The sequence below is a fragment of the Gordonia sp. KTR9 genome (genome assembly GCF_000143885.2).
GTDB lineage: Bacteria > Actinomycetota > Actinomycetes > Mycobacteriales > Mycobacteriaceae > Gordonia.
In genome coordinates this window covers 3,960,710-4,017,188 of record NC_018581.1, presented here as the reverse complement: position 1 = coordinate 4,017,188, position 56,479 = coordinate 3,960,710, and the positions used below count along the sequence as shown (strand labels likewise).

Here is a 56,479-nt window from a genome sequence, read left to right as displayed (position 1 = left end):
GTCGAAGTCGCCGCCCGGCCCGCCTCCGAACCCCTGGCCGCCCCCGAATCCGAACGGATTGGACCCGCCGAACGGGTTGCCGCCGGGATTGCCGCCCGGCTTGTTCTTGTCACCGCTGTTCTTGGCGCGGTCGTCGTCGCCGTCATCGGACGACGAGAAGCCGAAGGGCAGATCACTCATGGGTTCCACCGTACCGCCCGGTGAGGCGCGCAAACGGCGACGACTGTTCGCCCTGCGCGTAGTCGGCTCATGCTGCCTCGGCACAGTCGGCTCATCGTCTCGGCGCGGCAGGCTCGTCGTCGCCGCGGGGCACTATCGTGTGCGGAATGAGTTCGAGCCCCCGCTTCCGGAGAATCGCCGCGGCCGCGGTCTCCACCGTGGTCCTGCTGGCGTTGCTGGTGGTGGGCACACAGGTGCAGGTGCCCTACGCCGCACTCGGACCCGGACCGACGCTGAACACTCTCGGCACGACGAAGGTGGAGGACGACGGCGCGGTCGTCGAGCGCAAGGTCGTGCAGATCGACGGGGCGGCAACCGATCCGACGACCGGACACCTGAATCTCACCACCGTCTCCGTCCGGGATGGGCTCTCCCTCTTCGACGCGCTGGGCATGTGGTTGTCGGGCACCTACTCCCTCACTCCCCGTGATCAGGTCTATCCGCCCGACCGCACCACCGAACAGGTGCAGCAGGAGAACGCCCAGCAGATGACGGGTTCGGAGGAGAACGCGACGGTCGCCGCGCTCCGCTACCTGGACCGGCCGACGGCGCTGCGCGTCGCGAGCGTCGGACCGGACGGGCCCGCGGTCGGGGTGCTGCGCGCCGGTGACGAGGTCGTGGCGGCCGGGGGTGTGCCGGTGGAGACCGGCGAACAGCTCCGGAAGGTCGTCGGTGACAACCCGCCCGGAACCGTGCTCCCGCTCGAGATCATCCGTGCCGGCGCCCGGCAGACCGTGTCGGTCACGCTCGGCAAGCATCCCGCGAACCCCGACGACGGGTATCTCGGTGTCGTCCCGGAGGTCGTCAACGCCGATCCCCGGCTCGAGGTCACCTACACGGTGGGGGACATCGGCGGGCCGTCGGCCGGGATGATGCTGGCACTCGCGGTCATCGACCAGCTGAGTCCCGGCGAATTGACCTCCGGCAAGTTCATCGCCGGCACCGGCACCATCACCGACGAGGGCGCGGTCGGACCGATCGGCGGCATCACGCACAAGACCCGCGCCGCACGCGACGCCGGCGCGACGGTGTTCCTCGTCCCGGCCCGCAACTGTGCCGAAGCGGTCTCCGAGCGACCGGACGGACTCGAGCTGGTCAAGGTCGACACCCTGGACGGCGCGGTCGACGCGCTGGGTGCGATCGGCGCGGGACGTCCCGCGCCGACCTGCTGACGCGGCACCGGCACCCGCGGGTCAGCTCCGCCCGGGTGTCTCCGGCTCATCGGGGGCGAAGGTGTCGTGCAGTGCTGCCCGCAGTTCGAGGGCCAGCTGCGGATGGGTGAGCAGCTCGGGTTCCTCGTCGGGGATCGGACGTAGCCGCATCAGGGCCAGGTCGGTGCCGTTGCGCAGTACCCCGACGACCAGGCGGGCGACCTCCTCGTCCGGGTGCTGCTCGCCGGTCTCGGTGACGACGTAGCGCGGCGTGAGGTCATCGTCGTCCTCGGGCTCCACGATGATGATCTCGATGGCCACCGCGGCGCCGGCGACCGCCGGGGGCCAGATCGCCGACGCCAGGAATTCGTCGAGGTCGGCGACATCCTCCTCCACGGGCGTGAAGACCGGGCCGTCCGCGGAGATGACGTCGGGAAGACGTTCGGCGAGCAGGGCGGTGGGTGCCAGCGCGAACACCGACGGCGGCTGTCCCCAGCCGCGCGTGTCGACGTGTTCCATGATCTCGCTCAGGGCACTGCCGAGGTCGTCGGTGGAAAAGGCACGAGGGGTGTTCGAGTCGCCGGGCACGTGCTCATCTTGCCTCGCAGTGCCGCACGACGACGACCCCGCCGTGCCGCGAGGGAACCACCGACGTGTCGCGATCGTTGAGCGGGCGCCCCGAGTGAGTTGGTCACCCGGGTGGTGCCAGTACAGTGGGCACCACGCCCAGCAGGCAATCGTGTGCGGGTGGTGTCCGGGTTGAGAGCTTTGGAGAGTGGGTCTGGTGGGCGTCCGAGGGCCGGCGGGAATGCCGACACTGTCACGCAGGAGCAAGATCATCATCGGGCTCGGCGTGGCCGTCCTGGTGCTGCTGCTCGTCGGGCCACGCCTGGTCGGTCTCGCGACCGACTGGCTCTGGTTCTCCAACGTCGGGTATTCCGGCGTCTTCACCAAGGTGATCTGGACCCGTGTGATCCTCTTCGCGGTCACCACGATCGTCGTCGGGGCCATCATCTTCGGCGCGGTGTCCCTGGCGTACCGCAGCCGTCCGGTGTTCGTCCCGACCGCGGGACCGAACGATCCGCTCGCGCGCTACCGCACGGCCATCATGGGCAAGGTCCGCTGGTTCGCGATCGTCCCGGCGGTGATCATCGGCGCGCTGGCCGGCCTGGTCGCGCAAGGATCCTGGGCGACGGTGCAGATGTTCCTGCACGGGCAGTCGTTCGGGCGGACCGATCCCCAGTTCAACCTCGACATCGGGTTCTACGCCTTCGACCTGCCGTTCTACCGGTTCGTGTTGAACCTGTTGTTCGTCGTGGTCGTGGTCGCCTTCCTGGCGAACCTGGTCACCCACTACCTCTTCGGCGGAATCCGTCTGGGCCAGGGCGGCGGTACGGTCACCACCGCGGCACGAATCCAGCTGGCGGTGCTGGCCGGCACCTTCCTGCTGTTGAAGGCGGCCGCGTACTGGCTCGATAGATACTCCTTGTTGTCGAGTCAACGAAAAGCCGAGATCTTCCCCGGCGCGAGCTACACCGACATCAATGCGGTGCTGCCGTCGAAACTCATCCTGATGGCGATCGCGGTCATCTGTGCGGTCGCGTTCTTCGCCGGGATCGTGCTCCGCGACCTCCGGGTGCCGGCACTCGCCACCGTCCTGATGCTGTTCTCCGCGTTGCTCATCGGGGTCGGCTGGCCGCTCACGATGGAGCAGTTCTCGGTCAAGCCGAACGCGGCGCAGAAAGAAGCCGAATACATAGACCGCGCGATCACGTCGACGCGCGAGGCGTACGGGATCGGGCCGGACAAGGTCGTCACCCAGAACGACTGGACTTCCCGACCGGCCACACCGGCACTCGTGAACAGCGACGTGCCGACACTGTCGAACGTCCGCGTCCTGGACCCGAACGTCGTGTCGCCGACATTCATCCAGCAGCAACAGCGGCAGAACTTCTACGGATTCCCGACCCAACTTGCGGTCGACCGCTATCGCATCGACGGCGAACTGCGCGACTTCGTGGTCGCGGTGCGCGAGCTGGACCCCAGTCGCTACCTCGAGAACCAGCAGAACTGGCTGAACAAGCACCTCGTCTACACCCACGGGGACGGGTTCGTTGCAGCGCCCGCCAACCGGGTGAACGAGTCGCGCGACGTCAACGACATCGACGGCGGCGGCGACCCGTTCTACTACGTCAGCGACACCTCGAACTACCAGTCCGAGGAGTACAAGCGCGACGCCCCGATCAAGGTGGCCCAGCCCCGCATCTACTTCGGTGAGCTGCTCGCGAAGATCGACCCTGACTACGCGATCGTCGGTTCCGACGACGGACAGGCGCGTGAGCACGACATCGGTGACGACAAGTACACCTATCAGGGGCCGGCCGGGGTGTCGCTGGGCAACTGGTTCAACCGGGTGCTCTATATGGCCAAATACGCGGAGCGCAACTTCCTGCTGTCGGGGGAGATCAACTCGGCGTCGAAGATCATCTACAACCGCGACCCCCGCGACCGCGTCGAACAGGTCGCGCCGTGGTTGACGGTGGATTCGAAGACGTACCCCGCGGTCATGGAGGACGGCTCGATCAAGTGGATCGTCGACGGTTACACCACTCTCGACAACTACCCGTATTCGCAGCCGACCTCGCTGCAGAGTGCGACCGCGGATGCCCAGGACCTCAATCCCGGCCAGACCGGCCGGACCCAGGTCAACAAGACCGTGTCGTACGTGCGCAACTCGGTGAAGGCGACCGTGGACGCCTACACCGGTGAGGTGGAGCTGTACCAGTTCGACTCCGAGGACCCGGTGCTGAAGACGTGGATGGAGGTTTTCCCGGGAACGGTGAAGTCGCGCGCCGACTTCGACGCGCAGACGTCGCTGCGGGAACACGTCCGGTATCCCGAGGACATCTTCAAGATCCAGCGGTCGCTGTTGACCCGCTACCACGTCGATTCGCCGCAGACGTTCTTCCAGGCGAGCGAATTCTGGTCGGTGCCCGCGGATCCGACCGATCCCGATGCCGATCAGCGCGGACTCGATCAGCCGCCGTACTACTTCGTGGCCTCCGACCCGGAGAGCGGACAGCCGACGTTCCAGCTGACCTCGGTTCTCACCCGCCTCAATCGGCCGATCCTCGGTGCCTACGTGACCGTCTCGTCGAACCCCGAGAACTACGGGCAGATGACGGTCAAGCAGCTGCCCGGAAACGCCCAGCGGTCGGGTCCGAAACAGGCCTTCAACCCGATGAAGACCGATGGACGTGTCGCCGAATCGCTCAAGTCGCTCGAGAACACGGCGACGGTGACATTCGGCAATCTCCTGACGCTGCCCGTGGGGGACAACGGAATCCTCTACGTCGTCCCGATGTACGCGCAGGCACAGGGCGAGGAAGCATTCCCCCGCCTGTTCCGGGTGATCACCCGCTACGAGCCTGCCGAGCGTGAGGCGCGGATCGGCTATGCGCCGACGACCGGCGAGGCACTGCGGCAGGTCGGCATCACACCCGCCGTGGGGGTGGTCCCCGACGATCAGCAGCCGACCGAGCCGGATCAGGCCGGGACGCCCGACACAGGCACGCCCACACCGAATGAGCCACCGCAGCAAGGTGATTCGCCAGAGCGCGATGCTGCCGCGAAGGCCATCGGAGATGCCATCACGGCCTTGCGCCAAGCTCAGCAGGGTGGGGACTTCGCCGCATACGGCCAGGCGCTCGACCAGTTGAGCCAGGCTGTTGCCAGGTACGAGTCACTGGCGGCACCCAACTAGTCGAGGGTCGCCCTGTCACCGAGCGCTACGTGCGCGAGGTATCGCTAACCGCGATACTTCCGCAGGTAGCGCTCGGTTTCGTTGGGGGTGTTGTCGGGGAGTACCGGACTGTGATGGTGCCGATGACCCAGCGAGAAGAAGATCGACACCGCGGCGGCGAACGCGGCGACCATCAGCAGACCGCAGACGATCGCGGTACCCACGTTGCCGACGGCCATGTGGACCAGCCAGAGTGCGGCCATGGCGAACCCGCCCAGCGCCAGGACGAAACCGACGAAGCTCATCGGATGATTGCCGTGGCTCTCGTGGTGGAAACGGTGCGTGTTCATGGTTCCTCCTCGGCGGTGGCCTCTCGTGTGCCGAGTGTACGCCCGATGTGACCGGCATCACATTCGCGGACGCACGCCGGCAGCCTTCGGCGACCTGACGCCGACCTGCGGCTACGTGCCCGAAGTGACCGCCGTCACTGGTGTTTGCCCAGGTCGCCACCGGTTGGGGTATCGATTTGCATCGCTGACGAACCGCTGTGTAACGTTGTGTTCACCAACGCGGGGTGGAGCAGCTCGGTAGCTCGCTGGGCTCATAACCCAGAGGTCGCAGGTTCAAATCCTGTCCCCGCTACCAACACCAAGAACCCCCGCCCGGGACTCCCGGGCGGGGGTTCTTGCTATCTGGCGGAACCTCGTGGGCGAGGTCCTCTCGGCGACGACGATCCTGCGAGGGGAGGCCGGCGCACTCACACCGGTCGACTCGCCCGCCGGACTCGAGGTGTTTCGAGTCGAGGTCGGGTGATCCGATCTGCTGATCCCGGTCGACGGCGAGAAGGCCGCCGCCGATCACGTGCCCTGCCGCCCCGGGTGCCGATCGACCGGTTTGGCGGGGACAGCCGCACGAAGTCTGCACGGGTATGCCGGTGACACGAGCTCCAGACCGCCTGTGACCAGGCGATTTGACGCCGAGTGGAGTGGTGCGTAACTTATGTCGAGTCAGCGCGCCACGGCGCCGCCCCGGAGGGCCTGGAAGGGTCTGGTTCGGGGAGTGGAGATCGGGTTTGTGGCTGACCGCCCCTGATTGTTCTGGTTGGGACTTTGTGTCTTGGCTGGGTTGGTTGGGGTTGCCAGATCTCCTTCAGTCCGGAATTTCTTCGGAGTTGCGGGCCGGAGATGGTGTCTGGTAGGTTGGAAGAGTTGCCTCGGAGACGGGGTGGCTTGGTAGGTTGACATGCAAGTCTGCTGGTGAGAGCCCTGGTTGGGGTGGGTAGCTGGTGGGTGTGTGTTCTTTGAGAACTCGATAGTGTGATGATGAATTGTCTGATGCCATTTTTGGCATCGTGCATCCTTTGCGGATGTAGATGTTTGTTTTGTGTGGCGCTCGGCCCCGTCTGGGTGTCACATTTTTGCTAGGTTTATTTTGGTCAGGTTGTGCTTTCCTGATTATTGTTGAAACGCCGGCTCTTTTGGGGGTTGGTTTTGTTTCGCTGTTTTTTCATGGAGAGTTTGATCCTGGCTCAGGACGAACGCTGGCGGCGTGCTTAACACATGCAAGTCGAACGGAAAGGCCCAGCTTGCTGGGTACTCGAGTGGCGAACGGGTGAGTAACACGTGGGTGATCTGCCCTGCACTCTGGGATAAGCCTGGGAAACTGGGTCTAATACCGGATATGACCAACTGTCGCATGGTGGTTGGTGGAAAGCTTTTGCGGTGTGGGATGGGCCCGCGGCCTATCAGCTTGTTGGTGGGGTAATGGCCTACCAAGGCGACGACGGGTAGCCGACCTGAGAGGGTGATCGGCCACACTGGGACTGAGACACGGCCCAGACTCCTACGGGAGGCAGCAGTGGGGAATATTGCACAATGGGCGCAAGCCTGATGCAGCGACGCCGCGTGAGGGATGACGGCCTTCGGGTTGTAAACCTCTTTCACCAGGGACGAAGCGTGAGTGACGGTACCTGGAGAAGAAGCACCGGCCAACTACGTGCCAGCAGCCGCGGTAATACGTAGGGTGCGAGCGTTGTCCGGAATTACTGGGCGTAAAGAGCTCGTAGGCGGTTTGTCGCGTCGTCTGTGAAATTCTGCAACTCAATTGTAGGCGTGCAGGCGATACGGGCAGACTTGAGTACTACAGGGGAGACTGGAATTCCTGGTGTAGCGGTGAAATGCGCAGATATCAGGAGGAACACCGGTGGCGAAGGCGGGTCTCTGGGTAGTAACTGACGCTGAGGAGCGAAAGCGTGGGTAGCGAACAGGATTAGATACCCTGGTAGTCCACGCCGTAAACGGTGGGTACTAGGTGTGGGTTCCTTTTCACGGGATCCGTGCCGTAGCTAACGCATTAAGTACCCCGCCTGGGGAGTACGGCCGCAAGGCTAAAACTCAAAGGAATTGACGGGGGCCCGCACAAGCGGCGGAGCATGTGGATTAATTCGATGCAACGCGAAGAACCTTACCTGGGTTTGACATACACCAGACGCGGCTAGAGATAGTCGTTCCCTTGTGGTTGGTGTACAGGTGGTGCATGGCTGTCGTCAGCTCGTGTCGTGAGATGTTGGGTTAAGTCCCGCAACGAGCGCAACCCTTGTCCTGTATTGCCAGCGGGTTATGCCGGGGACTTGCAGGAGACTGCCGGGGTCAACTCGGAGGAAGGTGGGGATGACGTCAAGTCATCATGCCCCTTATGTCCAGGGCTTCACACATGCTACAATGGCTGGTACAGAGGGCTGCGATACCGTGAGGTGGAGCGAATCCCTTAAAGCCAGTCTCAGTTCGGATTGGGGTCTGCAACTCGACCCCATGAAGTCGGAGTCGCTAGTAATCGCAGATCAGCAACGCTGCGGTGAATACGTTCCCGGGCCTTGTACACACCGCCCGTCACGTCATGAAAGTCGGTAACACCCGAAGCCGGTGGCCTAACCCCTTGTGGGAGGGAGCTGTCGAAGGTGGGATCGGCGATTGGGACGAAGTCGTAACAAGGTAGCCGTACCGGAAGGTGCGGCTGGATCACCTCCTTTCTAAGGAGCACACAACAACACATGTTTCAGCAGGCGTTTGTTCTGCGGCGTGTGTGTGTTCAAGGGTGAAACATCAGACACATCCATGCTCGGCGCTTTCTGGTGTCGGTGCGGGGTGACTGCCAGTGCTCGTGAGGGCCGGCGGGTTCATCGTCACGCTATCGGGGTTCTGAGGGAACACACCAGTGTTGTCTCTGACCTAGCTGTGGGGTTGAGGGTGTTCGTGAGGTGTCCTGTGATGGGATGCGGAGATACCGGAAGCTTCATGGTGTGTGTTGTTTGAGAAGTGCATAGTGGATGCGAGCATCTTTATTTCAAACCAACTTTTGTTGGTCTGTGATTTAGCAGAAAATGATTTGTTTGTTGTGGTGATGTCTACATTCGGTCCTCGCGGCGTGACTCTCTTTGTGGGGTTGTGTGGTGGGGGTTGTTTGTAGGTGTTGTTGTAAGTGTGTAAGGGCGTTCGGTGGATGCCTTGGTACCAGGAGCCGATGAAGGACGTGGTAGGCCGCGATAGTCCTCGGGGAGTTGTCAAACGAGCTGTGATCCGAGGGTGTCCGAATGGGGAAACCCAGCACGAGTGATGTCGTGTTACCACCAGCTGAATGTATAGGCTGTGTGGGGGGAACGTGGGGAAGTGAAACATCTCAGTACCCATAGGAAGAGAAAACAATTGTGATTCCGTGAGTAGTGGCGAGCGAAAGCGGATGAGGCTAAACCATGCGCATGTGATACCGGGTAGGGGTTGTGTGTGTGGGGTTGTGGGGTTCGTCTTCTTCCATCTGCCTGTGGAAGCGTGAGTCAGAAAATCGTGTGTTAGGTGAAGTGGCCTGGAATGGTCTGCCGTAGTCGGTGAGAGTCCGGTAGCTGAAAACACATGGTCTTGCGTGACGGTGTCCCCAAGTAGCAGCGGGCTCGTGGAATCTGCTGTGAATCTGCCGGGACCACCCGGTAAGCCTGAATACTTCCTGGTGACCGATAGCGGACTAGTACCGTGAGGGAAAGGTGAAAAGTACCCCGGGAGGGGAGTGAAATAGTACCTGAAACCGGACGCTTACAATCCGTCAAAGCCTGCGCACCCTTGTGGTGGTGGGTGATGGCGTGCCTTTTGAAGAATGAGCCTGCGAGTTAGTGCTCGGTGGCGAGGTTAACCCGTGTGGGGTAGCCGTAGCGAAAGCGAGTCTGAATAGGGCGTTTGAGTCGCCGGGTCTAGACCCGAAGCGGAGTGATCTACCCATGGCCAGGGTGAAGCGTCGGTAAGACGTCGTGGAGGCCCGAACCCACTTCAGTTGAAAATGGAGGGGATGAGTTGTGGGTAGGGGTGAAAGGCCAATCAAACTCCGTGATAGCTGGTTCTCCCCGAAATGCATTTAGGTGCAGCGTCACATGTTTCTTACTGGAGGTAGAGCTACTGGATGGCCGATGGGCCCCACAGGGTTACTGACGTCAGCCAAACTCCGAATGCCGGTAAGTGAGAGTGTGGCAGTGAGACTGCGGGCGATAAGGTTCGTAGTCGAGAGGGAAACAGCCCAGATCGCCGGCTAAGGCCCCTAAGCGTGTACTAAGTGGAAAAGGATGTGGGGTCGCGAAGACAACCAGGAGGTTGGCTTAGAAGCAGCCACCCTTGAAAGAGTGCGTAATAGCTCACTGGTCAAGTGATCCTGCGCCGACAATGTAGCGGGGCTCAAGTACACCGCCGAAGCCGCGGCACTCACATTTAGCCCGCCTTCTGCCTACGGGTGGTTGGCCAGGTGTGTGGGTGGGTAGGGGAGCGTCCTGCATCCGTGGAAGCTACAGAGTGATCTAGTGGTGGAGGGTGTGGGAGTGAGAATGCAGGCATGAGTAGCGAAAGCAGAGTGAGAAACTCTGCCGCCGAATGACCAAGGGTTCCTGGGCCAGGCTAATCCGCCCAGGGTGAGTCGGGACCTAAGGCGAGGCCGACAGGCGTAGTCGATGGACAACGGGTTGATATTCCCGTACCCGTGTATCCGCGCCCATGCTGAATCAGTTGTACTAACCATCCTGATCCTCACGAGAGTGCCTTCGGGTGCCGAGTTGGGGTGATGCATGGGACCTTGGCTGGTAGTAGGCAAGCGATGGGGTGACGCAGGAAGGTAGTGGGGCCAGTCAGTGGTTGTACTGGTGTAAGCCTGTAGGGCGAGCGATAGGCAAATCCGTCGTTCATGAAGCCTGAGAGGTGATGCGTAGCCGTTGCGGTGAATTCCATGATCCTATGCTGCCGAGAAAAGCCTCTAGTGAGTTGGTACACGGCCCGTACCCCAAACCAACACAGGTGGTCAGGTAGAGAATACTAAGGCGATCGAGAGAACTGTGGTTAAGGAACTCGGCAAAATGCCCCCGTAACTTCGGGAGAAGGGGGACCCATCCTGGTGACGGCATTTACTGTCTGAGCTGGTGTGGGTCGCAGAGACCAGAGAGAAGCGACTGTTTACTAAAAACACAGGTCCGTGCGAAGTCGTAAGACGATGTATACGGACTGACGCCTGCCCGGTGCTGGAAGGTTAAGAGGACCGGTTAGTCACTTTGGTGGCGAAGCTGAGAATTTAAGCCCCAGTAAACGGCGGTGGTAACTATAACCATCCTAAGGTAGCGAAATTCCTTGTCGGGTAAGTTCCGACCTGCACGAATGGCGTAACGACTTCTCTGCTGTCTCAACCACAGACTCGGCGAAATTGCAGTACGAGTAAAGATGCTCGTTACGCGCGGCAGGACGAAAAGACCCCGGGACCTTCACTATAGCTTGGTATTGGTGTTCGGTTCGGTTTGTGTAGGATAGGTGGGAGACTGTGAAGTGGGCACGCCAGTGTTCATGGAGTCGTTGTTGAAATACCACTCTGATCGTATTGGACTTCTAACCTCGGACCCTGATCGGGTTCAGGGACAGTGCCTGGTGGGTAGTTTAACTGGGGCGGTTGCCTCCTAAAAGGTAACGGAGGCGCCCAAAGGTTCCCTCAGCCTGGTTGGCAATCAGGTGTTGAGTGTAAGTGCACAAGGGAGCTTGACTGTGAGACGTACATGTCGAGCAGGGACGAAAGTCGGGACTAGTGATCCGGCACCGGCAAGTGGAAGCGGTGTCGCTCAACGGATAAAAGGTACCCCGGGGATAACAGGCTGATCTTCCCCAAGAGTCCATATCGACGGGATGGTTTGGCACCTCGATGTCGGCTCGTCGCATCCTGGGGCTGGAGTAGGTCCCAAGGGTTGGGCTGTTCGCCCATTAAAGCGGCACGCGAGCTGGGTTTAGAACGTCGTGAGACAGTTCGGTCTCTATCCGCCGCGCGCGTAAGAAACTTGAGGAAACCTGTCCCTAGTACGAGAGGACCGGGACGGACGAACCTCTGGTGTGCCAGTTGTCCCGCCAGGGGCACTGCTGGTTAGCTACGTTCGGAAGGGATAACCGCTGAAAGCATCTAAGCGGGAAGCCTGTTCCAAGATGAGGTTTCTCACCCCCTTTGCGGGGTTAAGGCCCCCTACAGACCATGGGGTTGATAGGCCAGAACTGTACGCACAGCAATGTGTTCAGGTGACTGGTACTAATCGGCCGAGGACTTACCAACAACACCCACAACATCACCACAAACCTATTCTTTGGTTTCTGGTTGTGTTCGCATCCACTATGTACTTCTGAAACAACACACGAAAGCTATAAATTAGCAATCGTGTGTGGTTGTTTCACAAAGTTACGGCGGCTATAGCGGAGGGGAAACGCCCGGCCCCATTCCGAACCCGGAAGCTAAGCCCTCCAGCGCCGATGGTACTGCACCTTAATCAGTGTGGGAGAGTAGGACACCGCCGAACACAACATTCAGAAATGCCCCGCAACCCCAGGTTGCGGGGCATTTCTCATATCCAGCTCAACTCAGGTGATGCACGTCGGCGAGTCCGTAGACGGGTGTCGGAATGCCCTCGTATCGGGCCTTCAGCTGGAGCGCCAGGTAGAGCGAATAGTGCCGTGACTGATGGAGATTTCCCCCGTGGAACCACAGGCCCGGCTGCTGGGTGGGCTTCCACATGTTCCGCTGCTCGCCCTCCCAGGGCCCTGGGTCCTTGGTCGTCTCGGATCCGAGCCCCCACACCTTGCCGACGCGGTCGGCGACCTCCTGACCCATCAGATCGGCGGCCCAGCCGTTCATCGATCCGTAGCCGGTCGCGTAGACGACGACGTCGGCCTCGATCTCGGTGCCGTCGGCGAGTACCACGGCGTTGTCGGTGAGGTGGTCGAGCTGCCCGTGGACGAGCTTGATCGTCCCGTCGGCGATGAGTTCGCTGGCACCGACGTCGATGTAGTAACCGGACCCGCGGCGTAGGTACTTCATGAAGAGTCCGGAGTCGTCGTCGCCGAAGTCGAGTCGGAAGCCGGCCGCCTCGAGTCGGTCGTAGAAGTCCTTGTCCTGCTCGCGGATCTGGTCGTATACGGGTACTTGGAACTGGTGCATGATCCGGTAGGGCAGTGACGCGAAGGTCAGATCGGCCTTCTTGGTCGTCATCCCGGAAGCAACCGCCTCCTCGCTGTAGAGCGAGCCGAGGGCGATCGACCGCAGCGAGTCGGACTTCACGATGTGGGTCGAGGAGCGCTGCACCATCGTCGCGTCGACGCCGTTGTCCACCAGAGCTTTACAGATGTCGTGTGCGGAGTTGTTCGAGCCGATGACGACGACCTTCTTGCCGACATAACCGTCGGGGCCGGGGTGCGCGCTCGAGTGGTGCTGCTCGCCGGCGAACACATCCTGCCCGGGGACAGACGGGACCGCGGGCTTGCCGGACATTCCCGTCGCGAGCACCAGTTGCGTCGGATGAAGTGTGAGGCGCTCTCCGTCGCGGTCGACCTCGACGGTCCAGCGGGCCTCCGCGTCGTCGTAGGCCGCGGACAGGCATGTGGTCTTGCTCCAGTACGGAACCTCCATGACCCTGGTGTAGAACTCCAGCCAGTCACCGATCTTGTCCTTCGGTGCGAAGACCGGCCAGTTGCTGGGGAACGGCAGGTACGGCAGGTGGTCGTACCAGACCGGGTCGTGCAGGCACAGCGACTTGTACCGTTTGCGCCACTGATCCCCGGGACGTTCGTGGCGGTCGACCACGATCGAGGGGACTCCGAGCTGGCGAAGTCTCGCACCGAGCGCTATGCCGCCCTGCCCGCCGCCGATGACCAGGACGTACGGCTGCGTGGTTCGACCGAGTGCCAGGTCCTCGTCGGCCTTCTTCTCCGCCCAGGAACGGGTGTCGGGGTCGGAACCGTGCACGGCGCCGAGCGGGCGGTTCGGGCCGGCCGGCTCCTCGTGGCCCTTGAGCTCCTGCATCGTCGTCAGCAGCGTCCAGGCCTTGTCCTCCTCGCCGACGTCTTCTCCGCCGACGTCCGGACTGCCGACGCTGCGTCGGATGCGCAGGTGTCCTTCACAGCGTCCGACGGCGGTCTCGAACGCGATGAACGCCGAGACCACCCCGTCGCCGTCGTCGGTGGCCGGTTCGGTGGTGGTGAAGTTCGACGGCCGGGTGTCGGCGAGACGAGCGGTCAGCATGTCGGCTATCTGCTCGTGGCCTTCGACTGTCTTGATGTTCCACGTGAACGCCGTGAGGTCACGCCAGTAGCTGTCGGTCAGAAAGGCGTTCGTGGCCCTCGCGATGTCGAGCGCGCCGAGCGCGGACTCGAACTCGCGCAGCCAGGTCTCGATCCGCTGCTGGGGGGTGCGATCGAGCGGGACGACCGGTTCCAGTGTCTGGGTCATGATGCCTCCTCAGGCCTCAGGTGTGTGCCCGCGATCGTGATGTGGAACACAGCGGGTTGTGGACAGCAGACGCCCCGGCGCCGGGTGGCGGCAAGGGTTGCAGGGGGTTGCGAGGGAAGGGGCGCGTTGTCGTTGTGTGTGACGTGACGCACAATCAAGGGGATGAACGCTTACGAGTCGGTCTCCGACCTGGAGCCCGCGGTGCACGCCGGTGACGATCCTCGCGAGTTCGCGTCCGTTCTCAGCGCGGTTCACGACGCCGCGATGTCGGGCGGGCGCATGCCGGCGCGTCCGCGCGGCGTCATCGACGACTCGTGGCAGCGGCTCCGTCGTGCCGGCCTGGACCCGGACGTGGCCTGCGTCAGCGAACGGACCCTGCGGCTCGACGAGCTGGAGGATCGGCGCCGACGCTCCGGCCTCGCCGAAGTCGTCGACGAGCTGGCTCGCGGCCTCGACTCGCTGATCGCCGACGGTGACAACATCCTGGTCGTCTCGGATGCGGACGGGCACGTGCTGTGGCGCAGCGGGTCGTCGAAGGTGCTCACGCGCGCGGACGATCTCGGATTCGTCGAGGGTGCGGACTGGGCCGAGGGGTCCGTGGGGACCAACGCGATCGGTACGGCACTGATGTCCGGTCGTTCGGTTCAGGTGTTCTCGGCCGAGCACTTCGTGCGGAGCCACCATTCGTGGACCTGCACCGGTGCGCCGATCAAGGACCCACGGACCGGCGAGACGTTGGGTGTCGTCGATGTCAGCGGTCCGGCCGCCACCATCCATCCGACCACCCTGGCGCTCGTGCATGCGGTCGCCCGTCTCGCCGAGTCGCAACTCCGCGAGAGCCACCACCGCCGTCTCGATTCGCTGCGGGCGGTTGCCGCGCCGATCCTCGCGCGGATGCCGGGCCCGGCGCTGGCGGTCGACACCGACGGCTGGGTCGCGGCGGTCGACACCGTGTCCCCCCGATCGAGGCTCATCCTGCCACCGCGCCTCGGGCCCGGCCGGATCTTCGTGAACGCGCTCGGCGAGTGCGACGTCGAGGCGCTACCCGGTGGGTGGTTGGTACGAGTCGCGGAGACGTCGCACCGCGCGACCACCAGGGTGGTCCTGCGGGTGCCGACCGGCTCGCCGGGTGGCGGCAACGTCGAGGTCACCGTCGAAGGCGCCAGTGGTGCGTGGACGCACCGGTGTTCGCCGCGCCACGGTGACATACTCACCTTCCTGGCGCGCCATCCCGAGGGCGTCACCGCGGCCCGGTTGTCGACTCATCTGTTCGGTGTCGACGACCGCACGGTCACGGTCCGTGCCGAGATGTCCCGTCTGCGCAAGCACTTCGGCGGTCTGCTCGTGGCGGGACCGTACCGCTTCGTCGACGGGGTCGACGTCGAGGTGCTCGACGCGAACGACTGATCGGCGCGGGTCAGTCGTACTCGGCGATCACCAGACCGCGGTCGAAGGCGTACACGATCGCCGCCGCGCGGTCGCGCAGGTCGAGTTTCGTGAAGATGTGATTGACGTGGCTCTTGACCGTCACCAGCGAGATGCCGAGGGCCGTACCGATTTCCGCATTCGTCCGGCCACGGGCGATCAGTCGCAGCACGTCGGTCTCGCGGTCGGTGAGCCCGGGGGCGGCGGTGGTCACCTGCTCGCGGCCCGATCGTCGAAAACCCTGGAGCACCCGTTCGGTGACCGCGGGGTCGAGGAACGCCCCGTCGCGAACCACGGCGCGGACCGCCCAGATCAGCGCCTCGGCCGGCGAGTCCTTGAGGATGAACCCGGCCGCTCCGGCGCGCAGGGCCCGCGACAGGAGTACGTCGTCGTCGAAGGTGGTCAGGACCAGCACCGGTGGCGGTTCCCGCAGCGTCCGGACCATCTCGGTGGCGGTGATGCCGTCGACATTGCGCATCCGCAGGTCCATCAGGACGATGTCGGGTCGGTGCTCGGCGATCCCGGCGAGGACTTCGGACCCGTCTGCGCACTCACCCACGATGTCGAAGCCGTCGCGGGGACGGAGGATGCGACGCAATCCGGTGCGGATGAGTTCCTGGTCGTCGACGAGCAGGACCCTGATCGGGTCGGCCGGGGCCTCCGCCGGTCCGCTGGTCGTCATACGGGCACCCCGTCGGCGATCGACCGGGCGGGCAACGTCGCACGCACCGACCACGTGCCGGCGCGATGGGAGGTGTCCAGGGTGCCGCCGAGCAGTCTCGCGCGCTGGGTCATCCCCTCGATGCCGGTCCCGTCGCATTGTCGTGGACGGCCCTGGGCCGCGGGGTTCTCGACCGTCAGTGCGACCGCATCGGACACCGACACCGAGACCGACGCGCGCTTGCCCGCCGAGTGTTTGACGACGTTCGCCAACGATTCCTGGGCGATGCGGTACAGCGCCGCGCCGACCGGCCGCGGGAGCTCGGTGACGTCACCGGCGACGGTGAAGTCGATGTCCACTCCGGCCTTGCGGTAGTCCTCGACCAGCCGGACCAGATCGTCGGCACCCGGCGACGGGGCCGTCGTTCCCGCGGGTCCGGCTGTCCCCAGCACATGGACGATGGCGCGGATCTCGGTCATGGCCTGCCGGCCCTGGCGTTCGGCGTCGGAGAGCGCATCCAGGGCCTCCTCGACATCGCGATCCTGTTCGAGGGCGCGCCGAGCGCCGGTGACGTTGAGCATCGTGATCGACAGGGAGTGCGCGATGACGTCGTGGATCTCGCGTGCGATCCGGCGTCGTTCGTCGCCGGCAGCGCGGTCGGCTCGCTCGGCGAGTACGCGAGCCCGGTTGTCGGCCAGTCGTTTCTGGATCAGCACCATGTAGCCGATCAGCCATCCGCAGGCGACGCCGAGTGCGTAGAGCGCCGGTGAGTCGAGGCCGCCGAAGGCGCCGAACCAGACGATGACCGCGATGCACACGATCATCACGGCGATGCCGGTGAACAGGGGATACATCGCGGCCGCGATCGCCGCCATGAGGACGAGTTGCAGTGGTGCGGCGTCGGTCGGCGTCGGGATCATCAGAAAACAGACCGAACTGGTGATGATGCCGAAGCACGCGTACGAGGTCGGCGGCAGCGACAGATCCATCACCAGCGTCACCGCCGCGAGCACCAGGGCCGCGATCACCCACCAGACCTGCTCGAACGGAATGCGTTGCGCTGTGGACACCACGGTGACCACCAGGCTCGACGACAGGATGACAGCGGGATACAGCGGGGGATAGTCGCCGCCGGCCCGTTCGATGCGGCGCTGCAGCCCTGCGCCTGCGTTCGCTGTGAAGCCCGTCACCGTTCCAGGATAGTTCCGCGTCACAGCCGAACGTCCGCCCGACGGTGGATTCCGATCTCCACCCTGGGGTGGAGTACGGGTCAACCCGCGGGATGGCGACGCGGATCTGTTGCCTCCATAGCGTTGTGAGCAGCTGATATCGCTGACCCAGGAGGACACGATGATGACGCTGAGGACACGACCCCGGCGATGGGAAACTCTCGAAACCCGGGAATTGCCAACCACTCTCGCCTCGATGACCACGTTCCGGGAGGTACGCGACGCCACGGCGAGCAGCCGCGGAGGGCTCGGCCACCCGGTCGTCGTCGGCGTCGACGGTGGCGATGCCTCGTTGCGGGCGGTGAAGGTCGCGGCTCGCCTGCTGGGCGAGTCCGGCGACCTGATCCTGATCTGCGCCACCCGCGGCCGCCGGAAGGAAGCGAGCACCGCCCTCCACGACGCCCTCAAGGACGAGTCCTACCTGCTCTCCGGACAGGCGCGGGTCGACGAGTGCCTGCGGACCGCGGCCGAGCTCGCGAGATGGCACGGTGCGCGGACGGTGTCGACCAGAAGCGAGGTCGGCGACCCGACGGCGGTCCTGCATCGGGCCGCGCAACGCGTCGGGGCAGGGGCCGTCGTCCTCGGAGGGGGCGGCGCCCGCCCGGGCTGGACCGCCCGCCGCCTCGCCGGACGGCTGGACGGCGACCGCACCCTCATCGTCACCGACGGGTCGGTCCATCTCCGCCGGCGGTCCGGGCTCACCGAGCACTCCCGCGGCATCGGATGGAATCTCCGCTGGCCGACGCCGGCGCCGGGACCTGCGTAGCACCACCCACATGACACGATGTCCGCATGCACATCACCGACGAGGCGAGGCTGCGGGAGATCGTCGGCGAACCGGCTGACGTGGTTCGCGACAAGGTCAGGCCGACGCTGTCCGACATCGATCGGGCGTGGCTTGCCGCCTCACCCGTGGTGTTCCTGGCCACCGCCGACGCCCACGGACGCGTCGATGTCTCACCCAAGGGCGACCCCGCCGGCAAGGTGGTGCACATCATCGACGACACCCGCATCGCGATTCCGGAACGTCCCGGGAACAGGCGCGTCGACGGTTATCTGAACATCCTGCGCAACCCGCACGCCGGCACCATCTTCGTCGTCCCCGGCCGCAACGACACCCTCCGGGTCAACGGGGCCGCCCGCGTCGTCGACGACGGTGACTACTTCGACGCCCTGGCGGTCAAGGGAAAGCGTCCGATCCTGGCGGTGGAGATCGACGTCGACGAAGTCTTCTACCACTGTTCCAAGGCGTTCCTGCGTGCGGATCTGTGGAAACCGGAGACCTGGACTCCCCGCACGCTGCCCACGGTGGCCGCCATCACCCGGATGGTCATGCCCGAACTCGATGTCCCGCTGGTCGACGACCGCGAGACCGACGAGCAGTACCGCAAGTACCTGTACTGACCGTTCGCCGCGAGCCGACGGCCGGTCGGCGCAGGACCGCAGATCACGTGTCGTGGCGACGATCACACCGATACCCTCGAAGGGCGATGCGGCACCCTGCAGCGGTTTCGGGTGCGGGCCACGACGAGACGGCGAAGGGAAGGCCATGGGCAGCTACAGCGAGGCGTTCACACAGGCGAGCGATGATCGTGAGGCGTTCTGGCTCTCCGCCGCGGAAGCGGTGGACTGGTACACCCCGCCGACCACGGCGCTCGACGATTCCGACGCCCCGTTCTACCGCTGGTTTCCCGGCGCCACGCTGAACACCTGCCACAACGCGCTCGATCGGCATCTCGCTGACGGCAACGACGGGCGGACGGCGCTGATCTGGGACTCGGCCATGACCGGGGAGCGACGGCACTACACCTATGCGGCGCTGCTCGATGTGGTCGCCAGATTCGCCGGAGTGCTGACCGCGCAGGGTGTCTCGGCCGGAGACCGCGTGGTGATCTACATGCCGATGATCCCGGAGGCGGCCATCGCGATGCTCGCGTGCGCGCGGATCGGTGCGGTGCATTCGGTGGTGTTCGGTGGGTTCGCCGCCCGGGAACTCGCCACGCGCATCGACGATGCCGAGCCCGTCGCCGTCGTCACGGCGTCGGGAGGCCTCGAACCGGGACGCACGGTCGAGTATCTGCCGATGGTGGCGAAGGCCATCGAGATGTCGGCGACACCGCCGCGCACCGTCATCGTCAAGGATCGTCCGGAGATCACCGGCAGCGCCGCCGATCACGCCGGCTGGCTGGACTGGGATGAGGTCACCGACACCGCCGAACCGGTCGACCCGGTACCGGTCGCCGCGACCGATCCCCTCTACATCCTCTACACCTCGGGAACCACCGGGAAGCCCAAGGGAGTCGTCCGCGACAACGGCGGGCACGCGGTCGCCTTGACCTGGTCGATGACGAACATCTACGACATCGGCGCGGGTGACGTGTGGTGGACGGCGTCGGACGTCGGATGGGTCGTCGGGCACTCCTACATCGTCTACGCGCCGCTCTTCGTGGGGGCGACGACGGTGATGTACGAGGGCAAACCGGTCGGCACCCCCGACGCCGGCGCGTTCTGGCGGGTCATCGCCGATCACGGTGTCAAGGCCCTGTTCACCGCGCCGACGGCGATCCGCGCGATCCGCAAGGCGGACCCAGAAGCCACCGAACTCGCGAAGTACGACACGTCGTCCCTGCAGACCCTGTTCGCAGCCGGTGAGCGCCTCGACCCCGACACGTTCGCCTGGGCGTCCGACGTCCTCAAGGTCCCGGTCGTCGACCATTGGTGGCAGACCGAGACCGGCTGGGCGATCGCGGCGAATCTCCGTGGGCTCGAGCCGATGCCGATCAAGGCGGGTTCGCCGACGGTGCCCGTGCCCGGATATCGGGTGGGCGTCGTCGACGCCGAGGGCAACACGCTCGGAGCGGGGGAGGAGGGCAACATCGTCATCAGCCTGCCGCTGCCGCCCGGGACCCTCGCCGGCTTGTGGCGCGACGAGGAGCGTTACCGCAAGTCGTATCTGTCGGCATTCGACGGCTACTACCTGACCGGCGACTCCGGCTACGTCGACGCGGACGGATACGTGTTCGTCCTGGGCCGTTCCGACGATGTGATCAACGTTGCCGGACACCGGCTCTCGACCGGCAGCATCGAAGCGGTGGTGGCGTCGCATCCGGCCGTCGCCGAGTGTGCGGTCATCGGCATCCGGGACGACCTCAAGGGGCAGCGCCCCAGCGGTTACGTGGTGCTCAAGTCCGGTGTCGACATCGACTCCGAGACATTGCGAAGCGAATTGGTGTCCCTGGTACGCAACGAGATCGGGGCGGTGGCCACCTTCCGGGACGTCACCGTCGTGCCGGCGCTGCCCAAGACGCGGTCGGGCAAGATCCTGCGGAAGACCATGCGGCAGATCGCGGATCATGAAGAGTACACAGTGCCCTCGACCATCGAGGACCCCGACGTGCTGACGGCGCTGGCCGATCAGCTCAGGGGCTGAGCATGCTCGACGCCTTGATACGCAACGCGATCCGGCTCGTACCGTTCGTCGGGATCGTCGGCACGATCATCACCACGCTCATCGACGCGTTCACCCCCGGCGGTGACCTGGGCCGGGATCTGCTCGAGAATTCGGTGCTGTGGATGATCGGTGTCCAGGGATGGATGACCGGGTGCGGCCACATGTTCGTCGGTGAGCCGATCGCGGAGTCCATCGGGTGGCCACCGAAGACCCCGTGGCAGTGGGAGGTCGGGCTCGCCAGCCTCGCGACGGGTGTGTTGGGCGTGATCGCGTCGGGCTTCGGCGACGAATTCACCCTGGCCACCATCATCGCGTTCTCGGTGTTCTACCTGGGTGCCGCGGTGGGTCATGTGCGGGAGATGGTGATCCACCGGAACTTCAAGGCGGGCAACGCCGGCCCCATCTTCTTCTTCGACGTGCTGGTCCCGATCTATCTGATCGTGTTGTATGTGATCGTCGTGTAGCGGAGACTTGGCGCGTGCACCGAGACGAGCACCGCGAACTCCCCGTCGATCCCGACGAACGTCCGCTGCACCTCCGGGTGCATGCGCTCGCCTGGGTCTTCGCCGGGGGACTCGTCGGCACCGGCGTGCGGTACTGGGCCGAGGGAGCGTTTCCCGCCCAGCAGGGACACTGGCCGTGGGCGACGTTCGGGGTCAACATCATCGGCGCGTTCGTCCTGGGGACGCTGCTGGAACTGCTTGCGCGGCTCGGCCACGACGAGGGATGGCGCCAGCGGATACGACTGTTCGGCGGCACCGGCATCTGTGGGGCGCTGACCACCTACAGCACGTTCGCGCTGGAGATCACCGAACTGACACGGGCGTCGGCGGTGGTGACCGCGTTGTCCTACGCGGTCGTCAGCGTGGTCCTCGGTCTCGCCGCGGCAGCGTGCGGGATCGCGCTCGCCTCCCGAGTGGCGCGGGCGTGATCGCGCTGGCCGTCATGATGGCGGGTGCGCTGGGTGCGGTCACCCGGTTCGTCGTCGACGGAGCGGTCAGAAACCGATGGCCGACGACGACGCCCTGGGGCACGTTCGCGATCAACGTCAGCGGCTGCGCGTTGCTGGGGATGCTCGCCGGCCTCGTCGTCTTTCACGGGGCGCCACACGAATGGCAGGTGATCGCCGGAACCGGGTTCTGCGGTGGCTACACGACTTTCAGCACGGCCGCGTTCGAGACGGTGCGGCTGGCGCAGCGGGAGGAGCGGTGGAGGTCCGGGGCATATGCGGTCGGAACGCTCGTCGCGTCAGTGACCGCGTGCGCGACGGGCATGTGGGTCGTCTGGCTCGCCTGACAGCCGGTTCGCGCCAACGGCTCGGCCCCGCGGCGAGAGTGTCGTCGCGGGGCCGAGAGGCGTTGTGTGTCAGCCGATCACTTGAGTTCGGCGCTGCTCTTGTTCAGCACACGCCGCGCGATGATCAGGTTCTGGATCTGCTGGGTTCCCTCGAAGATGTCGAGGATCTTGGAGTCACGGGCCCACTTCTCCACGAGCAGCCGCTCCGAGTACCCGAGGGTGCCGGTCAGTTCGACGACCTTGTTGGTGACGTCGGTGGCGGTGCGTCCGGCCTTGGCCTTCGACATCGACGCCTCGGTGGAGTTCGGCTGCTTGTTGTCGGCCATCCACGCCGCCCGCATCGTGTGCAGGTAAGCGGCCTCGAAATCGGCTTCCATCCGCAGGAATTCGGCCGCGGCGGCATGCTGGTCGGCGGCAGGCCGATCGTAGTCGACCTCGATGCCGGCCTCGTCGAGAATCCGGCGCAGCTCCTCGAGCGCGGCGCGGGTCACACCCACGGCCATGCCGGCCACCAGCGGACGGGTGTTGTCGAAGGTCTGCATGACCCCGCCGAACCCCTTCTTGGTGTCGACCTCGGGTGAGCCGAGCAGGTTCTCCTTCGGGATGCGGCAGTTCTCGAAGCGGATCGCGGCCGTGTCGGAGACCTTGATACCGAGCTTGTGCTCGAGACGTTCGACGGTGACGCCCGGATGGGTGCGGGGAACCACGAAGCTCTTGATGGCGGCCCGGCCGGCGCTCTTGTCGACCGTCGCCCAGACGACGATGTGGGTCGCGCGCGACCCCGCGGTCACGTAGATCTTCTCGCCGTTGATGACGTACTCGTCGCCGTCGAGCGTGGCCGTGGTGGAGACGGCGGCCGAGTCGGAACCGAAACCGGGCTCGGTGATGGCCATCGCGGCCCACACCTTGCCGAATCGTTCGAGCTGTTCGTCGGTGGCGACCGCGGCGATCGCCGAGTTGCCGAGTCCCTGGTAGGGGATGCTCAGCATGAGACCGACGTCGCCCCACGACGTCTCGATGACGTTGACCACGGACTGCATGTTGCCGCCGTTGACCACCGCGCCGTCGGACTTCGGCTTCTCCTTCTTCTGCTGGCTACGACCGCCGTCGGCGCCCGCACCGGCCTGGCCGGTCTCGGACAGGCCGTCGTACAGGCTCGCCAGGGTGTCGAGCTCGACGGGGTAGTCGTGCTCGCGCAGGTCGTACTTGCGGGAGATGGGCCGGAAGATCTCCGCCGCCGCCTGATGGGCCTGGTCGACGGTGACGTTCAGCTTCTTCGGGAGTTCGAGATTGATGCTCATGAGAGGTTCTTTCGCTGCATTCCGAACGCGGTCAGAGGACGACGATGCCTTCGCCGATGCCGGCGCCGCGGAGGTCGCGGTACCAGCGTTCGACGGGGTGCTCCTTGGTGAAACCGTGGCCGCCGAGCAGCTGGACGCCGTCGAGACCGATCTGCAGGCCCTTGTCGATCGTCAGCTTGCGGGCGAGTGCTGCCTCGCGGGCGAAGGACAGGCCCTGCTCGGCGCGGGCGGCACCGCGCAGCGTGACGAGACGGATCGAGTCGACCTCGGTCGCCATCGTGGCGACCATGAAGGCGACCGCCTGACGGTTGGAGATGGGCTCGCCGAACGCTTCACGCTCGTTCACGTAGGGGATGACGTAGTCGAGGACGGCGCGCGCGGTGCCGGCGGCCAGCGCCGACCAGCCCAGGCGGGACAACCGCACGACGTCGCGGTAGGCCGTCGCCGCGGCGTCGGGCTCGCCGCCGATGATCGCGCTTGCCGGGACGGCGACGTCCTGCAGGAGCAGGCGCCCCATCCCCGCGGCACGCACGCCCATGCCCGGGTCGGCTTCGACGATCAGGCCCTTGCTGTCGGATTCGACGATGAACAGGGTCGGCTTGCCGTCGAGCTGGGCGCCGACGATGAACAGTTCCGAGGAACCGGCGGCCGGGACGAAAGACTTGACGCCGTTGAGGCGGAAGCCGCTGGGCACGCGGGTCGCCTTGGTGTTCAAGGCGAAGGCGTCGAACAGCGGACGGGGCTCGGCGATGACGACGGCCGCCTGGGGCACGTTCTCACCGGCGAAGTCGGGCAGGTAGGTGCGCTGCTGCTCGTCGGTGCCGAAGTTGGTGAGCGTGGTGGCCACACCGCTCGGCGCGAGCAGCGGAAGCGCGAGTCCCATGTCGCCGTAGGCCATTGCCTCGGCGACGAGCGCATTGGTGACGACACCGCGCTCGGTGGCCGCGCCCTCGAACTCCTCGGGGACGTTGATCATCGTGATGCCGAGTTCGGCCGACCGCTTGACGATGTCCTCGGGTGCGGCGGCCGCCGCGTCGGCATCGTGGGCGGCGGGGCGCAGGATCTCGGTGGCGAACTCCTTCACCGTCTCCGAGATCATCTGCTGTTCGTCGTCGGGGGTGAGGTTGAAGTAGTCCTTGGGTGCGCTGGTGAGTCGCTTGGCCTGACCCGATCCACCGCCCTGTGCTGCCTTGAACGCGCGGTTCGCCGCCCCGAGGGTCTGGAATCCGGTCTTGGTGCCCTGGTAGGCGATGCGGTTGATCGGCTCGCGGATCTTGTACTTCTCGGCGAACTCGGACCCGGTCACCGTGGTCAGGACGCGCATCGCGGTCCCGATGAAGTTGCGCGGATGCGGGTTGCGTCCGACTGCGGAGGTGTCGCGCGGTTCGGTGTGAGTTGTCATGATCACCAGCCGTTTCTTTCCAGTCGCCCCGGTAGGGGTCTCTGCGTGGATCCACATGCGTGGGTGGACAAGGTCGATGCGACCGATCTTACTCGGTAGTAAGTCCCAACCTTACTTCGGAGTAAGAAGTTTGTCACGCACTTGGCCGACCCCACCCGTCCAGGCACCCGCTACGCTGGCGGCATGACCCTCGATCACCGCCGCGAACAGGGCTTATCGGCCAATCAGGTGGTGGGCGCGACGACCGTCGCCGTGGTCGGTGCCGCCGCACTCGGAGCTGCCTGTGTGTTCACCCCGGGCGGCGTCGACGCCGGACCGCAACTCTGCCCGTTCGCGGTGATGACCGGCCTCCCGTGCCCCGGATGTGGACTCACCCGCAGCTGGGTGGCACTCATGCACGGCGACGTCGGGTCAGCGTTCACATTCAACGTGTTCGGGCCGGTGTTCCTGGTGCTGACCGCGACCACCGTGGTGGCTGCGGCCCTCACGCTGGTGCGCCGTCGCGGGTCGCCGCTGTCGGGGTGGCGCGACCTCGTGCTCGGCCCGGTCGGTGCCGTTCTGCTGGGGGTGTGGCTGGCCTACGGTCTCGCGCGGATTCTCGACGCGGTGGTCGGTTGGGGGTTCTTCCCGGTCGTGGTGTGAGCGTGCCGCTGTGTGAGCGCGCGCGAGCGTGCACAGTGGACATATGCAGATCACCCACTTCGGCCATTCCTGTCTGCTCGTCGAGATCGACGGGACCAAGGTGCTTTTCGATCCGGGGAACTTCTCGCGCGGGTTCGACGGCATCAGCGGTCTCGACGCCATCCTGATCACCCATCAGCATCCCGACCACTGCGACGTCGCGAAGCTGCCCGACCTCGTCGCGGCCAACCCCGACGCGATCCTGTACGCCGACCCGCAGACGACGAGTCAACTCAACGGCGACGCCGTGGCCGGCGAGTGGACGGCCGCCCGCAGCGGCGACCAGATCGAGATCGGCTCGCTCACCGCACGTTTCACCGGCGGTCGGCATGCGGTGATCCACCCCGAGATCCCGGTCATCGACAACGTCGCCTACGTCCTCGGCACCGCCGAGCAGCCGGGACAGTTCATGCATCCGGGCGATTCGTTCTACATCCCGTTCGAACACGTCGACGTGCTCGCGCTTCCGTCGGCCGCGCCGTGGATGAAACTCAGTGAGTCGGTCGACTATCTGCGCGCGATGGCGCCCCGCGTCGCGGTGCCCATCCATCAGGCGATCCTGTCCGACGCCGGTAGCGGGATCCACTACGGGCGACTGGCCGACATGAAGGCCGACGCGACCGAGTTCACGGTGCTGGAGAAGGAGCATGCCACGCAGGTCTGAGTGGGTTTGGGGGCCCTGCTCCCTAATCCGAAAGAACCACAGACCGCTGGCCCGCCCTGCTCCCTGAGGAGCGCCCGGAGCTTGCGGAGGGCGCGTCACGAAGGGTCTCCGCCTCATCGATCGCCGGCGCCCCCCGGGTGCGCCCGGTGGACGGCGACGAGCTCGTTGAGGTGGGTGGCCACCTGGATCAACGGGGTGGTGGACTGTGAGGCCTCCGACAGGACCACCGCACCCTCGATCGCCGCGACGATCGTGGTGGCCAGGGAGGCGGTCGCATCGGGCGCGATGCCGTCGTCGCGGAGCCGACGCTCGATCAGATCCCGCCACTCGTCGAAGACGTCGGCTGCGGCGGCCGCGGCTTCCGGTGCCGACATGCGGCCCAGTGCGGCGGCCACCACGGGGCACCCGCCCTCGAAGTCCGTGGTGGACAGCGCTGCCGACCACATGTCGGCGAACGCCATGATCGGGTCGGCCTCGGCGACGATCTCGGTGAGGAGTGCGGTGATCATGCCGCCCGAGCTGCGCGTGGCGGCCGCCATGAGTTCCGACTTGCCGCCCGGGAAGTTGAGATAGATGGATCGGCGGGCGACGCCGCTGTGTTCGAGGATGTCCGAGACGGCGGTGCCCGCGACACCGTGCCGTCGCATGAGATCCGCGGTCGCCTCGATCAATTGGTCTCGCGCTGCCATCGAATGCCACTCCCTCGTCCGTCACGGGCCCACCGGGCGACCGGCCGCTCCTTGCAGTATACCAATCGGTCTACTAGGGTCCTCGGAAGTAGACCAATCGGTATAGAACCGGGGTTGTCCCCGGGGCACACGCAATCCAGTCGTAGGAGATGAAGATGACCGACACGGTGACACTGGCAGCACCTCTGACGCTTCCTTCGGGTCAGGTCCTGCCGAACCGGATCATGAAGGCAGCCCTGAGCGAGGGTCTGGGCGATGCGGGTGCCGGCCCGGACGATCGTCTGGAGCGTCTCTACTCGCGCTGGGCGGCGGGCTCCTACGGCCTGGTCGTCACCGGCAATGTGATGGTGGATCGGCGGTATCTCGGGGAGCCCGGGAACGTCGTGGTCGAGGACGACCGGCATCTCGATGCGCTCACGCGTTGGGCGAAGACCACGCAGGACGGTGGATCACCCATCTGGATGCAGATCAATCACCCGGGGCGACAAGCCAATCCGTTGACGACCGAGGGCCGTGTGGTGGCTCCGTCGGCCGTTCGCCTCGCCATCCCGGGGGTGCCGACCCCGCGCGCCCTCGCCGACGCGGAGATCAAAGAGATCATCTCGCGATTCGCGACCACCGCCGCGGTGGCCGAGGCGGCGGGTTTCGACGGGGTGCAGATCCACGGCGCCCACGGATACCTGCTGTCACAGTTCTTGTCGCCGCTGGCGAACCGACGCGAGGACAGGTGGGGCGGCTCCATCGAGAACCGGGCTCGTTTCGCCCTCGAGGTCGTCCGTGCGGTGCGCGCTGCAGTCCGGCCAGGTTTCGGTGTCGGCATCAAGCTGAACTCCGCGGACTTCCAGCGTGGCGGATTCTCCGAAGACGAGTCGCGCACCGTGATCGCGTTGCTTGCGTCCGAACAGCTCGATCTCATCGAGATCAGCGGCGGCAGCTATGAGTCGCCCGCGATGATGGGGCGGCCCGTCCAGTCGGCGAGCACTCGCGAGAGGGAGGCGTACTTCCTGGAGTACGCCGTCACCGTCCGCGAACTCGCCGCGGGGATCCCGCTCGCCGTCACCGGCGGCTTCCGCTCGCAGACAGCCATGGCGGCCGCGATCGCCGACGGCGCCTGCGACCTCGTCGGGATCGGGCGACCGACGGTGACCACACCCACCGCAGCGCTCGACGTGATGACCGGCGACCTCGATCGTCTGACGTCGCAGCAGCAGCGGTTGCCGGTTCCGTCCCGACTGTCCGGCACCGCGACCGCCAGGTCTCTGGAAGGGGCACTCGACCTGCAGTGGCACACCGACCAACTGCACCGGATGGCCGGTGGCGAAGACCCGGACCCGGCCCGTCCGCTCTGGCGGACCGCGGTGACGACGGTGCGGCGCAACGGGATCGGCGCGCTGCGAAGCACGCGGAACGTGAAGTCGCGCGATGCCAGGGCGGTCCGGAAGTTCCGGTTCGAGCGCAACGTCGGACGCTACCTCGCCAATCCGGCTGTGGCCGCGCTCAATCGCCTCGGGATCGGCACCCACCTGGCGACGGACCTGGAGACCGTCGGCCGCAAGACGGGTCTGGCCCGCAGGGTTCCGGTGTCGGCCGCCTTCGACTCCGACGGGGCCTGGGTCATCAGCCAGCACGGCACGCGGTCGGGATGGGGGATCAACATCACGGCGAACCCGACGGTGCGCATCCGCCACGGCCGTCATTGGCGCACGGGGACAGCGCAGTTCGTACCCGACGACGACGTGGTCGCGCGGGCGCGCACCTTCGCCACCAGCCCGCTGTTCGCCGGTCTGACGTCGGCCACCATCCGCGCGCTCCAGAGTGACCCGATCTCGGTACGGATCACCTTCACCGACTGAAGTGCCCCCCAGGCGCGCAGCGACTCCACGACTTCAGGCGCGCAGCGCCTTCGACACCTCAGGCGCGCAGCGCCTCCACGACCTCGTCGTGCAGCAGTCCGTTGCTGGCCACCGCGCTGCCGCCGGCGGGTCCGGGCGTGCCGTCGAGGGCGGTGAACCGTCCGCCCGCCTCACGCACCAGGATGTCGAGGGGGGCCAGGTCCCACAGCGAGACCTCCGGTTCGGCGGTGACGTCGACCGCGCCTTCGGCGACGAGGCAGTAGTTGAAGAAGTCCCCGTAGCCGCGCACGCGCCACACCCGGTCGGTGAGGTCGATGAATCGGTCGCGAATACCGCGGTCGGCCCAGCCGGACAGGCTCGAGAACGCGAGGCTCGCCGATCCGAGGTCGGCGACCCCGGACACCGACAGGCGTCGCACCTCGTCGTCGCCGAATCGGGCGTGGGCGCCGAGACCCGTTGCCGCCCACCAGCGCCGGTGGAGTGCCGGTGCCGAGACCACGCCCACCGTCGGCACGCCGTCGATGAGCAGCGCGATCAGCGTCGCCCACACCGGGACACCGCGGACGAAGTTCTTGGTGCCGTCGATGGGATCGATGACCCATTGCCGTCCGGACAGCGTGGCGTCGCCGCCGAACTCCTCGCCGAGGACGGTGTCCGCGGGCCGGCGTGCGGCGAGCCGTTCGCGGATCATCGTCTCGCAGGCCAGATCGGCGTCGGACACGGGTGTGAGGTCTGGTTTGTCGTCGACGCGGAGGTCGACGGCCCCGAACCGGTCCATCGTCAGCACATCGGCGGAGTCGGCGAGTGAGAGTGCGAGTTCGACGTCGTCGCTGAACTTCGTCGGGCCGGGAGGGACGGACATGCCCGGTAGGGTAGCTCTCATGTGGCTGACCGTGACGTTCACCCTGTTGATCGCGGCACTCATCGTGGTGCTGGTGGTGCAGTGGCAGCGCGGGCGCAATCCGCAGCCGATGTCGGCGGCGAAGGCCTCCCAGTTCGTGCAGGGCACGTTCACGATCGTCGGGGTCTCCGACCGCGACGACGATCCGACCACGAGCGCCACCGACAAGAACGGCGACCGGTTCTGCACGATCTCCGGGACGATCGTCGGTCCCGAGACCAATCCCACCGAGGTGTACGGGACGCTCGTCCTCGGTGCGGGTGACCCGTGGCCCCAGATCGGCGACGATCTGCCGGTCCTCTACAAACCGCAGAAGGCCGCGACGTCGTGGCGGTTCGGGGTGATGCCCGAGCAGGGGCCCGGCCCACTCTGATCCTCCCGGGCGCTCACCCGCCGGACTGTCGGTACTCTGGATAACCGTGCATCCCGACGTGACCGCAGACCTCGAATCCCTCGACGCCACCTTGACCACCGTTGAGAAGGTGCTCGATCTCGAGGAGCTCCGTCGTCGCATCGACGAACTCGAGATGCAGGCCTCTGACCCGGACCTGTGGAACGACCAGGACCATGCCCAGAAGGTGACCAGCGAGCTGTCCCACGCGCAGTCCGAACTCCGGAAGGTCTCCGAGCTGCGCCAGCGACTCGAGGACCTGCCGGTGCTCTACGAGCTGGCCGAGGCCGAAGAAGGTGACGACAAAGTCACCGCGCTGGCCGACGCCGACTCCGAGCGCGAGAGCCTGCGGACCGACATCCAGGCGATGGAGGTCAAGACGATGCTCGCCGGCGAATACGACTCGCGCGACGCGGTCGTGAACATCCGTTCCGGCGCCGGCGGCGTCGACGCGGCCGACTGGGCGCAGATGCTGATGCGTATGTACATCCGCTGGGCCGAGCAGAAGGGTTACGGCGTCGAGGTCTACGACACGTCCTATGCCGAGGAGGCGGGCCTCAAGAGTGCGACCTTCGCGGTGAAGGCCCCGTACATGTACGGCACGCTCTCGGTCGAACAGGGCACCCATCGACTCGTGCGCATCAGTCCGTTCGACAACCAGAGCCGGCGGCAGACGTCGTTCGCCGAGGTCGAGGTGCTGCCGGTGGTCGAGACCACCGACCACATCGACGTCGACGAGAACGACATCAAGGTCGACGTCTATCGGTCGTCGGGTCCCGGTGGGCAGTCGGTCAACACGACCGACTCGGCGGTCCGCCTGACGCACATCCCGACCGGCATCGTCGTGACGTGTCAGAACGAGAAGAGCCAGCTGCAGAACAAGGCGTCGGCGATGCGCGTCCTGCAAGCCAAGCTCCTCGACCGCAAGCGGCAAGAGGAACGCGCCGAGCTCGATGCGCTGAAGGGTGACGGCGGCTCGAGCTGGGGCAACCAGATGCGTTCCTACGTCCTGCACCCGTACCAGATGGTGAAGGACCTGCGGACCGGCGTCGAGGACAACAATCCGGCGTCGGTGCTCGACGGCGAGCTGGACAAGTTCATCGAGGCCGGGATCCGCTGGCGGATGGCGACCGCCGAAGCGTGATCGCCTCACCCGCCGATCTGCTGCTGGCCGCTGCGCCGAGCCCGACCGAACTCCTCCTCGGTCGGGTCTATGTCTGGCTCGTCACCAGCGGCCTGGAAATCGTGATCTGGATCCTGGGCGCGGTCCTGCTGGCCCGTCTGATCCGATGGTTCGCCGACAAATACGCCTCGCGTGTGGATTCGCGGTTCTCGACCAGCGATCTCATCGTGCAGACCGAGGACGCGAAGCATCGTCGGGCGCTGGTCGACGTCGTCGCCTGGACGTTGATCGTGGTGATCGCGATCATCGTGATCATCCACTCACTGTCGGTGTTCGGCATTCCCTTGACCGGGCTGACCGGGCCCACGGCGGTGATCGGTGCCGCACTCGGCTTCGGTGCACAGCGCATCGTGCAGGACATCCTGGCCGGGTTCTTCGTCGTCGCGGAGAAGCAGTACGGCTATGGCGACGTGGTCGACCTGACCGTGACCGGCAATTCGCCCGCCGAGGGCACCGTGGAGGACGTGACGCTGCGGGTGACCAAGCTGCGCACCGCCGAAGGAGAGGTCATCACCGTTCCCAACGGGCAGATCGTCAAGGCCACCAACCTCTCGAAGGACTGGGCGCGCGCGGTTGTCGACGTCCCGGTTCCGTCCGAAGCCGACATCGGGATGGTCAACGAGACGCTGGATCGGGTCGGCCGCGAGTTCTACGCGTTGCCGCGGTGGCACGACATCCTGCTCGACGCACCGTCGTCGCTCGGCGTCATCAGCCTCGAGCTCGACGCGATCACGGTGCGCATGGTGACGCGCACCCTGCCGGGCAAACAGTTCGAGGTGGGACGTGCGTTGCGTGTCCACATCATCCGCGCGCTGGCACGTGAGGGAATCAACGTGCCGGCTCGCGAGGTACGCGCCGCCGGAGGGCCACCGGCAACGCAGGCCGACCAGGGCAACCGGGACGGGGGAGACTGATGGTGGACTCACCGAACACCCCGGGCCGGCACGGGTCCGGCGAGAACCACCCCGAGCGGCCCATCCCCGGCGCGGACGACCCGACACAGATCATCCCGACGCAGGGCATCCCTCCGCAGGACCCGCCACCAGCCGAGTCGCCGGCCGACCCCGACCGCAGGCGGCGGTTCGACTGGGGTCACATCGCACGGACCCGGGTCCGCACGAGCACCGCGATCCTCGTCGCCGTGTTCCTGGCGTGCTGCGTGCTGTACGGATACACCTCGCAGCGCTACGGCGTCGTGGCCCCGGCTCCCGCCCGACCCGCCCCGACGACCTCGCAGACGGTCGAACCGACCTACGAGCCACCGCCGACCACGTCGTCGACGACCACCACCAGCACCGAACCGTCGACGACCGACACGACAGGCGGCGTGGAGGGCACGGACGGCACCTCGACCGACGGAACGGGGTCGCAGACGCCGAGCACGAGCCGCGAGACCATCCCGGGACTGCCGAACATCCCGTTCCCGAATTTCGGCGGACAAACCCCGACCACGACGGTCCCGACACGCTGACGAGGCCGGAAACGGCTGGTCAAGCGTGCGGCCGCGCCGGTATGTCGCGCCTGAACACGCTCTCAGGAGTCGTCGTTACACTGGCACACCGTGATCAAGCTGGAGAACGTCACGATGCAGTACAAGGCGTCCAGTCGACCCGCTCTGAAGGATCTGAGCCTCGAGGTCGACAAGGGGGAGTTCGCGTTTCTGATCGGTCCGTCGGGATCGGGCAAGTCGACGTTCTTCCGGCTCCTCCTCAAGGAGGACCGTCCGACGAGTGGCGACGTGTATCTCGGCGAGTTCCACGTCAACCGGTTGCGGGCGCGCGCGGTGCCGAAGCTGCGGCAGTCCATCGGGTGCGTGTTCCAGGATTTCCGGCTGCTGCAGAAGAAGACCGTCGCCGAGAATGTCGCGTTCGCGCTCGAGGTGATCGGACAGCCGAAATCGACGATTCAGCGTGTCGTGCCCGAGGTGCTCGAGTACGTGGGTCTGGAGGGCAAGCACGATCGCATGCCCTACGAGCTGTCCGGCGGCGAGATGCAGCGCGTGGCGATCGCGCGCGCCATCGTGAACCGGCCGCTGGTGCTCCTCGCCGACGAGCCGACCGGAAACCTCGACCCGGAGACCAGTGAGGAGATCGTCGACGTCCTCGACCGCGTCAACCGTCGGGGCACCACCGTGGTGATGGCCACCCACGACCGCCACATCGTCGACGCCATGCGCCGGCGGGTCCTCGAGTTCGACAACGGACAGCTCGTGCGCAACGACCCCCAAGGTGTGTACGGGATCGGCTGACCGACCGCGCCCGGCAATCACACACCCACGACCCAAGGACTGTCTGAGCAAGCATGCGAGCGAATTTCATCCTGAGCGAGGTTCTCAACGGACTCCGCCGCAACGCGACCATGACCATCGCGATGATCATCACCACGGCGATCACGCTGGGCATGTTCGGCGGCGGTCTGCTGGTGATCCAGATGGCCGACAAGAGTCAGCAGATCTTCCTCGACCGCGTGGAGATGGAGTTCTACCTCAATCCCGAGGTGACCGAACGGGATCCGCAGTGCGAGTCCGACCCGTGTGCCCAGTTGCGTCGCGGGCTCGAGAACGAGCCGGGCGTGACCTCGGTGACCTACCTGGACAAGGACGAGGCCTTCAAGCGCGCCAAGGAGATCTTCGCGAACAACCCCGACCTCGCCGAGAACATCGTGGAGGGCACGCTGCCCGCCTCCCTGCGTGTGCGGGTGTCCGACCCAGGGCAGTTCGATGCGGTGCTCACCAAATACGCGGACCGGAAAGACCTGGGCGTGGACGCCTTCAAGGACGACCGCAAACTGGTGCAGCGGATCTTCAGCGTGCTCGACGGGGTCCGCAACGCGACGTTCGCCATCGCCTCGGTACTGGCGATCGCGGCGATCCTGTTGATCATCAACACCGTTCAGGTCGCTGCGTTCACCAGACGGACCGAGGTCTCGATCATGCGCCTGGTGGGCGCCACCCGGTGGTACACCCAGCTGCCGTTCCTCCTCGAGGCGGTGGTGTCCGCCTTCGTCGGCTCGGTGCTGGCCATCGGCGGTCTGCTGCTGGCCAAGAAGTTCTTCTTCGACAACGCGTTACGCGAGTTGTACGGGGTCAGTTTCTTCGCCCGGATCGAGTTGACCGACGTGCTGTTCGTCGCACCGTTCCTGGTGCTCGGCGGAATTGTGTTGGCCGGCGCGACCGCGTATGTCACGCTTCGTGTCTATGTCCGGGAATGATCCGTCCGTGCCGACGGTTCGGATTGTCGGCTGTCAGCAACACGTGGGTCGTCCGCAGGTCGGCCGGTATCGAGTCGAGGAGGTGAGTGCATGCCGAAGGAAAAGGGACGCAATGTGATCGCGTCCAACCGGAAAGCCCGGCACAACTACGCCATCCTCGACGTCTACGAGGCCGGGATCGTGCTCGTGGGCACCGAGGTGAAGAGCCTCCGCGCAGGCAAGGCCTCGCTGGTCGACGCGTTCGCGACGATCGACGACGGCGAGGTCTGGCTCCATGCCCTGCACATCGCCGAGTACGGCAACGGCTCGTGGACCAACCACTCTGTGCGGCGCAAACGCAAACTGCTCATGCACCGCCGCGAGATCGACAACCTGGTCGGCAAGATCCGCGACGGCAATCTCACGCTGGTGCCGTTGTCGATGTACTTCAACGACGGCAAGGTGAAGGTCGAGCTCGCACTCGCGCGCGGTAAGCAGGCCCACGACAAGCGCCAGGACATCGCCAAGCGGACCGCCCAGCGTGAGGTCGAGCGTGAGGTCGGTCGTCGCGTGAAGGGGATGGGGTGAGTCAGCCGCTCGTCTCGGGCTGACGTTGCTGCGCTCCACCCATCTGCGGTCCACCTCCCATTCCCGGGCCGTTGTCGCCCTGCTGCCAGACGGCGGCCGGTGTCGGCCGGTCAGACGTTGTATCGCCGGTGATGTAGCCGGCGCCGAACCCCAGTCCGCCCGCGACGATGGCCAGTCCGGCTGCGCCGGCGATCAGGGCCGACCGGGCCGGGGCGGTCTTCGGGGCCACCGGTCGCGGGGCGGGGGAGGCGTGGTCGGGTTCGTGCTCGCCGGGGGTCGGGGAGGTCATCTCGGTCTCGCTCTCGTCGGTCGGCCGAAGTCCGTCCTCGGCTCACGAGGTCTCCACGATCCCGGCGGCGCCTGGGCCGGGCCTGGCGGGCAGCTGTGAATGAGCTGGCAGCTCATCCGACCTCGCCCTTCGCGCGGGTCGTCGGCGTCACGCGGCGCGGTCGGCGCTGATCTGCTCGGTCCGGTGCATCGTCGAGACGTCGGCACTCGGGCGGTAGGTGCGCTCGTAGCGCTCGATGTCGGCTCGTCGCAGGAGTGGTGTCATCGGGTCGGCGGAGAGGATGTCGCCGCCCGAGAAGCGTGATCGACGGCTGAGCACCGACTGATGCCGGAAGCATGCGACAGATGTCGTCAAGAGGACCGCCATCCCGACGCCGAACGGCCACGCGGGTGCGGCGACGCCATCGGCCAACGCCACCACGAACAACCCGAGAAACAGAAACGCGAGCAGCAGGATCAAGTATCCGGTGAAAGCAAAAGATGTCGATCGAGGTGTTGCGCGCACGACGAACTCCTTCCGTTGAGTGGTCCCGACCCGATTCGCTACACACACTGTAGCGCTACGCTACGTGTAGCGTTTCGCCGCGCGGTATCATTCGTGCCAGAGATCGGATCCGGAGTGGCTGGAAGTGCGAGGTGATCACGAGTGGCAGGCGACAGCGGCACGAAAATCGTCCGGTCGACCCTCGAACTGCTCCGCACCCGCGGACCGGCGGGAGTCACGGTCGAGAGCGTCGCCGCTCACTCCGGGGTGGCGCGCACGACGATCTATCGCCGATACCGCAACCGGAACGAGATGCTCAGCGCCGCGTTGCTGGAGGTCGCGGTGGTCGAGCCGCCCGATGCGGACCTGTCCGCCGAGGCCCGGCTCCGCTGGGTGGTGCGCCACGCGGCGTCGATGGTGGTCGACGGCATCGGTTTCGGCGGCATGGCCGCCCTGCTGACCGATTCCGATCCCGAGTTCGGCGTCCTTTTCCGGCAGGTGCTGGCGCGGCATCGCTCCGAACTCCGGGAAGTCCTCGACGCGGGCAAACGGAACGGTCAGTTCGCGTCGTCGATGGAGCCTGAAGTGCTGGTCGACGGCATCGTCGGGGCGCTCGTCGCCGAGCGCGCCCGCACGGGAGGTGTCGCCGACGACTGGGAGGACCGAACGGTCACCGCCTTCGCTCCCATGGCCTTTGCCGCCGACGGTGACCGCCGCGGACGCGCGCCGGGGAAACGGGAATGAACTCTGCGCAACGAGTTGTTAGACTGAAGTGCTCGCTGACTTCCGTCGGCGGGTCCTACTCGGGGCTGATCGGTTTCGACTTCGTGCGTCGAGATAGGGGAAGCGTGTCGGTGCAGGCTGGAGACCACCGTAAGCGTCGCAGCAACCAATTAAGCGCCGATTCCAATCAGCGCGACTACGCCCTCGCTGCCTAAGTAGCGCCGGCTAGTCTGTCGGCCCGGGTTATGCTCCCAGACCCGGATGCCGGCATCATCTATGGGAGCTCACCGTCCTCGCCGGTCGCGGGTGAGGTCGGAACATCAAACAGCGACTGGGATCGTCATCTCGGCTTGTTCGCGTGACCGGGAGATCCAAGTAGAGACATAGCGGACTGCACACGGAGAAGCCCTAACAACACGACGGAGGACCCGGGTTCAATTCCCGGCAGCTCCACAAAGGCGCCCCACCTGTTATCGCAGGTGGGGCGCCTTTTTGCGTGCAGCGGTCGGTGGCAGAAATTGCGTTGGACACATTCTGGACACGGCCCGTTTCGTCGGCGTGTCGCAGTGCCGCTCCCATGCGGTCGGCGATGTCGCCGAGGTCGTCGTCGAACAGGTGTGGCCGTACAGGTCGAGCGTCATGGTCGCGGCCTTGTGGCCGAGCTGACGCTGAACCGTCTTCATGTGCGCCCCGGAGCGGATTATCAGGGATGCGGCCGTGTGTCGGAGGCCGTGCGCGGGGGACGCGGGGAACGATGGATCGGCGGCGTGTAGTCGTTCGACGGCCTTGGTGAACCAGTGCGTTGTCATGGGTGGTCGTATCGGTGTGCCATCGGGTCGGGACCAGAGCAGTTCGTCACGACCGCGCTGGTCCGTGATGGGGGCCAACAGCTCGGCTACTTCGGTTGGGATCGCAATGGTGCGCGTCTCGCAACCAGAAGGTGGTGCTGGTCCAGGCCAGTTCGGGCTGTCTGTGTTGCGCCCGTCCGGCTTTGTCGAGATAGCCACCGCTGGCTGAAACAGAATAGGCGCCGAAGGGCCCGCACCAACTATGGGCCCAGTTGGGCAGGCGCCTTTTGCCATAGGCCGAGTCAACCTTCCGTTCGTGTCGGGCGAGGACTGGCCAGAGGAAGGACCCAAACGGGGTGAGTCATAGTAGGTCGAAGACGGTTGCATGGACAACTGGAAATCTCGGCGATCTGCAGCGCGGCAGTTGTGGCCACAGAACGACTGGCCGCTTGGGTTACGTACGACCTATACCTGTTCCTGCCTTCATCCCCGAATTTCCCGCACTCCGCAGTCGTCAACAGGTGCTACCGTGACCCTGTGGCAAAAGACCTTAAGGTTTTCATCAGCTGGTCGGGCGATCCTTCCAAAGATATTGCACTGATATGGCATGAATTGGTTAATCAGCTCTTCGACACCGTAACTCCGTTTGTTTCCGATACTGACATAGAAGCTGGAGCGCGCGGTTTGGACGATATCAAGAATGAGTTGGACGGAACCAGCTTCGCGATTGTAGTTGTCACTCGCGCGAATCAGAGTGCGCCTTGGCTGAACTTTGAAGCGGGCGCAATATCTAGACAAATGGGCTCCGATTATGATTTGCGTGTAGCACCGTGCCTTGTAGACTTCGAGAAAGCCACCGAACTTACTAGTCCGCTAAAACAGTTTCAAGCGAACCTCCTAAATGAAGAGGGGATCACCAAGATACTGGCGTCAATAGCTAGGGCGGCAGACGTCGAATGGAACACAAAGGCTGGGATAGTCGCAGCTGTATTGCCATCATTCTTGGAACGTTTCCTAGCCATCAGGGATACTGCTCCGCCACCGGAGGTTCCAAAGCGGTCGCCGGACGCGATGGTCGAGGAAGTGCTCGAACTCGTGAGGGAACTCCACCGCGAGAGCATGGGAACGACCGCACGAGCAGAGGCGGAACGGTCTAATTCTCAAAAGAGCTCGACAATAGCGATAGACGATCCGGTCGCGATAGCAGCTCTAGTCGCCCGCGGAATTATCACCGAAGTCGCTGGAAAATCGTCCAGTGCTCAGGGTCTAGACTACAAAGTCAGGACCTACGATGGTGGAATAATAATTGCTGAGTTGCTTGGGTTCCCTGAAAGTATGAGAGCTGAAGTTGTCGAAAAGATGACTGACTCAGGATTGTTTCTGTCAGTCAGAGAGGTTGGAAAAGGTGGTTCGCTAGTTCGGATTGCTGGGCAGCTCAAACTCAGAAGGGACGCAATAGTTGGACCGTAGGACGCGCTGCGCCCGTACTGCGCCGCGATGCCCTCCACCTCTAGCTCACCATCAACCATGAGCCGATAGACCCTCTCGGCCACGACGACAGGCCAGCGGTCGACGGCCGGCGAAGTCATGGCACTATTGGTCGCGATCCTGAACCATGTGACAAGGCGAGGAGGCGAAACGAGATTCGGGGCCAGCTCGTATCACCGAGCGCGACTCAGATGAAACACTACGAGCAAACCAAGTTTCCTGGAGAGCGCTAGGTCGAAGTGTATGTAGTGAAGGACGGCTGCGTTGTACATAGACACCGCGTATGCAGTTCCTGTTGGGGCCGGTAGTTGATCCAATAACCCGCGCCCTGCCGTGCTGGGTATCCGCCTGTTGCTGGCCGAACCTGTTTGAGCATTGTTTCAATGTACGCACAAGCTGTTCGATCAGCACGTCGTCATTATTACCGCCCGTCGCCGATTGGGGGTGATGCTCGGTGTACCACCGTAACCGCGGGCGTACTCGTCCGTTCCTTATATCGCTTAGGCGTAGTCAACTCGACGGAGGCTTCTTCAGGTTTTCCTGACCAACGTCCGCGGTAAGAGATCTCGCCCGGCCTCGGCCGCAGTAAGAGCCGCTGACCAGCGAGCGGACTCTGAGAGTTGGTGTTCGGGATGTGACTAGACCTTAGTTAGATGGCTTATTCAACCACTGAAATAATCGCGCGATCTTCCCTTGGGGGCGTGGTTCCCCGTGGACTACCTGAGTCTCATTCGCGAAACAGTTGATCAAAGGGTTCGGGTGGTGGAAGAACTGGGATCGATTATTGTCTGGAATTCCCGTTCTCCGCCATTCGTAGCGCACGCCGATAGATCCGACATAGCAGGCGAACACGCAACCATCCACACGTGAGTAGTCGGGCTTCAAGAACACTGCACCCGGGCTTATCGTCAAACCTTTACGGGCGGGAGAATCATGGATTGAGTCCGTGGTGACGAGGGCCATGTGGGCGTCTATCATGTCGTCTGCTCCATTCAAGAAATCGCGAACCGACTGAGGGACTTCGATGCCCGTGCGGACCATCTGGCAGCCAAAATGCTTGGCGTAATATCGAGCGAGGTTTAATACCGTTGGCTGCCAGCCCATTCCATAAACGTCGGCGAATCCGATTCCTGGTAGGTGGCGCGCGTAAGGGTGAGTCACGAGATAGTCGGAGAATGTGTCGTAAGCAAGGTCGAACGGTTGCGACCGCGCGTTATTGCACCGGTCGCACATCGATTTGGGAAACTTCACTACTCCGTATCGGTCCCGTTTGACTCCAGACTTACCGCGGATCTCTCTCCGCTGCCCAGTGTCGTCGCCCCACAAGAGCGTATCCCCGCTCATGAGTCGAACGAGGTCTGACGCTTTGTATTTGTGCTCTCCCGTCGTCGCTGGACGGGAGCGGCACCACCAGCAAACGCCGTCGAAGTCAACGAGAAGGTGCGCTACATCGTCGCGTGACAGGAAACTCCTATCCTCCGCCGTACTCACAAGACCCCCTAGCTCGGTACACGATGCAAACAATAGTCGACCACCTCGTGGATAGGTTTGCGTCGATGTAGGCGGCGCAACTGTACTAGAGCAAAAGCCCACTGGTGATGCTGTGCGGTAGAGATGTCGACTCGAGGAGGTGTCGGGCAATAGAGCAGTTGGAGCAATATCGCGGTCTCTGTGACTCTTGTGGGACCTGAGCGCCGCCTAGGTAATGTTGACTCGAAGCCACACGCTATCTGAGCGCAGCGTAGTCACACACTATCGGTGTAGACCATGGGTACACGGCTGCTGTTTACTCCACGCCCCCGTCGGTACATAGCTGATCGTGTGTGCAAATGCACGTGCGTCGGCGCCCAGCCACGGGGCAGTCTTGGCCATCTTCGGGGCGCGCTGACCCCGTTTGAGCACCACTCAATCTGACTGACTCACTGCGACTAGAGGCCACAGGACTGCTGCTCGACATCTACGAGGTTCTAGCACAGGTTCAATTCCCGACAGCTCCACGAGAAGGCGCCCCACCTGTTCAGGTGGGGCGCTTTCGTCGTCTCTACGGGCAGGTCGGCTACCCGGTGCTCAGCGCGTCGAGGGTCGCACTCTCGCGATGCTTGCGTCGCTTCGTCACCACGCCGTGGGTCGGGCTGAACAGGTAGACACCGAAGAACGTGATGCCCTGGACCAGGACGACCATCCCGCCGGGGGAGGTGTCCTGGTAGTAGGAGACGTACAGGCCGATGACACCGCAGATCGCCGAGATGGCGGGCGCGATGATCAGCATCCGGCCGAAGCGATCGGTGAGCAGTCGCGCGGTCGCGCCGGGGATGATGAGCATCGCGACTACCAGCACGATGCCGACGACCTGCAGGGCGGTCACCGCGGTGAGGGCGAGCAGCGCGAGCAGGGCTGCGCCCAGCAGCCGCGGGCTCAGGCCGATCGCGAAGGCGTGCGTGCGGTCGAAGGCGTAGAGGGTGAAGTCGCGCCGCTTCAGCAGGAGCAGCGTCGCGACGATCGCGCCCAGGATCGCGATCTGCACCAGGTCCGACGTCGAGACACCCAGCAGGTTGCCGAAGATGATGTGGTTGAGGTCGGTCTGGCTCGGCGTCACCGAGATCAGGACCAGTCCGAAGGCGAAGAGGGTCGTGAAGACGATGCCGATGGCGGCGTCCTCCTTCACCCGGCCGCCATCGCGGACCGCGCCGATCAGTGCCACCGCGAGGAAACCGAAGATCACCGCGCCGATGGCGAACGGGACGCCGACGATGTAGGCGAGCACCACGCCCGGCAGCACCGCATGTGAGACGGCGTCGCCCATCAGGGACCAGCCGATCAGCACGAGCCAACACGACAGGAGCGCACACACGACCGAGGCGATCAGCGTCGCCCACAGGGCGCGGGTCATGAACGCGTACGCGAACGGGTCGAGGAGGATGTCGACGATGTTCACGCGACCTCCTCGGGATGCTCGGAGCCGTGGCGTTCCGAAGTCGGTCGGGCGAGGGGATCGAGACCGAACGCGCGGACGAGATTCTCCGCGGTGATCACCTCGGTCGGCGCGCCCTGCGCGATCACCCGGCGCATCAGCAGGATCGCCTCGTCGGCCAGCTCCGGCAGGACCTGCAGGTCGTGCGTCGAGACCAGGATCGTCGTCCCGGCGTTGGCGAGTTCGCGCAGTAGCGCGGTGATGGTGGCCTCGGTGCGTTTGTCGACACCGGCGAACGGCTCGTCGAGCAACAGGATCCCCGCTTCCTGCGCGATGCCGCGGGCGACGAAGGCCCGCTTGCGCTGACCGCCGGACAGCCGGCCGATCTGGCGGTCGGCGAAGTCGGTGAGTTCGACGCGCGCCAGGGCTTCGTCGACGGCGTCGTGGTCGGCCCGCTTCGGTCGGCGCGTGAACCCGAGGTGGCCGTAGCGACCGGTCATCACGACGTCGCGGACCGAGATCGGGAAGCTCCAGTCGATGTCCTCCGACTGCGGTACGTAGCCGAGCGCGCCGGCACGACGCGCTGCGGTGGGGGTCCGGCCGCCGAGCCGGACCGTGCCGGTCGTCGGGGTCACCGAGCCCACGATCGTCTTGAACAGCGTCGACTTGCCCGAACCGTTCATGCCGACGAGGCCACACACCTGGCCGGCCGGCACGCGTACCGACGCGTGGTCGAGGGCGAGGATGCCGCCGTACCGCACGGTCACGTCCGTCACTTCGATGGCGGAACCGCTTGTCGCTGAGGCGTTCACGTATTGCTCCCGGTCAGGCCCGACACGATGGTCGCGACGTCGTGGCGGATGAGGTCGAGGTAGGTGGGTACGGGGCCGTCGGCTTCGGAGAGCGAATCGACGTACAGGGTCCCGCCGAAACGGGCGTCGGTCGCGTTCACGACCTGCTTCATCGGGGCGTCGGACACCGTGGACTCGCAGAACACGCCGGGGACGCGGTTGGCCCGCACGAAGTCGATCGTCTCGGCGACCTGCTGCGGCGTCGCCTGCTGCTCGGCGTTGACCGGCCAGATGTAGCGCTCGGTGAGTCCGGCGTCGCGGGCGAGGTAGGAGAACGCGCCTTCGCACGTCACAAGCGCCCTTTCGTTGGCGGATAGCCCGGCCAGGGCGGAGGTGAGGTCGGTCTGCACCTCTTGCAGCTGTTTTTTGTATGCGGCCGCGTTGGATTCGAAGGTGGCGGCGCCGTCGGGGTCGAGCTCGGTGAACGCGCGGACCATGTTGTCGACGTAGATCTGGACGTTGACCGGACTCATCCACGCGTGTGGATTGGGTTTGCCCGCGTAGGCATCCGACGCGATGTCGATCGGCTCGATGCCCTCGCTGACGACCACGTGCCGGACGTCGAGTCCGTCGACGAACTGCGCGAACCAGGCTTCGAGGTTGAGCCCGTTGTCGAGGACCAGCGAGGCGGTCGCGGCGCGCCGGATGTCACCTGGGGTGGGCTCGTAGCCGTGGATCTCGGCTCCCGGCTTGGTGATCGACTCCACCTCGAGGCGATCGCCGGCGACCTCGGAGGCGATGTCGGCGAGCACGGTGAACGTGGTGAGTACGACCTTCTCGTCGGGTAGCCGGCTCGACAGCGTGCAACCGGCGAGGACCGTGCAGACGGCGGCGAGGAGTGCCCCTGCGGTGAGGAACCGACGACGCGCGGGCTTGGGCATGCCGACACTATAGTTTCGGTTGCCCGAACTTTCTAGTTCGGGGGCTGGACGGCTCAGCCGATCTCGAAGCCGTCGCTCACCGCCGCCGGGCGAGAACGTGGAACTCGGGAAAGCGGTGATCGTCGTCGGCTCGGTGTACCGTTCGCCATTCCTCGTCGTATCCGGCGTCGGCCAGTGCGGCGGACATGCGGTCCGAGTGCCATCGCCACGCGGGTGCCACCCGATGATCGAAGTCGACGATGCCCTCGTCGGCGCTCGCCTGCCCGGCGACCAGGACGACGCTGCCCGCGTCCATCCGCCCCGCCCAGCCTGCCAACACCTCGGGTACGGCGTCGGGTGGCACATGGATCAGACTGAACCGGGCCAGGATTGCCGCGACGGTGACGCCGGCGAGCTCCGGCGCCCCGAGACGGGCGTCGTCGGAGACGAATCCGACTGCGGGGTGCGTCGACCGTGCGATTCGCAGCATCGATGTACTCGGGTCGACCCCGACCACATCGAATCCGCGTGCAGCGAGTTCGGCGGTCAGCAGGCCCGGCCCACACCCGACGTCGACCACTGTTCCGGTGACACCGCTGCCGCGGACGTGTTCGACGAACGCGTCGAAGGCGTGGCGTTGCAGGATGTTCGTGAACGGCGAGGGGAACGTCTCGGCGTACAGATCGGCCAGGGCGTCGTACCCCGGTTGGAACCCGGCGGTGCCGTGGCCGGCGCTCATGCGATCCGGACACCGCGCGGCAGCTTGCCGGCGGGTATCCGCAAACGTCGTGCCGCGACGAGATATCCCAGGCCGCCGAGCATCAGGTAGATCCCCAGTCCGACGTACCACGAGTCCCCCATCTCGGAGGTCTGGTGGGCTGTTTCGCGAGCGATGTGTCCGGTGGGGGCCTGCTGGTCGACGTAACCGAAGGATATGTCGTCACACGTGCGGGGGCCGATGTACGGGCCCGCCCGCACCGCCGACAGCGTCTGCGAGATCTCCTGCGCGATGCTGTCGGAGGCCCTCGTCGGATTCTCGGGTGTCGTGGACACGGCGTCGGCCACGATGAAGAACGGATTCGGGGCGAGGAGCCACCAGATGCGTTCGTGGTGGTGGAACTCTTCCTCGCGGGTGACCTCCTGGCACGTCCAGGTGGGCGTCGGGCTCGATGGGTCCGTCACCGTGGTGTCGGTACGGATCACCGAATGCATTTGGGCCGTCGTCGGATACAGGAGACCGAACGCCACCGGCAGGCCGAGGAGGAGGAAGAAGACGGCCGACTGCGTCAGCACCGCGGAGCCCGCCGGGCGGGCTGTCACCGCGGAGAATCCGAGTCCGATGCCTGCATACGACGCGAAGACGAGTGCCAGGACGACGATGCCGAGCACGCTGCGCCAGATCGACTGGGGCGCTTCGACCAGGCCCCAGATCAGGTACGGTGCGGCGACGGCGACCAGGGCGATGCCCGCCACCCAGCTCCCGATGAGTTTGCCCAGCGCCAGTTGCCAATTGGTGATCCCGGTGTCCTGGACCACGGCCAGGGTCGCGTCCTTGCGGTCACCGTTGATCGTGGTCGCCGCCAGCGTGGGAGCCACGATGATCCCGAGCAGCAACAGGAATCCGAGCAAGAGCGCGTAGAGATTCGACGCCCAGCCGGTGTAGGTGCCGCCGAACACCCCCACGGCCAGGTACATGGACCCGAAGACCGCCAGCGAGGTCACGACGAAGGCCACGATGAGCGAGGCCTTCCATCTCGTCGTCCGCAGTCGCTGACGTAACTCGAGTTCGACGATGACGGCGACCATCCGCCACCACGACGAGAATCCGGTGCGTCGCGAGTCGTCCGTCGGGAGCGTGGTCGTGGTCATCGGCGCTCCGGGTCCAGTGCGAGGTAGGCGTCTTCGATGCCGGTCGACACGTGCGCGAATTCGCTGACCGCCGCCCCGGAGGCCACCAGTTGTGCGAGGTGCCGGGCGGCGGCGGTCTCGTCGTCGAAGCGCGTTTCCTGCGCCTGCCCCGGCGGTTGCCCGACGAGCCGGATGCGCCACACCCCACCGGCGGTACTCGGCGCCGTGTGGGTCCGGCCCTCGGTCATCAGGACGACGTCGTCGACCATTTCCTCCAGCTCGGAGAGGATGTGGGAGGACACCAGGATCGAGCACCCGTCGTCGGCGAGCCGGCGGAGCTGGCCGCGCAAGTCCATCCGGGACCGCGGGTCCATTCCGGAGGCCGGCTCGTCGAGCAGCAGAATCCGGGGTCGGTGCACCAGCGCACGTGCGAAGCCGAGGCGTTGTTTCTGGCCGCGCGACAGCTCGTGCGCCGGCCGCGCCGCGAGATCGGTCAGGTGGACCAGTTCGAGGAGTTCACCGGCGCGCTGACGGGCCCGGGTGGTGGGCATTCCGTACAGCTTGCCGAAGGTCGTCAGGATCTCGTGCGCCGTGAGGCTCTCCCAGGTGCCGAAGATGTCCGGCATCCACCCGGTCAACCGGCGCATGTCCGCGGGGTCCACCGCCGCGTCGTCGACCACGATCGTGCCGCTGTCGGGGGCGAGCAGGCCGGCGAGGAGCAGCAGCAGGGTCGTCTTGCCTGCGCCGTTGGGCCCGACGAGCCCGCTGATCCTGCCGGATCTGAGTTCGAGGCTCGCCTCGGCGACGGCGGTGTGCCGGCCGAAGGTGCGCGAGAGCCCGGTCGCGACCAGTGACATGCCACGACCGTAGCCCAGTCTCAGATGACTCCGGCTGCTCGCAACGCCGTGATCTCCTCGTCCGACAACCCCAGCAACCCGCCGTAGACGTCCTCGTTGTCGCAGCCGGGGGCCGGGGGACCGGCGTTGCGGATACCACCGGGAGTGTCGCTGAACTGCGGCACGACGCCGGGCCCGAGCACGGTGCGCTGCGCGCGTTCGTCGTAGTGTTCGGCGATCATCCCGCGCGCCCGCAGATGCGGGTCGGCGACCACCTCGGCAACCGAGTTCACCGGTCCGACAACCACTCCCGCGGCGCCGAGCACCTCGGTCAGCTTCTCCGGCGTGAACTGCCGCGACCAGTCGCCGATGAGTGCGTCGAGCTCGTCCTGGTTGCGTCCGCGAGCGGCGTGATCGGCGAACCGGTCGTCGGTCGCGAGTTCGGGCTGCCCCATCGCCGCGCAGAGCCGCGCGAAGACCGAGTCCTGATTGGCGGCGATGATGACGTGGGTGCCCTCGCTGGTCGGGTAGAGGTTCGACGGCGCGATGCCGTCGAGCCGGGTACCCGACGGGCCGCGCACGACACCGCCGGCGTCGTAGTCGGCGATGGCCGATTCCTGCACGGCCACACAGGATTCGATGAGTGAGGTGTCGACGACCTGACCCTTGCCGGTCACCGACCGCCGGTACAGTGCGGCGAGTGCGCCCTGCGCGGCGAACATGCCGGCGAGAGTGTCGCCCAGGGACAGGGCCAACCGCGGCGGGAGCTGTCCCGGATACCCGTTGAGGTACCGAAGCCCGCTGGCGGCCTCGGCGACCGAGGCGTACCCGGCGCGCGTCGAATCCGGTCCGGTCTGGCCATAACCCGAGACACGCACCACGACGATGCCCGGATTGCGCGCGGACAGCACTTCGGGGCCGATATCCAGCCGCTCCAGTGTTCCGGGACGGAAGTTCTCGACGACGACGTCGGCACGCTCGACGAGATCGAGGAACAGGTCTCGACCTCGATCCGACCGCAGGTCGAGCGTGACCGCCTTCTTGTTGCGTCCGTGGACCGTCCAGTAGAACCGATGGCCGTCGACCTCGGCCTGCCCCCAGGTGCGGATCGGGTCGGGCTTGCCCGGCGCCTCGATCTTGATGACCTCGGCGCCCATGTCACCCAGCAACCGTGCGGCGTGGGGGCCTGCGATCAGCGTGCCCAACTCGATGACGGTGACGCCGTCGAGGGGGCCGGCGGGGTGTTCGCTCGTCGGTCGCGGCGAGGTATCGGTCATCAGGACAGTGTGGCCGGTCACCGAGAACTCGCCAAGCCTCGACGTCGATGAAACGAATCATCCCCACTGTTTCATTGACGCTCAACTCCGGCTAGGGTGTGTGTCGTCCAACACATCGGGGAGGCTGGAAACATGGTTGATCACGCGTCGGGAACGGGACTCCTGCCGGACATCCGGCTGGCCGACATGGTGTCGGGAGTCGCGTCGCTACGCGGTGACGCCGGGACGATCCTGCGGACGCTGCCGGAGATGCTGCCCAAACCGCCGACCACGAAGATGTCCATCGGCAAGCGGTTTCAGCAGAGTGTGCAGAAGTACCCCGATCGGGACTTCCTCCGGTTCGAGGGGTCGTCGATCTCCTACCGCGCGGCGAACGCCCATGCGAACCGGCTCGCGGACTTCCTCGTCCGGGAAGGTGTCCGTCGCGGTGACGTGGTCGCGGTGCTGTCGCGAAACCATCCCGACGTCGTCATCGCGATGCTGGCGATCGTCAAGATCGGGGCGATCTGCGGGATGCTGAACTTCAATCAGCGCGGCGCGGTGCTGGAGCACAGCCTAGGGCTCATCGAGCCGAAAGTGGTTCTCTACCAAGATGATCTGCTGGAAGCGTTGGAGTCGGTGCCGGCCGGGTGCCGCCCGGCGAAGGAGTACACCTTCGCCGAGCTCACGACGCTGACCGCACGGTGTTCGCCGCTCGACCGACCGGTCACCGAATCGATCGAGGTCGGCTCCACCGCGATCTACATCTTCACCTCGGGCACAACGGGTTACCCGAAGGCCAGCAAGATGAGCCACTATCGCTGGCTGGTCGCGATGAACGGCATCGGCGGTCTGGGAATCCGTTTGCGTGGTGACGACGTCATGTACACCGCGCTGCCGTTCTACCACAACAACGCTCTCACGATCTCGGTGTCGTCGGTCCTCGCGTCCGGTGCCTGCCTGGCCATCGGCAGGCAGTTCTCGGCGTCGAAGTTCATCGACGAGATCATCGAGAACGACGCCACCGCGTTCGCCTACATCGGCGAGCTGTGCCGTTATCTGCTTGCGCAACCGCCGAAGCCGACCGATCGCGCGCACCGACTCCGGCTGGCCGTCGGCAACGGTCTGCGCCCCGACATCTGGGACGCGTTCACCGAGCGATTCGGTATCGACCGCATCGTCGAGTTGTACGCGGCGAGTGAAGCGAACATCGGTTTCATCAACGTCTTCGGGTTGTCCAAGACGGCCGGGTTCTCGCCGTTGCCCTACACGATCGTCGAATACGACGAGGAGACCGGGGAGCCGCTGCGCGATCCCGACGGGCGGGTGAAACCGGTCGGCAGGGGCGGAACCGGTTTGCTTCTGGCGCAGATCAACTCGCGTGTGCCGTTCGACGGGTACACCGACCCGGAGGCGACCGAGCGCAAGATCGTCCGCGACGCGAAGCGTAAGGGCGACAAGTGGTTCAACAGCGGTGACGTCGTCCGCGATCAGGGTTTCTCACACATCGGTTTCGTCGACCGCATCGGCGACACCTTCCGCTGGAAGGGCGAGAACGTGGCCACCACCGAGGTCGAGGCGGTGCTCGACGCCCATCCGGCCGTCGAGGAGGCGGTCGTCTTCGGTGTGCCGGTTCCCGGCGTCGACGGGAAGGCGGGAATGGCCGCGATCAGTCTGCGCGAGGGCGAGACGTTCGACGCCGACGGGCTGGCCCGGCATGTGCGCGACGGTCTGCCCGCGTATGCGGTGCCGTTGTTCGTCCGGATCGTCGATGCGCTGGAGCACACCTCGACGTTCAAGAACATGCGCACCGAACTCCGTAAACAGGCCTACGGCGAGACCGGCGACGACCCGCTGTATGTGCTCGCGGGGGAGAAGTACGTCGAGTTCCATCCCGGGTACATCGACGAGTTGGCCGGAGCCCGCCCGAAGCGTTGACCGAACGGCGCCGACCGATCAGGCGCGGCGCAGAGCGGAGAGTCGTTCGCCGACGAAGTCGAGCGCGCTGCGCTGCCAGAGCCCGATGTGGTCGAGCATGGCGTGACCGCCGCCGGGCACCGGGATGAACTCGGCGTCGACTCCCAGGGCCGACAGCTCGTCGATCCCTTTGCGGGTCCGCTTCGCCAGCGTGCGGGTGTCGGCGTCTCCGTGCACGGCGACGACCCGGGCACCGGGCTGGATGTGCCGCCAGTCGGCGAACTGCCACCACGGCGCCAGCCCGAGGACGCCGATGACCCGACGGTCGGCGGCGAGGTGCGCGGCCACACGTCCGCCCATCGAATGTCCGATGGCGACGACCGGCACGCCCGGGTGACGCCGGCAGATCTCGTCGAGCGCCGCACGGGCGGGAAGCATGGGCGAGTTCTCGTCGCCGTTCCAGCCGTACACGCGGTAGCCGACCTGACGGACGCGCACCGACCGGCCGAAACGCAGTCGCAGCGACCACGTGAACGGGTACATGCGCAGCGCGGACGGCTGCCAGGAACTGAAGGGTTTGTGACTGCTGTCCGTGCCGCCGGGGAGGACGAGCACGAGCAGGCCGGGGGAACGGCGTTCGGGTGACAACAGCCCCGACAATCCCGAGATCAGCATGTGTGCGGGTTCCTCCGATGCGGCGTCGACGTTCGTCTCACCGTAGCGATTCGGTTCCCGCGGCCGGACGGATCGGTTCGTCAACCGGGCGAACGGCGCGCGGGGTGGCAGAATCGCGGTCATGGCACATCCTCGCGCTGGTACCTTGGCCCTGCCCGAAGACCTCGTCGATGTGGACGCCTTGGTGCGTGCCTATTACGACAACACGCCCGATCCGTCGGACCCGTTGCAGCAGGTCGTGTTCGGGACCTCGGGGCACCGTGGATCGAGCTTCGACAACGCGTTCAACGAAGCCCACATCCTCGCGACGACGCAGGCGATCGTCGACTATCGCCGTTCGGCCGGGATCTCCGGACCGCTGTTCATAGGCTTCGACACCCACGCTCTCTCGGTCCCGGCCTGGCGCACCGCACTCGAGGTGCTCGCGGCCAACGAGGTCACCGTCTACACCGCCGAGAGCGACTCGTTCACTCCCACCCCGGCAGTCAGTCGCGCCATCCTCATGTTCAACCGGGACAACCCGGGCGTGCTGTCCGACGGCATCGTCGTGACGCCGTCGCACAATCCGCCCCGCGACGGCGGGTTCAAGTACAACCCGCCCACCGGGGGGCCGGCGGACACGTCGATCACCTCGGTGGTCGCGGCGCGGGCGAACGAGCTTCTCGAGCGGAAACTCGAGGGTGTCGCGCGCATCCCGTTCGACCGTGCCCGCGGCGGCGAGCACGTCCACGACTACTCGTTCCTGCTCAACTACATCGACGGACTCGGCGAGGTGGTGGACATGCAGGCGATCCACGACGCCGGGGTCCGGATCGGTGCCGATCCGCTGGGCGGGGCATCGGTCGGGTACTGGGCCGGCCTCGCGTTCCGGTACAACCTCGACCATCTGACGGTCGTGAACCCGACCGTGGACCCGACGTTCTCGTTCATGACACTCGACACCGACGGCAAGATCCGGATGGATTGCTCGTCGGCCAATGCCATGGCCTCGCTGATCTCGGCCCGCGACTCCTACGACATCGCGACGGGCAACGACGCCGACTCGGACCGCCACGGCATCGTCACACCCGACGCCGGCCTGATGAACCCGAACCACTATCTGGCGGTCGCGATCGACTACCTGTTCACGCATCGTCCGCAGTGGTCGGAGTCGGCGGCCGTCGGCAAGACGCTCGTCTCGTCGTCGCTGATCGACCGGGTGGTCGCCGGGATCGGCCGCCCGCTGCTCGAGGTCCCCGTCGGTTTCAAGTGGTTTGTCGACGGCCTGCTGAACGGTCGGGTCGCCTTCGGCGGCGAGGAGAGCGCAGGCGCGTCGTTCCTGACGTTCGACGGCAGTCCGTGGTCGACGGACAAGGACGGCATCATCATGGCGTTGCTGGCGTCGGAGATCCTCGCGGTGACGGGCAAGACGCCGTCGCAGCGGTATGCCGAACTCGCCGAGCAGTACGGGACGACGGCCTACGCGCGGATCGACGCGCCGGCCAGTCGGGAGCAGAAGGCGGTGCTGTCGAAGTTGTCGCCGGAGCAGGTGACGGCGACCGAGCTGGCCGGTGAACCCATCTCGGCGATCATGACGTCGGCGCCGGGCAACGGGGCCCCGATCGGTGGCCTCAAGGTGACGACGGAGAACGCCTGGTTCGCGGCACGCCCGTCGGGTACCGAGGACGTCTACAAGATCTACGCCGAATCCTTCAAGGGCACAGACCATCTCGCGCAGGTCCAGCAGGAGGCCCAACAGGTCGTCGACGCGGCGTTGGGGAGCTGACCTGCGGGCCCGCCCCGGCCCCGACGATCCCTCAGACAATTTTCAGCGCGCCGCCGTTATTGTCGGAATGTGAGCAAGAAGCGCAAGCCGGGAGCATCGGTGCCCCGCACGTCCAACTCGAAGTATCAGCCGAGCGCGCCGTCGAACACGATGACGTACGTGCTCGGCGGTGTGGCGATCCTGGTGATCGCCGGGCTCGTCATCGGCGGGATCTGGTGGAGCGGACGCGGCGAGGGTGAGACCGATCAGGCCGCGCTGGCGTCGAGTTCGACGATGATCGTCGGCCCCGAGACCGCCCCGTTGATCGACGTCTTCGAGGACCCCATGTGTCCGGTGTGCAAGGTGTTCGAGCAGCAGTCCGGGCCGGCCATCACCAAGGCCGTCACCGAGGGCAAACTCCGCGTGCGTTACCACACGCTGCACTTCCTGAACTCGCGATCGGCGACCGGTGACTACAGTTCGCGAGCCGCCGGCGCGCTGGCCTGCGTGGCCGACGAACAGAACACCGATCTGTTCCTCCGGTTCCACAGCGCACTGTTCGCCGCGCAGCCGCCCGAGGACGGCACCGGCAACATCACCAGCCCGGAACTCGCTCGGATGGCGACCGAGCAGGGTGCGACGCCGGCGACCGCGACCTGCATCACCGACAACGCGAAGGTCGCCCAGGCCGAGGAGAACGCGCAGAAGTCGACCGACGAACTGTCGAAGGCCACCGGCGGCCAGGTCGGCACCCCGACCGTGCTGCACGACGGCAAGCCCGTCGACGGCGTGCTGGAGGGCAATGCCTGGCTCGACAGCATCCTGGGCGGTGGCAACTCCTGAGCTCTGATCGTCCAGGACTCCGGCCCGGACCTCCCCGGCCGGAGTCCTGGCGATTTGGTTGCCATCGCCGAGATGGTGTAACTTCGCCAGTGCCCTTGAACAGGGCGGAACAACAAAATACGGGGCTATGGCGCAGCTGGTAGCGCACCACACTGGCAGTGTGGGGGTCAGGGGTTCGAGTCCCCTTAGCTCCACTGGACGAAGCCCGTTCCGACCGATGTCGGGACGGGCTTCGTCGTTGTCCGGGTCCGATCAGTCCCGTCCGATGCCGACGGGCATCGGGAGGATCTCGACGCGCGCGAGGCCCGAGGTGATGGCCGGGTCGGCGGCGCTGATCGCCCGGACCTCGTCTTCGCAGTCCGCGCGGACGATGCCGAGCCCCCAGTTCCCGGCCGGGTCGACGACGGGTCCGAAGACGACCGCGGTGCCGTCGGCGAGCAGCCCCGACCAGTACGCGCCGTGCCGGCCCATGACGGCGGCCTCGTCGTCGGACATGTCGCCGGGCCCGAAGGTGGGCCTGGGCGGGACGAGTTTGTACACGAAGTGCGACATGGGATGGGCTTCCTTTGTTCAGGTGAGTGTGGATTCGATGACGGCGACCGATGCCGCCAGAGCGGCGGCCCAGCCGTTGGAGTACGCGCCGGAGCTGTAACCGCCTGGCGCGGCGCAGTCTTCGCGCAACTGATCCTCGCTGAGGCGCTCCCAGCCGCGGTGTTCCACGGACACTCGCGTCAGGGCCGGGCCGAGGGAGGTGAACGCCAACTCGACTTCGGTCGGCTCCGGGGTGTTCAACCACGACATGACGAAACGGTTCGGGGGCTCCCACACCGCGAGACGGCCCCACTCGGCGGTGGTGCCGTCGTCCCAGGTCTCGAAGACCCGCCCGCCCGTGTATTCGTCGATCGTCACGGTGCGGGCACGATCCCCGCCGATGGACATGGGCTGCAACGGCCACCAGACCCCGATGGTTCGGACGAAGGTGGTGAAGACGTGGTCGAGGTCGCTGCGGACGGTGGTCGACTGGCGTATCGGTGGACGCCGCAGCGGGAGAACGGAACCGCCGCCACCGCTGGGGGATTCGTCGACTCTGCGTTCACCCGGCACGGTTCACCTCGTCGTCGTCGGCGGTCAGTCCGCGTTCGGCCTCGACCAGTTGCCGCGCGACGTCGAGAGATGACGCCCACATGTCGTCGAGCAGGTCGCGCAGTTGATCGATGCCCTCGGGTCGGGCGCGGTACATGCGCCGGGTTCCCTCGCGCCGCTCGGCGAGCAGCCCGGCGTCCTTCAAAACCGTGAGGTGCTGCGAGATCGCGGTACGGCTGACGTCGAACCGTGCGGCGATGTCGCCCGCGGACAGCTCCTCGCCGGAGACGAGTTCCAGAATGGCGCGGCGGCGGGGCTCGGCCATCGCCCGCAGGGCCTCGTCGACGCCCGGCATCTTGTCGGTCACGTCCAGAGCCCGATCGAATTGCCGTCGGGGTCGGCGAACATCGCGAAGCGGCCGTAGCCGTCCGGCAGCTCCGTGGGCGGCACGAGTGCGGTGCCGCCCAGTGTCTCGGCCCGGTCGAGGGATGCCTGCAGATCATCGACGCGCATGTACACACTCACCCCGCCGGTTCCGGCCGGGTCGGACACGGCACCGATGCCGCCGCCGACGGCGCCCTCACCCGCACCGGTGTCGACCAGCGAGTACTCCGGTCCGTGGCTCTCTTCGACAGTCCAATCGAACAGCTCGCGATAGAACGTGATGAGGCGGCTGGGGTCCTTCGAGGTGATCTCGAAGAACGCGACGGGTGCTCCCATGATGACTCCTTGTGTCAGATTCGTCGGCCGTCGCTAACGTTAGTGAATACTGACAGATATCGCAATGGTTCGACGACATCCACATCCCGAGGTGCCGGCGATCTGTCCGACGTAGGGTGCAGGCAAGTTCTGCGACGTCGGTCGACCCCTCCTCGCGGAACGCACCGCCCATCATCGATGCGCCACAGGAGTGAGTGTGCCGTCTGCGAGTCCGTCGACCTGGCTGCTTCTGCCGGGGACCCCGTTGTCGCCGGCGGTGTGGGACGCGGTGCGCGCCGAGCTGTCCGAGCGCGGACACGTGAACATTCCGGAGATCACTCCGCCACCCGGTTACGCCGACGCCGACCTGCAGGCTCGATTGGCCGCGGAGGTCGCGGATTCGGCTGAGCTGCAAGGGCCCTGGCATGTGGTGGGGCATTCGTTCGGCGGACAGGTCGCCCTGGAACTCGCGATCACGCGGCCCGATCTCGTGTCGCGCCTCACGCTTCTGTGCACCCGAGACACTCCCTTCCCGGCTTTCGACGCAGTGGCCGCCGCTGTGGAGGCCGGCTCGGTCGATGTCGACGGCACACTCCGACGTTGGTTCAGCACAGGTGAATTGCAGGCCGACGGCCCCGTCGTCCGGTATGCGCGGGAGGCAGTGGCCACCGCGGACCGGGCATCCTGGGCGTCGGCGTTGCGCGCGATCGCGGGCTTCGACTGTTCGCGACGCACACCCTCGATAGCGTGTCCGGCGACGGTGGTTGCGGCCGAACACGACACGGTGTCCGACGTCGGATCGATGGAGGCGATGCATCGTCGTATCCCCGACTCGGAATTCGTCGTTCGTGCCGGCGCCTGGCACATGAGCGTCTTCGACGACCCGGTCGCGCTGGCCCAGGTTCTCGGTGACCCTGCTGTGCCGCCTAAGCGGCGTCCTTGATGACCTGTCGCTGCGCCGCGAACATCTCGGCCAGGTTGTTGCTGACCTCGGAATCCATGGCGGGCGGAGTGTCGTCGACGGTGTTGTGCGTGACCGAGAACGAGACGCCTCGCTCCTCGCCGATCACGATGATTCCCGCCAGATTGAGCTCGAACCCACTGACCTCGTACGCGCCGGTCATGCGAACTGCTTTGTAGTCGCCGTCGATGGGCAGCTCCACCTTCTCGAGGGTGAGTGCGACCGGGACGTCGCCGTCGTCGAGAGTCAGCGTGAAAGAGGAGCAGGCGGAGAGGATCTCGTCGAATTCGTCGTAGCTGCTGTCGGCCGGTGTGGTGACGTCCGCGCTGTAGTTGTCGAGGCCGAAGAGGATCTCGCTCGACGACGATGTCTCGGTGAGCTCGCGTTCGGCGCGTTCTCCGGTGGTCTGCTGGGAGTCGACCAGCGTCTTGCACTTCTCATTGTCGACGGTGCTGCCATCGTCGTCGGTGGCACCCGTCTCGGTGGTGAAATCGCCTGTGATGTCCGGGAACTGGTCTTCGGGCAGGACCAGCTCGAGTGCTGAGGCGGTGGGAACCGACGGCTCGTCGTCGCCACCACTCAGCGTCAGAGCCAGCACCACCGCCACGACGACGATCAGTACGAGGACGAGTCCACCGCCTCCGATGATCCACCACTTCTTGCCACCGCCAGAGGTCGGCGGTTGGGGTTGCCGGCCGAACTGCTGGTTGTACGGCTGGCCGTATGGCTGCTGTCCGAAGGGTTGCTGACCATACGGTTGCTGACCGTACGGCCCCGAGTGGGGCTGACCCGGAGCCGCCTGCGGCCCACCGGGTTGGTGACCGCCGGGTTGGTGACCGCCGGCGGGCGGCCATCCGGGTTGCTGCGGCCCCTGCGGACCCATGGCGGTCGGCTGGTTAGGGTCGTAGGGACTGCCCACGGTCGGCTCCTATGCGCTCGGTGACCTCGGGAGATTACCGCGCGCGACGTGCCGGATCGTCGCGTTTCATGCAACCGAATGAGCCACGCTCGACCAGCGGTCCCGACGGATCACCGGAGCGCGGGCGGTGGATATTTCGGCTCGTACAGGGTGATCTCGCCGACGCCGGGAACCTTGAGTCCGACGGTGACGCCCCACCCCTCGTCGGTCGGGGCGCCGGCGAACTCCGCGCCGCGCGCCGAGAGTTCGCGCATCGTGGACTCGAGATCGTCGCACATGAACGACACGTCGAACTTCTGGTCGGTGCGTCCGGCTGTCCCTTCGTGCTCCCACGCGTTCGGGTGGGCGCCCATCTCGCTGGGGCCGGTCTTGAAGATCAGCCATCCACCGCCGGTGTCGACGTGCGGAAAGCCGAGCACGTCGCGGAAGAAGATGCGTGCGGCCTCCGGGTCGTCGCAGTAGATCAGTGTGTGCACTGCGGTGATCATGGCGGTCAGAGTAGTCCTGCAGCCCGGTG

Annotated in this window: 52 protein-coding genes, 2 tRNA genes, 3 rRNA genes and 1 other RNA gene (1 of these 58 only partly in view); 31 read left to right on the top strand and 27 right to left on the bottom strand. The window is 65.6% G+C overall.

Going from position 1 to position 56,479, the window contains the following annotated elements; genetic code table 11:
• A protein-coding gene (locus KTR9_RS18910; protein WP_014927711.1) for a zinc-dependent metalloprotease crosses the window boundary here: on the bottom strand, window positions 1-180 show its 5' portion. Its footprint begins 1,317 nt before the window's first position; 180 of the gene's 1,497 nt are visible here — the first part of the coding sequence; the start codon lies at window positions 178-180; its stop codon lies off the left edge, out of view.
• Between the two features lie 146 nt (window positions 181-326).
• Here KTR9_RS18910 and KTR9_RS18905 point away from each other — a divergent pair, with 146 nt between their 5' ends.
• Window positions 327-1,391, top strand: coding sequence for a YlbL family protein (locus tag KTR9_RS18905; RefSeq protein WP_044507073.1), 1,065 nt, complete (start codon window positions 327-329; stop codon window positions 1,389-1,391).
• A gap of 21 nt (window positions 1,392-1,412) precedes the next feature.
• Here KTR9_RS18905 and KTR9_RS18900 read toward each other — a convergent pair whose 3' ends face one another.
• Window positions 1,413-1,958 carry a PPA1309 family protein gene (locus KTR9_RS18900; RefSeq protein ID WP_044507070.1) on the bottom strand — a complete coding sequence of 182 codons (546 nt, stop codon included), beginning with the start codon at window positions 1,956-1,958 and terminating at the stop codon, window positions 1,413-1,415.
• Between the two features lie 220 nt (window positions 1,959-2,178).
• Between KTR9_RS18900 and KTR9_RS18895 the strand changes: the two genes are divergently transcribed.
• The gene (locus KTR9_RS18895; RefSeq protein WP_238553941.1) at window positions 2,179-5,133 is read left to right on the top strand and encodes a UPF0182 family protein; all 2,955 of its coding nucleotides are present in this window, start codon (window positions 2,179-2,181) and stop codon (window positions 5,131-5,133) included.
• A gap of 44 nt (window positions 5,134-5,177) precedes the next feature.
• Here KTR9_RS18895 and KTR9_RS18890 read toward each other — a convergent pair whose 3' ends face one another.
• Window positions 5,178-5,462 carry a hypothetical protein gene (locus KTR9_RS18890; protein ID WP_010843956.1) on the bottom strand — a complete coding sequence of 95 codons (285 nt, stop codon included), beginning with the start codon at window positions 5,460-5,462 and terminating at the stop codon, window positions 5,178-5,180.
• A 218-nt stretch (window positions 5,463-5,680) separates the two neighbouring features.
• Here KTR9_RS18890 and KTR9_RS18885 point away from each other — a divergent pair.
• The 4 genes from KTR9_RS18885 (at window position 5,681) to rrf (ending at window position 11,959) form a co-directional block, all read left to right on the top strand.
• Window positions 5,681-5,757, top strand: a tRNA-Met gene (locus tag KTR9_RS18885).
• A gap of 860 nt (window positions 5,758-6,617) precedes the next feature.
• Window positions 6,618-8,140, top strand: a 16S ribosomal RNA gene (locus tag KTR9_RS18880).
• Window positions 8,141-8,583: 443 nt separating this feature from the next.
• A 23S ribosomal RNA gene (locus KTR9_RS18875) occupies window positions 8,584-11,718 on the top strand.
• 124 nt (window positions 11,719-11,842) lie between these two features.
• Window positions 11,843-11,959 (top strand): 5S ribosomal RNA (gene rrf / locus KTR9_RS18870).
• The 16S, 23S and 5S rRNA genes sit together here, the layout of an rRNA operon.
• 56 nt (window positions 11,960-12,015) lie before the next feature.
• On the opposite strand, the gene KTR9_RS18865 is transcribed toward rrf, so the two are convergent.
• On the bottom strand, window positions 12,016-13,884 hold the full coding sequence (locus KTR9_RS18865) for a flavin-containing monooxygenase (protein WP_014927707.1): 1,869 nt from the start codon (window positions 13,882-13,884) through the stop codon (window positions 12,016-12,018).
• A 162-nt stretch (window positions 13,885-14,046) separates the two neighbouring features.
• Between KTR9_RS18865 and KTR9_RS18860 the strand changes: the two genes are divergently transcribed.
• Window positions 14,047-15,291 carry a helix-turn-helix domain-containing protein gene (locus tag KTR9_RS18860; RefSeq protein ID WP_014927706.1) on the top strand — a complete coding sequence of 415 codons (1,245 nt, stop codon included), beginning with the start codon at window positions 14,047-14,049 and terminating at the stop codon, window positions 15,289-15,291.
• A 10-nt stretch (window positions 15,292-15,301) separates the two neighbouring features.
• Here KTR9_RS18860 and KTR9_RS18855 read toward each other — a convergent pair whose 3' ends face one another.
• Both KTR9_RS18855 and KTR9_RS18850 read right to left on the bottom strand, forming a co-directional pair.
• Window positions 15,302-15,991 carry a response regulator gene (locus KTR9_RS18855; RefSeq protein ID WP_014927705.1) on the bottom strand — a complete coding sequence of 230 codons (690 nt, stop codon included), beginning with the start codon at window positions 15,989-15,991 and terminating at the stop codon, window positions 15,302-15,304.
• Window positions 15,988-17,160, bottom strand: a complete 1,173-nt coding sequence (locus KTR9_RS18850) for a sensor histidine kinase (protein ID WP_014927704.1) — start codon at window positions 17,158-17,160, stop codon at window positions 15,988-15,990. Before KTR9_RS18850 ends, KTR9_RS18855 begins: the two co-directional genes overlap by 4 nt.
• A gap of 235 nt (window positions 17,161-17,395) precedes the next feature.
• Here KTR9_RS18850 and KTR9_RS18845 point away from each other — a divergent pair, with 235 nt between their 5' ends.
• The 6 genes from KTR9_RS18845 (at window position 17,396) to crcB (KTR9_RS18820) (ending at window position 21,946) form a co-directional block, all read left to right on the top strand.
• A complete protein-coding gene (locus tag KTR9_RS18845; RefSeq protein WP_044507068.1) occupies window positions 17,396-17,965 on the top strand; it encodes a universal stress protein in 570 nt (189 codons plus the stop codon).
• A gap of 26 nt (window positions 17,966-17,991) precedes the next feature.
• Window positions 17,992-18,603: an MSMEG_1061 family FMN-dependent PPOX-type flavoprotein gene (locus KTR9_RS18840; protein ID WP_044507066.1), complete on the top strand. Its 612-nt coding sequence runs from the start codon at window positions 17,992-17,994 to the stop codon at window positions 18,601-18,603.
• Between the two features lie 145 nt (window positions 18,604-18,748).
• Complete coding sequence (locus KTR9_RS18835) at window positions 18,749-20,629, top strand: propionyl-CoA synthetase (protein ID WP_044507064.1); 1,881 nt, start codon at window positions 18,749-18,751, stop codon at window positions 20,627-20,629.
• A gap of 2 nt (window positions 20,630-20,631) precedes the next feature.
• Window positions 20,632-21,114 (top strand): DUF6790 family protein, encoded by a 483-nt coding sequence (locus KTR9_RS18830; protein ID WP_010844514.1) that lies wholly within the window; start codon window positions 20,632-20,634, stop codon window positions 21,112-21,114.
• Between the two features lie 14 nt (window positions 21,115-21,128).
• Entirely contained in the window at window positions 21,129-21,581 is a 453-nt protein-coding gene (gene crcB, locus KTR9_RS18825) for a fluoride efflux transporter CrcB (RefSeq protein WP_014927700.1), read from the top strand.
• A complete protein-coding gene (gene crcB, locus KTR9_RS18820; protein ID WP_014927699.1) occupies window positions 21,578-21,946 on the top strand; it encodes a fluoride efflux transporter CrcB in 369 nt (122 codons plus the stop codon). Before crcB (KTR9_RS18825) ends, crcB (KTR9_RS18820) begins: the two co-directional genes overlap by 4 nt.
• Window positions 21,947-22,023: 77 nt before the next feature.
• On the opposite strand, the gene KTR9_RS18815 is transcribed toward crcB (KTR9_RS18820), so the two are convergent.
• Window positions 22,024-23,247, bottom strand: a complete 1,224-nt coding sequence (locus KTR9_RS18815) for an acyl-CoA dehydrogenase family protein (protein ID WP_010844511.1) — start codon at window positions 23,245-23,247, stop codon at window positions 22,024-22,026.
• Between the two features lie 31 nt (window positions 23,248-23,278).
• Window positions 23,279-24,649 (bottom strand): acyl-CoA dehydrogenase family protein, encoded by a 1,371-nt coding sequence (locus tag KTR9_RS18810; RefSeq protein ID WP_035718177.1) that lies wholly within the window; start codon window positions 24,647-24,649, stop codon window positions 23,279-23,281.
• A 183-nt stretch (window positions 24,650-24,832) separates the two neighbouring features.
• Here KTR9_RS18810 and KTR9_RS18805 point away from each other — a divergent pair, with 183 nt between their 5' ends.
• Together KTR9_RS18805 and KTR9_RS18800 are read left to right on the top strand one after the other, a co-directional pair.
• Window positions 24,833-25,291 carry a DUF2752 domain-containing protein gene (locus KTR9_RS18805; RefSeq protein WP_044507063.1) on the top strand — a complete coding sequence of 153 codons (459 nt, stop codon included), beginning with the start codon at window positions 24,833-24,835 and terminating at the stop codon, window positions 25,289-25,291.
• A gap of 43 nt (window positions 25,292-25,334) precedes the next feature.
• A complete protein-coding gene (locus KTR9_RS18800; protein WP_014927696.1) occupies window positions 25,335-25,994 on the top strand; it encodes an MBL fold metallo-hydrolase in 660 nt (219 codons plus the stop codon).
• Window positions 25,995-26,107: 113 nt separating this feature from the next.
• Here KTR9_RS18800 and KTR9_RS18795 read toward each other — a convergent pair whose 3' ends face one another.
• On the bottom strand, window positions 26,108-26,683 hold the full coding sequence (locus KTR9_RS18795) for a TetR/AcrR family transcriptional regulator (protein ID WP_014927695.1): 576 nt from the start codon (window positions 26,681-26,683) through the stop codon (window positions 26,108-26,110).
• Between the two features lie 149 nt (window positions 26,684-26,832).
• On the opposite strand from KTR9_RS18795, the gene KTR9_RS18790 reads away from it, so the two are divergent.
• Window positions 26,833-28,536 carry a nitroreductase family deazaflavin-dependent oxidoreductase gene (locus KTR9_RS18790; RefSeq protein ID WP_014927694.1) on the top strand — a complete coding sequence of 568 codons (1,704 nt, stop codon included), beginning with the start codon at window positions 26,833-26,835 and terminating at the stop codon, window positions 28,534-28,536.
• Window positions 28,537-28,594: 58 nt separating this feature from the next.
• Here KTR9_RS18790 and hisN read toward each other — a convergent pair whose 3' ends face one another.
• The gene (gene hisN, locus KTR9_RS18785; RefSeq protein ID WP_010844505.1) at window positions 28,595-29,398 is read right to left on the bottom strand and encodes a histidinol-phosphatase; all 804 of its coding nucleotides are present in this window, start codon (window positions 29,396-29,398) and stop codon (window positions 28,595-28,597) included.
• Window positions 29,399-29,417: 19 nt separating this feature from the next.
• On the opposite strand from hisN, the gene KTR9_RS18780 reads away from it, so the two are divergent.
• From KTR9_RS18780 to smpB, 7 genes are all read left to right on the top strand, one after another.
• The gene (locus KTR9_RS18780; protein ID WP_010844504.1) at window positions 29,418-29,810 is read left to right on the top strand and encodes a hypothetical protein; all 393 of its coding nucleotides are present in this window, start codon (window positions 29,418-29,420) and stop codon (window positions 29,808-29,810) included.
• A 46-nt stretch (window positions 29,811-29,856) separates the two neighbouring features.
• Window positions 29,857-30,972, top strand: coding sequence for a peptide chain release factor 2 (prfB, locus tag KTR9_RS18775; protein ID WP_014927693.1), 1,116 nt, complete (start codon window positions 29,857-29,859; stop codon window positions 30,970-30,972).
• Window positions 30,969-31,925: a mechanosensitive ion channel family protein gene (locus tag KTR9_RS18770; RefSeq protein ID WP_014927692.1), complete on the top strand. Its 957-nt coding sequence runs from the start codon at window positions 30,969-30,971 to the stop codon at window positions 31,923-31,925. Before prfB ends, KTR9_RS18770 begins: the two co-directional genes overlap by 4 nt.
• Window positions 31,925-32,482 (top strand): hypothetical protein, encoded by a 558-nt coding sequence (locus KTR9_RS18765; protein WP_014927691.1) that lies wholly within the window; start codon window positions 31,925-31,927, stop codon window positions 32,480-32,482. The genes KTR9_RS18770 and KTR9_RS18765 overlap by 1 nt, the downstream gene beginning before the upstream one ends.
• Window positions 32,483-32,572: 90 nt before the next feature.
• Window positions 32,573-33,259 (top strand): cell division ATP-binding protein FtsE, encoded by a 687-nt coding sequence (gene ftsE, locus KTR9_RS18760; RefSeq protein WP_010844500.1) that lies wholly within the window; start codon window positions 32,573-32,575, stop codon window positions 33,257-33,259.
• A 53-nt stretch (window positions 33,260-33,312) separates the two neighbouring features.
• The gene (ftsX, locus tag KTR9_RS18755; protein WP_010844499.1) at window positions 33,313-34,221 is read left to right on the top strand and encodes a permease-like cell division protein FtsX; all 909 of its coding nucleotides are present in this window, start codon (window positions 33,313-33,315) and stop codon (window positions 34,219-34,221) included.
• Window positions 34,222-34,311: 90 nt separating this feature from the next.
• Window positions 34,312-34,788, top strand: a complete 477-nt coding sequence (smpB, locus tag KTR9_RS18750) for an SsrA-binding protein SmpB (RefSeq protein ID WP_010844498.1) — start codon at window positions 34,312-34,314, stop codon at window positions 34,786-34,788.
• A gap of 1 nt (window position 34,789) precedes the next feature.
• Here the strand turns inward: smpB and KTR9_RS18745 are convergent, their stop codons facing one another.
• Both KTR9_RS18745 and KTR9_RS18740 read right to left on the bottom strand, forming a co-directional pair.
• Entirely contained in the window at window positions 34,790-35,077 is a 288-nt protein-coding gene (locus KTR9_RS18745; protein ID WP_044507060.1) for a hypothetical protein, read from the bottom strand.
• 147 nt (window positions 35,078-35,224) lie between these two features.
• Window positions 35,225-35,581 carry a hypothetical protein gene (locus tag KTR9_RS18740; RefSeq protein WP_035718168.1) on the bottom strand — a complete coding sequence of 119 codons (357 nt, stop codon included), beginning with the start codon at window positions 35,579-35,581 and terminating at the stop codon, window positions 35,225-35,227.
• 141 nt (window positions 35,582-35,722) lie between these two features.
• On the opposite strand from KTR9_RS18740, the gene KTR9_RS18735 reads away from it, so the two are divergent.
• Window positions 35,723-36,304 carry a TetR/AcrR family transcriptional regulator gene (locus KTR9_RS18735; protein ID WP_010844495.1) on the top strand — a complete coding sequence of 194 codons (582 nt, stop codon included), beginning with the start codon at window positions 35,723-35,725 and terminating at the stop codon, window positions 36,302-36,304.
• Between the two features lie 61 nt (window positions 36,305-36,365).
• Window positions 36,366-36,739, top strand: a transfer-messenger RNA (tmRNA) gene (gene ssrA / locus KTR9_RS26720).
• A 14-nt stretch (window positions 36,740-36,753) separates the two neighbouring features.
• Here ssrA and KTR9_RS27040 read toward each other — a convergent pair.
• Entirely contained in the window at window positions 36,754-37,365 is a 612-nt protein-coding gene (locus KTR9_RS27040; RefSeq protein WP_014927690.1) for a tyrosine-type recombinase/integrase, read from the bottom strand.
• A gap of 243 nt (window positions 37,366-37,608) precedes the next feature.
• On the opposite strand from KTR9_RS27040, the gene KTR9_RS27035 reads away from it, so the two are divergent.
• Entirely contained in the window at window positions 37,609-38,541 is a 933-nt protein-coding gene (locus KTR9_RS27035) for a TIR domain-containing protein (protein WP_014927689.1), read from the top strand.
• Between the two features lie 2,074 nt (window positions 38,542-40,615).
• Here KTR9_RS27035 and KTR9_RS18730 read toward each other — a convergent pair.
• The 7 genes from KTR9_RS18730 to KTR9_RS18700 form a co-directional block, all read right to left on the bottom strand.
• Window positions 40,616-41,494: a metal ABC transporter permease gene (locus KTR9_RS18730; RefSeq protein ID WP_014927687.1), complete on the bottom strand. Its 879-nt coding sequence runs from the start codon at window positions 41,492-41,494 to the stop codon at window positions 40,616-40,618.
• The gene (locus KTR9_RS18725) at window positions 41,491-42,282 is read right to left on the bottom strand and encodes a metal ABC transporter ATP-binding protein (protein WP_014927686.1); all 792 of its coding nucleotides are present in this window, start codon (window positions 42,280-42,282) and stop codon (window positions 41,491-41,493) included. Before KTR9_RS18725 ends, KTR9_RS18730 begins: the two co-directional genes overlap by 4 nt.
• The gene (locus KTR9_RS18720; protein ID WP_014927685.1) at window positions 42,279-43,202 is read right to left on the bottom strand and encodes a metal ABC transporter substrate-binding protein; all 924 of its coding nucleotides are present in this window, start codon (window positions 43,200-43,202) and stop codon (window positions 42,279-42,281) included. The genes KTR9_RS18725 and KTR9_RS18720 overlap by 4 nt, the downstream gene beginning before the upstream one ends.
• 76 nt (window positions 43,203-43,278) lie before the next feature.
• Window positions 43,279-43,920 carry a class I SAM-dependent methyltransferase gene (locus KTR9_RS18715; protein ID WP_014927684.1) on the bottom strand — a complete coding sequence of 214 codons (642 nt, stop codon included), beginning with the start codon at window positions 43,918-43,920 and terminating at the stop codon, window positions 43,279-43,281.
• Window positions 43,917-45,050, bottom strand: a complete 1,134-nt coding sequence (locus KTR9_RS18710; RefSeq protein ID WP_014927683.1) for an ABC transporter permease — start codon at window positions 45,048-45,050, stop codon at window positions 43,917-43,919. Before KTR9_RS18710 ends, KTR9_RS18715 begins: the two co-directional genes overlap by 4 nt.
• Window positions 45,047-45,886, bottom strand: coding sequence for an ABC transporter ATP-binding protein (locus tag KTR9_RS18705; RefSeq protein WP_014927682.1), 840 nt, complete (start codon window positions 45,884-45,886; stop codon window positions 45,047-45,049). Before KTR9_RS18705 ends, KTR9_RS18710 begins: the two co-directional genes overlap by 4 nt.
• A gap of 20 nt (window positions 45,887-45,906) precedes the next feature.
• Window positions 45,907-47,142, bottom strand: a complete 1,236-nt coding sequence (locus tag KTR9_RS18700) for a CaiB/BaiF CoA transferase family protein (protein WP_044508103.1) — start codon at window positions 47,140-47,142, stop codon at window positions 45,907-45,909.
• Between the two features lie 132 nt (window positions 47,143-47,274).
• Here KTR9_RS18700 and KTR9_RS18695 point away from each other — a divergent pair, with 132 nt between their 5' ends.
• On the top strand, window positions 47,275-49,059 hold the full coding sequence (locus tag KTR9_RS18695; protein WP_014927681.1) for a long-chain-acyl-CoA synthetase: 1,785 nt from the start codon (window positions 47,275-47,277) through the stop codon (window positions 49,057-49,059).
• Between the two features lie 18 nt (window positions 49,060-49,077).
• Here the strand turns inward: KTR9_RS18695 and KTR9_RS18690 are convergent, their stop codons facing one another.
• Entirely contained in the window at window positions 49,078-49,836 is a 759-nt protein-coding gene (locus tag KTR9_RS18690; protein WP_010843452.1) for an alpha/beta hydrolase, read from the bottom strand.
• Here KTR9_RS18690 and pgm point away from each other — a divergent pair.
• From pgm to KTR9_RS18675, 3 genes are all read left to right on the top strand, one after another.
• Window positions 49,835-51,478 carry a phosphoglucomutase (alpha-D-glucose-1,6-bisphosphate-dependent) gene (gene pgm / locus KTR9_RS18685; RefSeq protein WP_010843451.1) on the top strand — a complete coding sequence of 548 codons (1,644 nt, stop codon included), beginning with the start codon at window positions 49,835-49,837 and terminating at the stop codon, window positions 51,476-51,478. The genes KTR9_RS18690 and pgm overlap by 2 nt on opposite strands.
• Before the next feature lie 69 nt (window positions 51,479-51,547).
• Complete coding sequence (locus KTR9_RS18680) at window positions 51,548-52,300, top strand: DsbA family protein (protein ID WP_044507057.1); 753 nt, start codon at window positions 51,548-51,550, stop codon at window positions 52,298-52,300.
• 121 nt (window positions 52,301-52,421) lie between these two features.
• Window positions 52,422-52,494: transfer RNA gene (locus tag KTR9_RS18675), tRNA-Ala, on the top strand.
• 58 nt (window positions 52,495-52,552) lie between these two features.
• Here the strand turns inward: KTR9_RS18675 and KTR9_RS18670 are convergent.
• From KTR9_RS18670 to KTR9_RS18655, 4 genes are read right to left on the bottom strand one after another with little or no spacing between them, the layout of a single operon-like run.
• Window positions 52,553-52,852, bottom strand: a complete 300-nt coding sequence (locus KTR9_RS18670; protein ID WP_014927678.1) for a YciI family protein — start codon at window positions 52,850-52,852, stop codon at window positions 52,553-52,555.
• 18 nt (window positions 52,853-52,870) lie between these two features.
• Window positions 52,871-53,404, bottom strand: a complete 534-nt coding sequence (locus KTR9_RS18665; RefSeq protein WP_014927677.1) for an SRPBCC domain-containing protein — start codon at window positions 53,402-53,404, stop codon at window positions 52,871-52,873.
• Entirely contained in the window at window positions 53,394-53,750 is a 357-nt protein-coding gene (locus KTR9_RS18660) for an ArsR/SmtB family transcription factor (RefSeq protein ID WP_202949967.1), read from the bottom strand. The genes KTR9_RS18665 and KTR9_RS18660 overlap by 11 nt, the downstream gene beginning before the upstream one ends.
• The gene (locus KTR9_RS18655; protein WP_014927675.1) at window positions 53,747-54,103 is read right to left on the bottom strand and encodes a VOC family protein; all 357 of its coding nucleotides are present in this window, start codon (window positions 54,101-54,103) and stop codon (window positions 53,747-53,749) included. The genes KTR9_RS18660 and KTR9_RS18655 overlap by 4 nt, the downstream gene beginning before the upstream one ends.
• 196 nt (window positions 54,104-54,299) lie before the next feature.
• On the opposite strand from KTR9_RS18655, the gene KTR9_RS18650 reads away from it, so the two are divergent.
• Window positions 54,300-55,025 carry an alpha/beta fold hydrolase gene (locus tag KTR9_RS18650; RefSeq protein ID WP_148281213.1) on the top strand — a complete coding sequence of 242 codons (726 nt, stop codon included), beginning with the start codon at window positions 54,300-54,302 and terminating at the stop codon, window positions 55,023-55,025.
• Here the strand turns inward: KTR9_RS18650 and KTR9_RS18645 are convergent.
• Both KTR9_RS18645 and KTR9_RS18640 read right to left on the bottom strand, forming a co-directional pair.
• Window positions 55,009-55,962: a hypothetical protein gene (locus KTR9_RS18645; RefSeq protein WP_014927673.1), complete on the bottom strand. Its 954-nt coding sequence runs from the start codon at window positions 55,960-55,962 to the stop codon at window positions 55,009-55,011. The genes KTR9_RS18650 and KTR9_RS18645 overlap by 17 nt on opposite strands.
• Window positions 55,963-56,072: 110 nt before the next feature.
• Entirely contained in the window at window positions 56,073-56,450 is a 378-nt protein-coding gene (locus tag KTR9_RS18640; protein WP_014927672.1) for a VOC family protein, read from the bottom strand.
• Window positions 56,451-56,479: the final 29 nt, after the last annotated feature.

Bases quoted from the DNA above. Each gene is read 5' to 3' on its own strand.
- KTR9_RS18695 (WP_014927681.1), top strand. From the start codon at position 47,275: ATGGTTGATCACGCGTCGGGAACGGGACTCCTGCCGGACATCCGGCTG.
- KTR9_RS18780 (WP_010844504.1), top strand. From the start codon at position 29,418: ATGTGGCTGACCGTGACGTTCACCCTGTTGATCGCGGCACTCATCGTG.
- KTR9_RS18790 (WP_014927694.1), top strand. From the start codon at position 26,833: ATGAAGATGACCGACACGGTGACACTGGCAGCACCTCTGACGCTTCCT.
- KTR9_RS18845 (WP_044507068.1), top strand. From the start codon at position 17,396: ATGACCACGTTCCGGGAGGTACGCGACGCCACGGCGAGCAGCCGCGGA.
- KTR9_RS18840 (WP_044507066.1), top strand. From the start codon at position 17,992: ATGCACATCACCGACGAGGCGAGGCTGCGGGAGATCGTCGGCGAACCG.
- pgm (WP_010843451.1), top strand. From the start codon at position 49,835: ATGGCACATCCTCGCGCTGGTACCTTGGCCCTGCCCGAAGACCTCGTC.
- smpB (WP_010844498.1), top strand. From the start codon at position 34,312: ATGCCGAAGGAAAAGGGACGCAATGTGATCGCGTCCAACCGGAAAGCC.
- KTR9_RS18830 (WP_010844514.1), top strand. From the start codon at position 20,632: ATGCTCGACGCCTTGATACGCAACGCGATCCGGCTCGTACCGTTCGTC.
- KTR9_RS18810 (WP_035718177.1), bottom strand. From the start codon at position 24,649: ATGACAACTCACACCGAACCGCGCGACACCTCCGCAGTCGGACGCAAC.
- KTR9_RS18805 (WP_044507063.1), top strand. From the start codon at position 24,833: ATGACCCTCGATCACCGCCGCGAACAGGGCTTATCGGCCAATCAGGTG.
- KTR9_RS18745 (WP_044507060.1), bottom strand. From the start codon at position 35,077: ATGACCTCCCCGACCCCCGGCGAGCACGAACCCGACCACGCCTCCCCC.
- KTR9_RS18895 (WP_238553941.1), top strand. From the start codon at position 2,179: ATGCCGACACTGTCACGCAGGAGCAAGATCATCATCGGGCTCGGCGTG.
- KTR9_RS18865 (WP_014927707.1), bottom strand. From the start codon at position 13,884: ATGACCCAGACACTGGAACCGGTCGTCCCGCTCGATCGCACCCCCCAG.
- KTR9_RS18800 (WP_014927696.1), top strand. From the start codon at position 25,335: ATGCAGATCACCCACTTCGGCCATTCCTGTCTGCTCGTCGAGATCGAC.
- KTR9_RS18700 (WP_044508103.1), bottom strand. From the start codon at position 47,142: ATGACCGATACCTCGCCGCGACCGACGAGCGAACACCCCGCCGGCCCC.
- KTR9_RS18855 (WP_014927705.1), bottom strand. From the start codon at position 15,991: ATGACGACCAGCGGACCGGCGGAGGCCCCGGCCGACCCGATCAGGGTC.
- KTR9_RS18705 (WP_014927682.1), bottom strand. From the start codon at position 45,886: ATGTCACTGGTCGCGACCGGGCTCTCGCGCACCTTCGGCCGGCACACC.
- KTR9_RS18765 (WP_014927691.1), top strand. From the start codon at position 31,925: ATGGTGGACTCACCGAACACCCCGGGCCGGCACGGGTCCGGCGAGAAC.
- KTR9_RS18710 (WP_014927683.1), bottom strand. From the start codon at position 45,050: ATGACCACGACCACGCTCCCGACGGACGACTCGCGACGCACCGGATTC.
- KTR9_RS18795 (WP_014927695.1), bottom strand. From the start codon at position 26,683: ATGGCAGCGCGAGACCAATTGATCGAGGCGACCGCGGATCTCATGCGA.
- KTR9_RS18720 (WP_014927685.1), bottom strand. From the start codon at position 43,202: ATGCCCAAGCCCGCGCGTCGTCGGTTCCTCACCGCAGGGGCACTCCTC.
- KTR9_RS18640 (WP_014927672.1), bottom strand. From the start codon at position 56,450: ATGATCACCGCAGTGCACACACTGATCTACTGCGACGACCCGGAGGCC.
- KTR9_RS18905 (WP_044507073.1), top strand. From the start codon at position 327: ATGAGTTCGAGCCCCCGCTTCCGGAGAATCGCCGCGGCCGCGGTCTCC.
- KTR9_RS18835 (WP_044507064.1), top strand. From the start codon at position 18,749: ATGGGCAGCTACAGCGAGGCGTTCACACAGGCGAGCGATGATCGTGAG.
- KTR9_RS18670 (WP_014927678.1), bottom strand. From the start codon at position 52,852: ATGTCGCACTTCGTGTACAAACTCGTCCCGCCCAGGCCCACCTTCGGG.
- KTR9_RS18860 (WP_014927706.1), top strand. From the start codon at position 14,047: ATGAACGCTTACGAGTCGGTCTCCGACCTGGAGCCCGCGGTGCACGCC.
- KTR9_RS18690 (WP_010843452.1), bottom strand. From the start codon at position 49,836: ATGACCGCGATTCTGCCACCCCGCGCGCCGTTCGCCCGGTTGACGAAC.
- KTR9_RS27040 (WP_014927690.1), bottom strand. From the start codon at position 37,365: ATGGCAAAAGGCGCCTGCCCAACTGGGCCCATAGTTGGTGCGGGCCCT.
- KTR9_RS18715 (WP_014927684.1), bottom strand. From the start codon at position 43,920: ATGAGCGCCGGCCACGGCACCGCCGGGTTCCAACCGGGGTACGACGCC.
- KTR9_RS18890 (WP_010843956.1), bottom strand. From the start codon at position 5,462: ATGAACACGCACCGTTTCCACCACGAGAGCCACGGCAATCATCCGATG.
- hisN (WP_010844505.1), bottom strand. From the start codon at position 29,398: ATGTCCGTCCCTCCCGGCCCGACGAAGTTCAGCGACGACGTCGAACTC.
- ftsX (WP_010844499.1), top strand. From the start codon at position 33,313: ATGCGAGCGAATTTCATCCTGAGCGAGGTTCTCAACGGACTCCGCCGC.
- KTR9_RS18655 (WP_014927675.1), bottom strand. From the start codon at position 54,103: ATGGGAGCACCCGTCGCGTTCTTCGAGATCACCTCGAAGGACCCCAGC.
- KTR9_RS18815 (WP_010844511.1), bottom strand. From the start codon at position 23,247: ATGAGCATCAATCTCGAACTCCCGAAGAAGCTGAACGTCACCGTCGAC.